The sequence below is a fragment of the Acetomicrobium sp. S15 = DSM 107314 genome (assembly GCF_016125955.1).
GTDB lineage: Bacteria > Synergistota > Synergistia > Synergistales > Thermosynergistaceae > Thermosynergistes > Thermosynergistes pyruvativorans.
Map to the genome: position 1 here is coordinate 1 of NZ_JADEVE010000155.1, position 56159 is coordinate 56159.

The 56159-nt window shown below is 55.5% G+C and carries 64 protein-coding genes and 1 tRNA gene (1 of these 65 running past the window's edge); all 65 read right to left on the minus strand.

Going from position 1 to position 56159, the window contains the following annotated elements:
* Positions 1 to 157: 157 nt before the first annotated feature.
* Complete coding sequence (gene mntA, locus EZM41_RS03530; RefSeq protein ID WP_198469565.1) at positions 158 to 607, minus strand: type VII toxin-antitoxin system MntA family adenylyltransferase antitoxin; 450 nt, start codon at positions 605 to 607, stop codon at positions 158 to 160.
* A gap of 209 nt (positions 608 to 816) precedes the next feature.
* Positions 817 to 1323, minus strand: coding sequence for a VanZ family protein (locus EZM41_RS03535; protein ID WP_198469567.1), 507 nt, complete (start codon positions 1321 to 1323; stop codon positions 817 to 819).
* Between the two features lie 206 nt (positions 1324 to 1529).
* The gene (locus tag EZM41_RS03540; protein WP_198469569.1) at positions 1530 to 2849 is read right to left on the minus strand and encodes a nucleotide sugar dehydrogenase; all 1320 of its coding nucleotides are present in this window, start codon (positions 2847 to 2849) and stop codon (positions 1530 to 1532) included.
* Positions 2849 to 4006, minus strand: a complete 1158-nt coding sequence (locus EZM41_RS03545) for a GDP-mannose 4,6-dehydratase (RefSeq protein WP_342449224.1) — start codon at positions 4004 to 4006, stop codon at positions 2849 to 2851. Before EZM41_RS03545 ends, EZM41_RS03540 begins: the two co-directional genes overlap by 1 nt.
* A gap of 281 nt (positions 4007 to 4287) precedes the next feature.
* Entirely contained in the window at positions 4288 to 4437 is a 150-nt protein-coding gene (locus tag EZM41_RS13525) for a hypothetical protein (protein WP_232619034.1), read from the minus strand.
* A gap of 17 nt (positions 4438 to 4454) precedes the next feature.
* Positions 4455 to 4688, minus strand: coding sequence for a hypothetical protein (locus EZM41_RS13530; RefSeq protein ID WP_232619035.1), 234 nt, complete (start codon positions 4686 to 4688; stop codon positions 4455 to 4457).
* Positions 4689 to 4888: 200 nt separating this feature from the next.
* A tRNA-Lys gene (locus EZM41_RS03555) sits at positions 4889 to 4964 on the minus strand.
* 96 nt (positions 4965 to 5060) lie between these two features.
* On the minus strand, positions 5061 to 6506 hold the full coding sequence (gene argH / locus EZM41_RS03560) for an argininosuccinate lyase (protein ID WP_198469570.1): 1446 nt from the start codon (positions 6504 to 6506) through the stop codon (positions 5061 to 5063).
* Positions 6487 to 7374 carry a Ppx/GppA phosphatase family protein gene (locus EZM41_RS03565; protein WP_342449227.1) on the minus strand — a complete coding sequence of 296 codons (888 nt, stop codon included), beginning with the start codon at positions 7372 to 7374 and terminating at the stop codon, positions 6487 to 6489. The genes argH and EZM41_RS03565 overlap by 20 nt, the downstream gene beginning before the upstream one ends.
* A complete protein-coding gene (locus EZM41_RS13535; protein WP_232619037.1) occupies positions 7274 to 7951 on the minus strand; it encodes a DUF501 domain-containing protein in 678 nt (225 codons plus the stop codon). Before EZM41_RS13535 ends, EZM41_RS03565 begins: the two co-directional genes overlap by 101 nt.
* Positions 7952 to 8021: 70 nt before the next feature.
* On the minus strand, positions 8022 to 8423 hold the full coding sequence (locus EZM41_RS03570) for a S1 RNA-binding domain-containing protein (protein ID WP_198469574.1): 402 nt from the start codon (positions 8421 to 8423) through the stop codon (positions 8022 to 8024).
* Positions 8424 to 8526: 103 nt separating this feature from the next.
* Positions 8527 to 9147: a hypothetical protein gene (locus tag EZM41_RS03575; RefSeq protein WP_198469576.1), complete on the minus strand. Its 621-nt coding sequence runs from the start codon at positions 9145 to 9147 to the stop codon at positions 8527 to 8529.
* Positions 9144 to 9707: a hypothetical protein gene (locus EZM41_RS03580; RefSeq protein ID WP_198469578.1), complete on the minus strand. Its 564-nt coding sequence runs from the start codon at positions 9705 to 9707 to the stop codon at positions 9144 to 9146. The genes EZM41_RS03575 and EZM41_RS03580 overlap by 4 nt, the downstream gene beginning before the upstream one ends.
* A 9-nt stretch (positions 9708 to 9716) precedes the next feature.
* On the minus strand, positions 9717 to 10016 hold the full coding sequence (locus tag EZM41_RS03585) for a hypothetical protein (protein WP_198469580.1): 300 nt from the start codon (positions 10014 to 10016) through the stop codon (positions 9717 to 9719).
* A 29-nt stretch (positions 10017 to 10045) separates the two neighbouring features.
* On the minus strand, positions 10046 to 11635 hold the full coding sequence (locus tag EZM41_RS03590) for a DUF342 domain-containing protein (RefSeq protein WP_198469582.1): 1590 nt from the start codon (positions 11633 to 11635) through the stop codon (positions 10046 to 10048).
* 16 nt (positions 11636 to 11651) lie between these two features.
* A complete protein-coding gene (locus tag EZM41_RS03595; protein ID WP_198469584.1) occupies positions 11652 to 12386 on the minus strand; it encodes a sigma-70 family RNA polymerase sigma factor in 735 nt (244 codons plus the stop codon).
* A gap of 6 nt (positions 12387 to 12392) precedes the next feature.
* Positions 12393 to 13451, minus strand: coding sequence for a hypothetical protein (locus tag EZM41_RS03600; protein ID WP_198469585.1), 1059 nt, complete (start codon positions 13449 to 13451; stop codon positions 12393 to 12395).
* A 14-nt stretch (positions 13452 to 13465) separates the two neighbouring features.
* A complete protein-coding gene (locus EZM41_RS03605; RefSeq protein ID WP_198469587.1) occupies positions 13466 to 13951 on the minus strand; it encodes a chemotaxis protein CheD in 486 nt (161 codons plus the stop codon).
* 2 nt (positions 13952 to 13953) lie between these two features.
* A complete protein-coding gene (locus EZM41_RS03610) occupies positions 13954 to 14583 on the minus strand; it encodes a chemotaxis protein CheC (protein ID WP_198469589.1) in 630 nt (209 codons plus the stop codon).
* Positions 14555 to 16594, minus strand: coding sequence for a chemotaxis protein CheA (locus EZM41_RS03615; RefSeq protein WP_198469591.1), 2040 nt, complete (start codon positions 16592 to 16594; stop codon positions 14555 to 14557). The genes EZM41_RS03610 and EZM41_RS03615 overlap by 29 nt, the downstream gene beginning before the upstream one ends.
* Before the next feature lie 4 nt (positions 16595 to 16598).
* Complete coding sequence (locus EZM41_RS03620; RefSeq protein WP_198469592.1) at positions 16599 to 17660, minus strand: protein-glutamate methylesterase/protein-glutamine glutaminase; 1062 nt, start codon at positions 17658 to 17660, stop codon at positions 16599 to 16601.
* Positions 17657 to 18307, minus strand: a complete 651-nt coding sequence (locus tag EZM41_RS03625; RefSeq protein ID WP_198469601.1) for a flagellar brake protein — start codon at positions 18305 to 18307, stop codon at positions 17657 to 17659. Before EZM41_RS03625 ends, EZM41_RS03620 begins: the two co-directional genes overlap by 4 nt.
* 1 nt (position 18308) lies before the next feature.
* Positions 18309 to 19235, minus strand: a complete 927-nt coding sequence (locus tag EZM41_RS03630; RefSeq protein WP_198469603.1) for a MinD/ParA family protein — start codon at positions 19233 to 19235, stop codon at positions 18309 to 18311.
* Complete coding sequence (flhF, locus tag EZM41_RS03635; protein ID WP_198469605.1) at positions 19222 to 20382, minus strand: flagellar biosynthesis protein FlhF; 1161 nt, start codon at positions 20380 to 20382, stop codon at positions 19222 to 19224. The genes EZM41_RS03630 and flhF overlap by 14 nt, the downstream gene beginning before the upstream one ends.
* 3 nt (positions 20383 to 20385) lie before the next feature.
* On the minus strand, positions 20386 to 22458 hold the full coding sequence (gene flhA, locus EZM41_RS03640; RefSeq protein ID WP_198469607.1) for a flagellar biosynthesis protein FlhA: 2073 nt from the start codon (positions 22456 to 22458) through the stop codon (positions 20386 to 20388).
* On the minus strand, positions 22458 to 23567 hold the full coding sequence (gene flhB, locus EZM41_RS03645; protein WP_198469609.1) for a flagellar biosynthesis protein FlhB: 1110 nt from the start codon (positions 23565 to 23567) through the stop codon (positions 22458 to 22460). The genes flhA and flhB overlap by 1 nt, the downstream gene beginning before the upstream one ends.
* Complete coding sequence (locus EZM41_RS03650) at positions 23558 to 24334, minus strand: flagellar biosynthetic protein FliR (RefSeq protein WP_198469611.1); 777 nt, start codon at positions 24332 to 24334, stop codon at positions 23558 to 23560. Before EZM41_RS03650 ends, flhB begins: the two co-directional genes overlap by 10 nt.
* Positions 24331 to 24582 carry a flagellar biosynthesis protein FliQ gene (gene fliQ / locus EZM41_RS03655; protein WP_198469699.1) on the minus strand — a complete coding sequence of 84 codons (252 nt, stop codon included), beginning with the start codon at positions 24580 to 24582 and terminating at the stop codon, positions 24331 to 24333. Before fliQ ends, EZM41_RS03650 begins: the two co-directional genes overlap by 4 nt.
* Before the next feature lie 24 nt (positions 24583 to 24606).
* Positions 24607 to 25395: a flagellar type III secretion system pore protein FliP gene (gene fliP / locus EZM41_RS03660; RefSeq protein WP_198469613.1), complete on the minus strand. Its 789-nt coding sequence runs from the start codon at positions 25393 to 25395 to the stop codon at positions 24607 to 24609.
* Entirely contained in the window at positions 25385 to 25756 is a 372-nt protein-coding gene (locus tag EZM41_RS03665; protein WP_198469615.1) for a hypothetical protein, read from the minus strand. Before EZM41_RS03665 ends, fliP begins: the two co-directional genes overlap by 11 nt.
* A gap of 28 nt (positions 25757 to 25784) precedes the next feature.
* Positions 25785 to 26144, minus strand: a complete 360-nt coding sequence (locus tag EZM41_RS03670; protein WP_198469617.1) for a response regulator — start codon at positions 26142 to 26144, stop codon at positions 25785 to 25787.
* Between the two features lie 30 nt (positions 26145 to 26174).
* The gene (gene fliN, locus EZM41_RS03675) at positions 26175 to 27290 is read right to left on the minus strand and encodes a flagellar motor switch protein FliN (RefSeq protein ID WP_198469619.1); all 1116 of its coding nucleotides are present in this window, start codon (positions 27288 to 27290) and stop codon (positions 26175 to 26177) included.
* On the minus strand, positions 27272 to 28294 hold the full coding sequence (fliM, locus tag EZM41_RS03680) for a flagellar motor switch protein FliM (protein ID WP_198469621.1): 1023 nt from the start codon (positions 28292 to 28294) through the stop codon (positions 27272 to 27274). The genes fliN and fliM overlap by 19 nt, the downstream gene beginning before the upstream one ends.
* 14 nt (positions 28295 to 28308) lie before the next feature.
* The gene (locus tag EZM41_RS03685) at positions 28309 to 28764 is read right to left on the minus strand and encodes a flagellar basal body-associated FliL family protein (protein ID WP_198469623.1); all 456 of its coding nucleotides are present in this window, start codon (positions 28762 to 28764) and stop codon (positions 28309 to 28311) included.
* Between the two features lie 23 nt (positions 28765 to 28787).
* The gene (locus tag EZM41_RS03690; protein WP_198469625.1) at positions 28788 to 29510 is read right to left on the minus strand and encodes an OmpA/MotB family protein; all 723 of its coding nucleotides are present in this window, start codon (positions 29508 to 29510) and stop codon (positions 28788 to 28790) included.
* Positions 29511 to 29512: 2 nt separating this feature from the next.
* On the minus strand, positions 29513 to 30307 hold the full coding sequence (locus tag EZM41_RS03695) for a motility protein A (protein ID WP_198469627.1): 795 nt from the start codon (positions 30305 to 30307) through the stop codon (positions 29513 to 29515).
* Between the two features lie 45 nt (positions 30308 to 30352).
* Entirely contained in the window at positions 30353 to 30538 is a 186-nt protein-coding gene (locus EZM41_RS03700) for a flagellar FlbD family protein (RefSeq protein WP_198469629.1), read from the minus strand.
* Between the two features lie 12 nt (positions 30539 to 30550).
* Positions 30551 to 32470: a flagellar hook protein FlgE gene (locus EZM41_RS03705; protein WP_198469631.1), complete on the minus strand. Its 1920-nt coding sequence runs from the start codon at positions 32468 to 32470 to the stop codon at positions 30551 to 30553.
* Between the two features lie 48 nt (positions 32471 to 32518).
* The gene (flgD, locus tag EZM41_RS03710; protein WP_198469633.1) at positions 32519 to 32923 is read right to left on the minus strand and encodes a flagellar hook assembly protein FlgD; all 405 of its coding nucleotides are present in this window, start codon (positions 32921 to 32923) and stop codon (positions 32519 to 32521) included.
* Positions 32924 to 32942: 19 nt separating this feature from the next.
* Complete coding sequence (locus tag EZM41_RS03715) at positions 32943 to 34403, minus strand: flagellar hook-length control protein FliK (protein WP_198469635.1); 1461 nt, start codon at positions 34401 to 34403, stop codon at positions 32943 to 32945.
* Positions 34404 to 34421: 18 nt separating this feature from the next.
* Positions 34422 to 35084, minus strand: a complete 663-nt coding sequence (locus EZM41_RS03720; protein WP_198469637.1) for a MotE family protein — start codon at positions 35082 to 35084, stop codon at positions 34422 to 34424.
* Positions 35085 to 35087: 3 nt separating this feature from the next.
* Positions 35088 to 35657 (minus strand): lytic transglycosylase domain-containing protein, encoded by a 570-nt coding sequence (locus tag EZM41_RS14150; RefSeq protein WP_198469639.1) that lies wholly within the window; start codon positions 35655 to 35657, stop codon positions 35088 to 35090.
* Positions 35654 to 36118 (minus strand): hypothetical protein, encoded by a 465-nt coding sequence (locus EZM41_RS03730; protein ID WP_198469641.1) that lies wholly within the window; start codon positions 36116 to 36118, stop codon positions 35654 to 35656. Before EZM41_RS03730 ends, EZM41_RS14150 begins: the two co-directional genes overlap by 4 nt.
* A 62-nt stretch (positions 36119 to 36180) precedes the next feature.
* Entirely contained in the window at positions 36181 to 37506 is a 1326-nt protein-coding gene (gene fliI / locus EZM41_RS03735) for a flagellar protein export ATPase FliI (protein WP_198469643.1), read from the minus strand.
* On the minus strand, positions 37496 to 38326 hold the full coding sequence (locus tag EZM41_RS03740; RefSeq protein WP_198469644.1) for a FliH/SctL family protein: 831 nt from the start codon (positions 38324 to 38326) through the stop codon (positions 37496 to 37498). The genes fliI and EZM41_RS03740 overlap by 11 nt, the downstream gene beginning before the upstream one ends.
* Complete coding sequence (gene fliG, locus EZM41_RS03745) at positions 38319 to 39332, minus strand: flagellar motor switch protein FliG (RefSeq protein WP_198469646.1); 1014 nt, start codon at positions 39330 to 39332, stop codon at positions 38319 to 38321. The genes EZM41_RS03740 and fliG overlap by 8 nt, the downstream gene beginning before the upstream one ends.
* A 75-nt stretch (positions 39333 to 39407) precedes the next feature.
* Positions 39408 to 40964 carry a flagellar basal-body MS-ring/collar protein FliF gene (fliF, locus tag EZM41_RS03750; RefSeq protein ID WP_198469648.1) on the minus strand — a complete coding sequence of 519 codons (1557 nt, stop codon included), beginning with the start codon at positions 40962 to 40964 and terminating at the stop codon, positions 39408 to 39410.
* 33 nt (positions 40965 to 40997) lie between these two features.
* Positions 40998 to 41303, minus strand: coding sequence for a flagellar hook-basal body complex protein FliE (fliE, locus tag EZM41_RS03755; protein ID WP_198469650.1), 306 nt, complete (start codon positions 41301 to 41303; stop codon positions 40998 to 41000).
* 164 nt (positions 41304 to 41467) lie between these two features.
* Positions 41468 to 41881, minus strand: coding sequence for a flagellar basal body rod protein FlgC (gene flgC / locus EZM41_RS03760; RefSeq protein WP_198469652.1), 414 nt, complete (start codon positions 41879 to 41881; stop codon positions 41468 to 41470).
* Positions 41881 to 42279 (minus strand): flagellar basal body rod protein FlgB, encoded by a 399-nt coding sequence (gene flgB / locus EZM41_RS03765; RefSeq protein WP_198469655.1) that lies wholly within the window; start codon positions 42277 to 42279, stop codon positions 41881 to 41883. The genes flgC and flgB overlap by 1 nt, the downstream gene beginning before the upstream one ends.
* Positions 42280 to 42351: 72 nt before the next feature.
* A complete protein-coding gene (codY, locus tag EZM41_RS03770; RefSeq protein WP_198469708.1) occupies positions 42352 to 43191 on the minus strand; it encodes a GTP-sensing pleiotropic transcriptional regulator CodY in 840 nt (279 codons plus the stop codon).
* Between the two features lie 60 nt (positions 43192 to 43251).
* Positions 43252 to 44637, minus strand: a complete 1386-nt coding sequence (gene hslU, locus EZM41_RS03775; protein ID WP_198469710.1) for an ATP-dependent protease ATPase subunit HslU — start codon at positions 44635 to 44637, stop codon at positions 43252 to 43254.
* A gap of 8 nt (positions 44638 to 44645) precedes the next feature.
* Positions 44646 to 45188: an ATP-dependent protease subunit HslV gene (gene hslV, locus EZM41_RS03780; protein WP_198469657.1), complete on the minus strand. Its 543-nt coding sequence runs from the start codon at positions 45186 to 45188 to the stop codon at positions 44646 to 44648.
* Entirely contained in the window at positions 45188 to 46060 is an 873-nt protein-coding gene (xerA, locus tag EZM41_RS03785) for a site-specific tyrosine recombinase/integron integrase (protein ID WP_342449225.1), read from the minus strand. The genes hslV and xerA overlap by 1 nt, the downstream gene beginning before the upstream one ends.
* 17 nt (positions 46061 to 46077) lie before the next feature.
* Positions 46078 to 47421: a methylenetetrahydrofolate--tRNA-(uracil(54)-C(5))-methyltransferase (FADH(2)-oxidizing) TrmFO gene (trmFO, locus tag EZM41_RS03790; protein WP_198469661.1), complete on the minus strand. Its 1344-nt coding sequence runs from the start codon at positions 47419 to 47421 to the stop codon at positions 46078 to 46080.
* Positions 47408 to 49474 (minus strand): type I DNA topoisomerase, encoded by a 2067-nt coding sequence (gene topA / locus EZM41_RS03795; protein WP_198469663.1) that lies wholly within the window; start codon positions 49472 to 49474, stop codon positions 47408 to 47410. The genes trmFO and topA overlap by 14 nt, the downstream gene beginning before the upstream one ends.
* 19 nt (positions 49475 to 49493) lie before the next feature.
* The gene (gene dprA / locus EZM41_RS03800) at positions 49494 to 50570 is read right to left on the minus strand and encodes a DNA-processing protein DprA (RefSeq protein WP_198469670.1); all 1077 of its coding nucleotides are present in this window, start codon (positions 50568 to 50570) and stop codon (positions 49494 to 49496) included.
* Positions 50554 to 52068: a YifB family Mg chelatase-like AAA ATPase gene (locus EZM41_RS03805; RefSeq protein WP_198469672.1), complete on the minus strand. Its 1515-nt coding sequence runs from the start codon at positions 52066 to 52068 to the stop codon at positions 50554 to 50556. The genes dprA and EZM41_RS03805 overlap by 17 nt, the downstream gene beginning before the upstream one ends.
* Positions 52069 to 52071: 3 nt before the next feature.
* Positions 52072 to 52434: a YraN family protein gene (locus EZM41_RS03810; protein WP_198469674.1), complete on the minus strand. Its 363-nt coding sequence runs from the start codon at positions 52432 to 52434 to the stop codon at positions 52072 to 52074.
* Positions 52427 to 52711 (minus strand): EscU/YscU/HrcU family type III secretion system export apparatus switch protein, encoded by a 285-nt coding sequence (locus EZM41_RS03815; protein WP_198469676.1) that lies wholly within the window; start codon positions 52709 to 52711, stop codon positions 52427 to 52429. Before EZM41_RS03815 ends, EZM41_RS03810 begins: the two co-directional genes overlap by 8 nt.
* The gene (locus tag EZM41_RS03820) at positions 52711 to 53724 is read right to left on the minus strand and encodes a hypothetical protein (RefSeq protein WP_198469678.1); all 1014 of its coding nucleotides are present in this window, start codon (positions 53722 to 53724) and stop codon (positions 52711 to 52713) included. The genes EZM41_RS03815 and EZM41_RS03820 overlap by 1 nt, the downstream gene beginning before the upstream one ends.
* Complete coding sequence (locus tag EZM41_RS03825; RefSeq protein ID WP_198469680.1) at positions 53724 to 54296, minus strand: ribonuclease HII; 573 nt, start codon at positions 54294 to 54296, stop codon at positions 53724 to 53726. Before EZM41_RS03825 ends, EZM41_RS03820 begins: the two co-directional genes overlap by 1 nt.
* Positions 54271 to 55110, minus strand: a complete 840-nt coding sequence (locus EZM41_RS03830) for a YlqF/YawG family GTPase (RefSeq protein WP_342449226.1) — start codon at positions 55108 to 55110, stop codon at positions 54271 to 54273. Before EZM41_RS03830 ends, EZM41_RS03825 begins: the two co-directional genes overlap by 26 nt.
* Before the next feature lies 1 nt (position 55111).
* Positions 55112 to 55624 (minus strand): signal peptidase I, encoded by a 513-nt coding sequence (lepB, locus tag EZM41_RS03835; RefSeq protein WP_198469682.1) that lies wholly within the window; start codon positions 55622 to 55624, stop codon positions 55112 to 55114.
* A 170-nt stretch (positions 55625 to 55794) separates the two neighbouring features.
* On the minus strand, positions 55795 to 56159 hold the 3' portion of the coding sequence (locus EZM41_RS03840; protein ID WP_198469683.1) for a type II secretion system protein. It continues 160 nt past the right edge of the window; only the last 365 of its 525 coding nucleotides appear in the window; the start codon falls outside the window, past its right edge; it ends in the stop codon at positions 55795 to 55797.

Genomic DNA, 56159 nt, shown 5'->3' on the forward strand with positions numbered 1-56159 from the left:
TTTTCAGCAGACTCTTCACATATTACTTCCTACACTCACTCTCACACTCATTTTCACATTTTCCTCTCATCACTGATCACTCATCACTCATTACTGATCACTCATCACTTTTCACGCCTCACGGCCTTTCCTCTTGGCTCAGCAATTTATCATCCATTTAGGCCACTCCCAAAAGTTTCAACCGATTCCGATAGTATTCTTGCAGAACAGGATAAAAATCCTGATAGGCGCTCATAACCATTGCCTGAAAGTCAACCAGTTCTTCAGGGTTATGTAGGACCAAAATAGTCTTGTCTTCAATTGCGCTGAACTGCACAGTAAGCGGCGCAAGATTTAAATTAACGAGGTCAAAATCGTCTGTCTGTATCAACTGGGATATGTCGCCATATAGTTGAGTGTGCACTTTCAGCATATGATGTTTATCCAAATTGCTATGGTACAAAATCGCCAAATCGATATCACTCAAAAGAGTTGCTTCGCGACGATGGAGGGAGCCAAACAAAAGTAGGGCCACGACTTTTCCTTTATATGGCATTAACACCTCTGGTGCTTTTTTAAGTTGCTCGATTATAAAATCGAAATCGAGCGGCGTATCGCTCAGGCGCATTTATCTCACTTCCTTCATGCCTACCTCTGCTTGGGTTCAGTATATAACCATATAGCAAATACTGAAGCTATCTTTTCCTTCTAATTTACCGACACCTTGGCAGCTAAGCTGACGATGCCCTATGGACTGTATTTCGATGATGTAGCCAAATGTGGCCAAAGCGATGAGTTTAAATCAATATGGACACGAATCCAACGTGGCTCTGAATCTCACCGATCCTCGACCTCTTGCCAGTTTTGACCCTTTAGCCTTAGGACATTAAAGACCCATAAGGCCAGAGCACCCATGCTCAATCCCACCAGGTTTGCCAGCATGTCCACCAACGAAAATTCCCTCGTCGAGGTGTAGATCTGAGCCACCTCCAAGGCAAGGCCATAGAGGAATGCCGCCGCAAAGACAAGAAGCGTCTCTCTTTTGCTTTTTACCATTAAGACCCAACCGAGTAAGATCACGAGGAAAAAATAGCCCAAACCATGGAGAGCGAGTGGACCGATTTTTCTAAACAACAACTCCACCGGTTCAGGATAGCGCGTGCCCAAGGACATCCAAACCAGAAGGCCCATATAAAGAGCGAGCAATAAGCATTTTTCGAACCTCAACGCAATTCGCGTCTGCCTCAAACGCTGCAGATTTTCCCGGCAGCTTCTCTCATTCCTCAAGCTATCTCTACCCCCGATATCCATGGCGAAATCCCTTATGAACCAAAAAATCGGCATTTCGCGGCAACTTGTCATGATTTAAATATGCTTAAGCCCAAAGATAGTGTAAAACATATGTGGTACAATCGATACCAAAGCTGCTTTAACACATAAAAATGGGGATAGCGCTCGTCGTTGAAGCCGCCCTGCCAGATTCGTAAGCTGCAAAAACGAGTGAAATCAAATGAGACAAGAACACAAAAAGTAAAGACCCGACCCCAAGGTTATCGGCCGACGCCGAAGCAGGCAAAGCCGCGCTGGCGGAGTTTATGCGGGTCGTACTGGTTTCTGGCATCGAAGATGACGGGCCGCGACAAGAGCTCTTTCATGCGGTCGAAGTCCGGCTGCCGAAACATCTTCCATTCGGTGGCAAGAAGGAGCGCGTCGGCGCCGCGGAGGGCTTCGTAACAATCGTTGAAGTACGTAATGGCATGCTCGCCCAAGACCTTCCTTGCCTGCTCGGTGGCTGCGGGGTCGAAGGCCTGAACGGCGCCGCCGGCTTCAATGATTCTCTTGGCTATCGCCACGGCGGGCGACTCGCGCACGTCGTCGGTGTCGGGCTTGAAGCTCAATCCCCAAAGCGCTATGCGCACGCCCTTAAGGTCGCCGTTGAAATAGTCGCGTATTTTTGAAAAGACGTAGTCCCTCTGTGTTTCGTTCACCTCGTCCACGGCCTTTAAGATCGAAAGGTCCACTCCGTTTTGTCTTGCCGTGTCGATCAACGCCTTTACGTCCTTGGGGAAACATGACCCTCCGTATCCCGGCCCGGCATATAAGAAGCTCGAGCCGATCCTCGAGTCCAGGCCAATGCCCTTTCTAACGGCCTCTATGTCAGCCCCGACTCTATCGCACAGCCTTGCAAGCTCATTTATAAAGCTGATGCGCGTGGCCAACATGGCGTTAGCGGCGTATTTTATGAGCTCCGCCGTTGGGATCGAGGTGACGAAAAACCTATCCTCTCTCATGGTGAAGGGCGCAAGCAGCTCTTTGAGCAGCTCTGCAGTCCTGCCATTTTCCGTCCCTATGATGATCCTATCGGGATGCTGAAAGTCCTCGACGGCCGACCCCTCTTTTAAGAATTCGGGGCATGAGGCGATGTCGAACTCCACATCCGGGGCGCGTCTTTCTTTGAGTTTCGAAGAGATTATTTCCTTAACCTTGTAAGTCGTCCCTATGGGGACGGTCGACTTAGTGGCGACTATCTTGTAGTTGTCTATCGCCATACCAATGTTTTCGGCTACGTCGAAGACAGCCGAAAGGTCTGCGCTGCCATCGTGATTTGGAGGGGTCCCTACCGCTATGAATACGAATAACCCCCTGGACACGCCCTCGGCTATGTCCGTCGTGAAGCGAAGTCGGCCTCCAGCCAGATTGCGCTTGACTATGTCTTCCAGGCCAGGTTCGTAGATGGGCACAATGCCCTGATTTAGTTTGCTTATCTTTTCTTCGTCCTTGTCGACGCACCAGACGTCGTTTCCCGTATCTGCAAGGCACGCCCCTGTAACGAGGCCGACATATCCTGTCCCTATCACGCATACACGCACTAACGGTCACTCCTTGCGCTTTTTATAAAGGTCATCTTAAACCATTCTACGAACTTCGCTATGCCTTCCTCGAAAGTCGTAGTGGGTTCGTAACCTAAAAGCCTTCTGGCTTTCCCGATGTCCGCGTAGGTTTGAGGGACGTCTCCCGGCGGAAGGGGTTTTACGTCGAGGATCGGCCTCACACCAAGGCCTCTCGCCAGAACCTCCACCATCTCCTTCAATGAAACAGTGTGGTGATTGCCCAGGTTTATCACTTCGTACATGGAATCGCGATATTCCATCGCTGATATCGTGCCCTTCACGATGTCGGCGATATAGGTGTAGTCGCGCTTCGTCGAGCCGTCGCCGTAAAAGGGGATGGGCTTCCCTTGGACCATGAGATGGGAGAATTTGCAAATGGCAAGGTCCGGCCTTTGCCCGGGGCCGTAGACCGTGAAATACCTCAGGGCGATGAAGCGAATGCCGTATAAATGGCTGTAAACGTGGCCCATAAGTTCGCCTGCGATCTTCGTGCCTGCATAAGGGCTTATGGGCTTTAGCGGCTCGTTCTCTTTCCAAGGGACGTTCGGGTTTACGCCGTAAACGCTCGACGAGGAGGCGAAGACGAACTGCTTCGTTCCGGTCTTAGCGGCGAGCTCCAACATATTCTGCGTGCCCAAAACGTTCGTCCTACAATATCCTATCGGATCCATTATCGATGGTCGCACACCGGCCTTAGCAGCCAGGTGTACGAAGACGTCGAATTTCATGTTCCCAAAAGCGCTAATTAAAGCTTCGTAGTTGCATATGTCAATCTCATATACCTTGAGGGCTGATTTATTAACTTCGGCGCTTCTTTCGAGGGCTACCTTTGAGCACCCTAATATGCCTTCGATATTGCGCTCCTTCAGCTTCCTCGGATAGAAGGGATCGAAGTTGTCTACGACATGAACCTCGCTTCCCAATTCGATCAGCGCCCTGGCAAGGTGGCTGCCTATAAAACCAGCCCCACCACTCAAAAGCACCCTTGGGGTCAGGTCTTTACTTTTTGTGTTTTTGGCGGCGTCTTCGCTGATATTTTCAGCGGCGTTTTCGGTAGCGTTTCGGCTGCTGTTTTCACCGTTGCCGGTTTTATCGTCGAGGTCATTTCCGGTGCGCGATGTCCTTGGCAATGACACTGGCTTTTCTCCCCTTTTGCTTTCGGCACTTGAGCCTGTTAATTATACTGTCAACGTAAAGCCTTCTCGAAGGTCGCCTCGGCTCAAGCCGAGTTCGTGCCGTATTTAAGGCAGTTAAGGTTAGGGCAGTTAAGGGAGATTATGAAAAGCTCGATCGCCCCCCGATAATTTATTAACAATCGCCCGTGAGGCGCTAATAACAAATTGGAGTCTATCACCTATACGATAAACCCCTGTATCTCATATCCCTTCGTCACTCCAATGCCGTTACTCCGACATTTTTAATCTAACGTCCTAAAGACCTCAGACTTGTCTTTTGCATCTAAAATCATGTCCAGCGCAACTTCGAGCTTGGCTTCGTCCGTAACGGAGTGCAATTCCTCTTCCTCTGCGAGGGTGAGGCCGAACTTGCGCTTGAGCAGTTTTATCAATGTCGAGCGTTTGGCCTCTATTTGCCTATCTCCTTGCCTTTCAATTCGCCTCTCTTTTCCAGCTTCTCTGCCAAAGACGGCATGACTTCTTCATCTCCCAAACTCTTCGCTATCTCAGACATCGTTTCTTCGGGCACGTCCAGCGCGTGTATCAGGAACTCAAGTATTATTGTCTTTTCATTGTCTGACGCGATTATTATACTAGCCTTGAGCCTGATCTCTCCTAATTTTTGAAGGGAAGCGCACTTCATGGCCCAAAGGGCCCCGTACCAGGAAGGGGTCAATGCAAACCTGCAAATTTGGGAAAACACAGTAAAAGGAGGGAAGTCCGAAGTTTAGGAAAAGTCGTAGTTTTGGAGGTCATCACGGCATAGCAAGAAAACAGTCCGGCGCTCCTAAATCGAGCATAAAAAAATCCCGACAGGCTACAAACCCAGCCGGGAACTAAATTTGGTGAGCCGTGCAGGATTCGAACCTGCGACACCCGGATTAAAAGTCCGGTGCTCTGCCACCTGAGCTAACGGCCCAAAACTCCCTTCTATTTAAGACCCGATCGGCACGTATAAATTATCACGCAAGGGTCAAAGATGTCAACCTGCCGGCGTTGGTTCCCGAGGCGAGAGCTAAGAAACACTAAAAGTAAAGACCTGTCCCAGGAGGGCTTCAAGAACGCACTCGCGGTAGACTTCGAACTCCGAAAGGGCCTTTTCGAGCCGCCCCTTGCCGGACTTGATCTGCCGTCTCACCTCAGCAAAAGCCGTCCCCCCAAAGGTGCGGCGTCTCTCCACGGCGGCCTCCGGCACGAGCAAGCCAATCAGGTCGGCCTCGACCTCCGGAATCAGGACTTTCCACTCTTCGACGGAAAGGGAGTTCAAGGCCCTTCCCCTCTCCAGGCACCACTTGACGGCCTGTCCCACCTTCTGATGCGCCTCCCTGAAAGGTACCCCCTTGGCCACGAGATACTCGGCTACGTCCGTCGCCAAAGCGAAACCGTCCCTAAAAGCGTCCAAAGCACGGCGTTCATCCACGTCCACCCGAGAGAGGAGCGGAGGGAGAACGTCCGTAACGGAGGCGAGCAATTCTAACGACGCCCAGAGGCTGCGCTTGTCCTCCTGCAAATCCCTGTCGTAGGCCATGGGAAGGCCCTTTAAGAGGGTGGCCATGCTCACGAAACACCCGATGGCCTGGGATGCCCTGCCGCGCACCAGCTCCAATACGTCGGGATTTTTCTTCTGAGGCATCATGCTGGAGCCCGTGCAAAATCCGTCGGGAAGGCGAATCCAGCCGAACTCAGAAGTATTCCATATGATGAGGTCTTCGCAAAGTCGGCTGCAGTGGAGCATAAAAGACACGGCGAAGTGATGATAATCGAGCATGTAATCCCTTTGAGATATGGCATCGATGCTGTTCTCCGCGACGCCGGAAAAGCGCAAGATGCTGGCCGCGTAATGCCTGTCGAGCGGCAGCGTCGAACCGGCCAAAGCCCCCGACCCCAAAGGCGACTCGTCCAGACCTTTGAGGGCGTAAAGCAGAAGGTCGCTATCGCGGAGAAAGGCCCAAAACTGCGCCATCCAGTAATGGCCCAGAGAGATGGGCTGAGCCTGTTGCAGGTGAGTGTATCCGGGCACAACCACATCCACGTGGCGCTCGGCGCAGCGGAGCAAAACCTCGAGCATATGGCAGAGGGAGAGCCCCAATTTGGATAACTCCTCCCGCAGGTACAGGCGCATCGTCGTGGCTATTTGATCGTTGCGGCTCCTTCCCGTGTGAAGCTTGGCCCCTACACTCCCCAAAAGCTCGATCAACCGCGCTTCGATGTTCATGTGCACGTCTTCGAGTTCGACCTTGGGCACGAACTTGCCGGACTTGATCTCGTCCGCGATCTGTTTCAAAGCCGACAAAATTGCACCGCACTCCTGAGGGGAAATCAGTTTCACTCGAGAGAGCATCCTCACATGGGCAGCGCTGCAGATCACGTCAGCCAGAGCCAATCGCCAATCGAGATCTAACGATTGGGTGAAGTCCAAGACTGTTCTTTCGATATCCTCGCTAAACCTGCCCTTCCACACAATCAACCCTCCAGTCGATACCGCTCGCCGCCAACCCTCTCTTGTCTGCCATCTCCACCAGCTCCCCCCAGAGGAGATCGCACTCGCTGTGGGTATAGCTATCGATAGCCAAGACGTCGAGTAAAGAAACGATGACGGCCATGCCGGGGATTATTATATCTGCCCTGCCCGGCTCGAGGCCAATTACATTTCGCCGCTCTTCCGCTGAGAGCTGCGCCGTTTTAGCCAAAAGCCCTTCTATGTCCCCTTTTTTTACGAGGCTTCCGTGGACCCTTCCGGGATGATATTTCTCTATGGGGATGGCCTTCAGCATCATGGCGACCGTGGAGGATGTGCCGCCCACACCGACGACCGCCCCTCCGGCAAAAAGGCAGCGGACTTCGGCAAGCCGTTTGGCCGCCGCACAACCAATCTTTTTAACGTCCTCGCCGTAGAGCGAAGCCATGCGCACCGCCCCTAACGGCAGCGAGAAGAAGCGCTTTCCGTCTCCCACCTCGAGGCTACCTCCGCCGAGGTCGAAGAAAAGGCCGACCCTTTCGCGCAAGCCGAAGGCGGCACCTCGAAAACTCAAGCTCGCCTCCTCGTAGCCGCTTAGGACGGAGAGCGGCAACCCGGCGACCCCTTCCAATTCGGCTGCAGCAAAAGAGGCGTTATAAGCGCTGCGAAGCGACTCGGTCGCTATGAAAGACCTGTCCTCAAGCGACACGCAGTTGGCATCGAGGAGCGTACGAGCCTTGGCCACAGCCGCCTTTGTGCGGCTTAAGGCTTCATCCGATATGGCATATCGACCTTCCCCAACCCCTTGAGCCAGCCGGCTTATCCAAGCTCCGCTCGCAAGATATACGAAGCGCCCCTCTATACATCCCACCGCGAGGGCGCGGACCGAGTTCGATCCGACGTCGATGACGCCGAGACGTTTCATCCCCAACCTCCTCGAAGGAGCAGCGATAGCAAGAAGGCACATCGCATTCTCGAGGACCTATCATTTCCTCCAGCCACACCGCGCCGGGGTGCTCTCCCAAGGCGAGCCAAGACGCGACTTGAAGATGGAGGCACTTGAGCGTAACTCTATCCTTGACGGCGATGCCTCCGAGGCCGCTTCTCCTAAGGGCCTGCCAAATGCCTCTTCGCCTCAAGCGTAGGAAGCGCCTCGTCGATGAGCTGATCATGGCCAACCGCAACGAAGCACATCTGTTGGAGTAAGAGATCCACTCGCTCAAACGATGTCCCATCTTTCTTTCGAGATCGCCCACGCCGCCCGCAGATTCGAGAGCAGAACAGGCTCGAACGAGATAAGGGCAGACCAACCAGAACATCGTAGGGAAGGGGCGCATGCCGGAGACAGGAAAGCACAAAATAACCTGCGGACGGCCCCAGCGGCAACGGGTCATCACCCCCAAGACAATCCCTTCATCGAAGCGCCTTCCTTCCATGCGGCGCTTCAAAAAAATGCGATCCCCGGCGTTAAGGCGCTCGTAGAAAATGGGCGCAGCCTTGCTGTAAGGGTGCCCGTCGCTACCTCTTGCCGCGGCGCTTGTCTCCCTTCTTCCCTTCGCTTTTGCTATTTAAGTCCGCAATCTTCTGTTCGCTCGCCTTGAGGAAGTTAGAAAGCTTCTTCTCAAAATCATCGCCGTCTTGGGGACGAGGTGCGGAGTGCGCCTCGAGTTGTTTTATCGAAAGATCGATCCTACCCTTTTCGTCGATCTTGATCACCTTGGCCCTGACTTCTTGGTCCACCTGAAGGACATCCTCGACCTTCTTCACGTAACTCCTCGAAAGCTCAGAGATGTGGATCATGGCCTTTTGGCCCGTGGCCAGCCTGACAAAAGCGCCGTAAGGCATTATGCGCTCTACCTTACCTGTTACGACTTCGCCCACATTGACAGAGACGGCCGAAAAGTTATTGCTCTCTCCCATAAGTCTGACACTACCTCCAAATGTTTAAATTACTGCAACAAAATCGGAACCGCTGCCCTCAAGCCCCTAAAGCATGCTCTATGCCAACCACCTCCGCATTCCCTTAAGCCCCTGGCCCTGGGAGCCAACGCCATGAAAATATATCGCCCTGAGAGGCATCCAGGCGCCTGAAGAGAGCCAGCATATAGGGGAGCGCTGCGTCGCTCGAGACGTCATACCAGACGAACAAGACACCCCTTTCCCTCTCCAAAACTTCCCTCAGAAGGGCATCTTTAATTATAGGAGAGAAAAGGGCAATAAGGCCAGACCCCTCGACGAACGGCCTCTCTTTCAAATAACGTACGCGATTCCCCCTGACCTGGGGCAAAAGCTTAATTCGTTCAGTGGCGTCATTTACAGTAGGGCCAATCCCGAATACCAAAACACCCTTTACCAAAGGCGGACGAACCCTAAGGGGAGCGCTGCGAATTTTAACAGAGCCAGCCAGGGCCAGAATCATCCTGCGGGGGTATATGTGCCTCCACTCCGCCGCGAGAGACCTCATAACAGGAGTATTTTGCCTGTTGTCCAAGCGCTCGACGTTGATGGTATCCCTTCTAACCGGGGTCAAAGAAGCGATTTTCGCACGGCGCGAGGGCAATGAACGCACTCTGACCCTTCCCGCAAAAAGCCTCGACAGGCTCTCCCCGATCTCCTCCAAACGGACGATGAAGCCTTTTTTCATTCCGCCATCTCTCCGGTGGCTACGGCTTCCAAGGCCCTCTTTATGCGAGTGAAGGGTTCAAGGATCTCCATCGAGGCAGCCGCCTCGATGAGCATGGAGACCGCGCTCTTTACGGCATCCTCGCCGGTGTCGACCGGCACAACCAACTTCAGGGGAGCGCTTATAGGATCTGCCTGAACCAAGTACGCGCCGGGCTCCGGCTGAGACACTACTTCTCCTACAGCATCCAATGGAGGGTAGGATGTGCTTTCCAAAAAGATTGGCGGGCAAGCGGCATGCTCTTTGAGAAACTTCAGCAGTTCTCGGTCATTGCAAATCCACAAAGAGGGCTTAACTTCGACAGCTTTCAACAGGTTCTCCAATATGACTTCTTCTCTTATATAGACACGCAAGGCATCGCCGTAAAGGATACGCTCAAGCCTCGTGGGCGATATGGGCTCCGTATATCTGAAATCGAGCGGAATCCCTCTTAAATCCGTGACCAGTGCGGCCCCCTGAAAGAGGTTTCTCTCTTCGATCAGCCGCAGATATCCCAGAGCGAGGCCCTTTTGGGGATTCATGGCTTCCACTCAGGCGTAAACATCGAGATTGCTTTCCTTCCCTTCCTCGTCCTCTTCCTCTTCACGACCGCCGCCGGGTTTACGCTTTTTCTTCCTTTTGATCCCGACCTTATCGCCCTCCTTACGAAGGGCCACGCGCAGTTCCTCTTCCGGCCCACGCCTACGCCTAACCTGCCGCTCTTGCTCTACGGCAGAAGCTATACCCTCTTGCTGCTGAGACGCCTGCTTCATAGCCGCAGCAAATTCCCTGCCCTCTTGAGCGTTTTGGCCGAGCCTCAAAAGCGAAAGCTGCCACTCCACCGGCTTCAACTCTGCACCACTCTTCCTTTATCGCCTCTTTATCCCTCGAAGGAGCGTATCCGCACCTCCCCTTCGTCGTACACAAACGAGACGAATTGCAATGTGTCCCTCACGACATAGCTTACGCCTTTTATGGAAATTACAACGCCCGGATAGCAATAGCCCCTGACGCGAACGCGCGCCTTCCCCTTAGACTCGTATAGGGCTGCCTCTATCTCGGCCAACTGTTTCTGGAGGTTTTCCACATGCGCCCGCAGTTGGAATTTGGCCCTCGTGAGGGCAACGAGCATCTCGCGCTTTTCCTCGTCCAACATCCCCATTTCTTCCAATTTCTTTAGATAATCCAGGTTCTTTTCAACTTCCTGAAGTTTATTGAGGCTCTCGGCGAAATCTCCTTCCTTGGCACGTTTCTCCTCGATGAGCTCTGGAGATGTACCCACCTGAACTTCCGTGCGCGTCTCCATTTTGCTGCCCAATTCATCGCAGATGACTTCCGAGCCGGCGTATATTTTGCCTCCGGCGATCGTGCCCTTTTTGCCACTCGAAACCTGGACTTCGGATCTTGCGTAGATGAGACTGTGGAGGAGAGCCCTTTCCGCAATGACGTTGGAACCGCTCCTCAAAGTGGCCTGCTCAGCATATCTGACGATGATATCGCCTTGGGCGGATAGCTCTCCCTTGCCCATGCCGCTGACCCCGCCCTTTACCACGATCTTGCCGCCACTTTTGAGCTTCGCCCCTTCTACGGCCCCGTCCACCTGGATATCGCCGCTCGCCATAACCACAAACCCCTCGCGCACAGTGCCTCTCACAATTACGGTGCCCACGAAATCTATATTGCCGACGCTATAATCCACGTCTCCCTTGATCTCATATTCAGGCAGGACATCTATTTTCCCCTCGCGAATAGATACATGCCCATCCATAGCAGCCAGGAGATGGAGGCCGTCCTCGGAGACCTCTGTGTTCTTTCCCTTGGGGAGCTGGCGATCTTTGCCTTGTCTGGCTTTTAAGGGCTTACCCTTGACGCTCGTGCCGTCTTCTCCTTGTTTTAGCGGGATCTTTTCGGCAAGTTCCTGGCCATGCAGGACGTTTACAACGGCTCCGAGCTCTCGCATATCCACTCTGTCGGCATCGGCCTCTTTGGGTTTAGGACGACTGAGCTCGATTTTGAGCACAATTTGGGCGTCTTCCCCGTCTTTAGGCGGGTCGCCTTTGGCTACGAGAACCCACTCATCCTCCAGGTGTTCTCTTGCTATTTCCTCGAGCGCACTCTCATCGATACCATATTCGACGCCCGCTTCTTCCAAGGCTTTTTTTAATTCGTCGACGGTGGGCCAATCTCTGTCATCCAAAGGAGGGACTACCCTTATAAAAGCCTTGAGTTCGTCGTCGGAGATGTCCACCTCTATTTTGGCCTTCGCCTCAACGGCAGGCTTGCCACCTATACGCACAGGCTCTTTAGGGCGCTCTTCCAAGGCGGCCAGGATTTTTCCGCCGTCGAAGCTCGAAACTCCCCGTTCTTTAAGGAAGGCCACGATTTGAGCGAGCGTGACCTTCCCTTCTTGATCGACTTGCAGGTACAGGCCGTCTTCCTCAACCGAGAAACGAAACGGTCTTCCCGTCAAGTTGCCCACCTCTCAATCAAAAGTCTGCCCTCAGTAGAGCCCTCAATGTGGACAAGGCCTTGCCGTGGATCTGGGAGGCGCGAGATTCCGTCACCCCCAATACAGCACCTATCTCCTTTAGCGTCAAACCGTCATAGTAATAAAGAGAAATTACCAAGCGCTCCTTTTCCGGCAGCCTCTCAAGCGCTCTGGCGATCGAATCGAGTTCATCGGAAAGCTCCACCGCTTCCTGAGGAGTGGGCAAATCATCCGCCACCAGGTCGCCCCTCGACACATCGCCATCGTCGAGGGCAAGGACTTCATCTAACGAGACCACGTGGTTTCGGCTGGCCACCTCGAGCAGCTCCTTATATGTTTTTTCGTCCATGTCGAGCTCGTCCATGAGCTCGACATCGCCGGCCTGCCCCTTTTCCCTGTACAATTTATCCACAGCCTTCTCGAGCCGGCGGACTTTCTCCCTTCCGGCCCTGGAGAGCCAATCAAACCTGCGCAACTCGTCCAGCACCGCACCGCGTATCCTCGGCACAGCGAACGTATTGAATTTATAGCCCAGAGCTAAATCGTAGCGCTCAATCGCATCGAGCAGCCCCATTATGCCGAAGCTCAGGATGTCGTCGAAGCTCAATCCAGGAGGCAACGCCAACGGCATGCGGCTCACTACATACTTGACGAGCGGCAGATACCTTTTCACGAGCGCCTCTTTGTCCTTAGGGTCGCGATCCTTCTTATAGCGAAGCCACAGATCATCCATGCACCATCACCATATAACAAAAATGAGCAGCAATATGCCCAACAAGATGATCCCTATAAATACAGCAAACGCGGGACTGACCTTTGGAACGGCATAACGTCCAGGTTGAAGAACCTTCACGCGCACCTCGCCTGAGCCTTTGAATATTCCCTCCATTCCCTCGGATATGTGAAGCCTGACCAAATAATCGCCGCTGGGCAAACGCTCCACAGCCTTCACAGGAAAAGCCGCAGGCTGGCCGCTTTTAGCCATAACGCTGGCCACAAAGCGCGCGAGGCTGCCCCCTTCGTCGAGAGAAACTTCCACGAGATCACCGAGCGAAAAGTCCGATATAGCCTTGCCCCTCACCGGGTCCACGTATGGCTTGCAGAACAGTTGAACCGACTCCGCTTTGGGCCCTTCCCTATCCCTCTCTTCCCGGGCCTCTTCGGGTTCTCCCTCGCTTTCGCTTTCGGGCAGCGCCTTCGACAGCTCGGCGCGCAGTCTATTGAAACGCTCCAACTCGAGATCTACGATGAAATCGAGATGGAACTCGTCCGCGAGCATCTCTTGAATGCGAAGCAGGTTTTCCGGTTTCCCTTCGCCACGAAAGAGCAGGTTGATGACAGTAGGGGTGAAGAGAGCATCGAAGATCTTTTCCACCTTTTTGTAAGTGGGGTTATCCATCGGCTCCTCGACGTTTCTGATCGCATTCGTCACAGATTCCCAACTCGCCCTGATGGCGAAGCCCTCGGGCAGCCCATTTCTCCCCACCCAAAGCGATTTATCCAAAACCTCACCGGTCAAGCCGTCGGCCACGACGCAGAACAACCCTGCCACCTCACCCCGACGGCGCGACTCAAACTTCACTTTTATGGCAATATAACAGGGCACGATCGAGCGCAGGGCAGAAAGCGCGGCCGCCGTATCGCTCGAATTTGCCAGAACGTGCGCGAGCTCGTCGGGCGAAATGCCGAGCTGACAGGAGACGTCTTCGAGCAACTCCTGCGGAATGGCGACCGATGCGACGCCATCTTCTTTATCCTCTTGCTCTTGCACCCTTTTGACTTCTTCTACTTCGCCCACAGCCCAACCTCGATTCACAGCTCTTTTACGGTCGAACCTATGACCCTAACGACGAGGACCCACCGGTCGGTCCTGAATTCGACGCTTCTTCCTTTGTTGCCCCCTACATCAAAAGCTACGAGCGGTATATCCAGGCTGGATAGGGCTCTCTTCGTGGCCTCTACGTTTCTGTCCCCTACCGACAAGATGCTGCTGCCCTTGCCGCCCAAGGCGAACATCTGAGCACCTCCCGCCATTTTGGCCTTCAACCTGCCCTTAGAAGCCCCCATTTGGAGCAGCTCGTTAACGAGCGCGCAGACCGCTGTATCGGCGAACTTTCCCGGTTTAGGGGTGTTTTCTCCCCTGCTTTCCGGCAACATTATGTGAGCCATTCCCGCCACCTTGGCCACCTCGTCATAGATCGCTATTCCTATGCACGAACCCAATCCCAACGATATCAGCGTAGCCGGGTGCCTGGCCGCCACCAAGTCGGCCATACCTACATGCAAGACGGTAGACAAGCCTAAAACACCCCCAGCTTTTTGAGAAGGGTCTCGAGCGAATCCGGGTCTGGCACAAGAACGACAGTACCTTTTACCTCGCTATCCTCGCCTATGACATTTAGGGTGGTCTTAGACATCAAGGCCACATCGCCCGACATACCATAGAGGGCAGCCACCACATCCATTATAGATCCCAACATGTCATGGGCAACTGCCGGGACCGTTGCCGGCAAGGGGCTTCCAACGAGGAGGCTTATAGCGCTCAAAAACGCGCCGATGATTATATTGCCGACCTCCGCGTTCACGCTGTCCCTGATATCCTCTTTCGTCGCTTCGTCTAAGCTGCCCAAATCCTGGGAAATCAAGATTTCGGACAGTCTAAAGGCCTCTCCTTCTTCCATGAGAAAAATGACGTTGCCCGAAAACTCTCCCTCGCATCGGATGAGGACCGCACAAACAGGCGTCTCCGGTGCGCCGTACCTCTCGGCAACCTCGTAAACCGGGATCAACTCCGCCTCTGGGACCTCCATGCTGACAGATCTTCTTAAGAGTTTTGAGAGAGCGGTCGCCGCATTCCCAGCTCCTATATTGACGACCTCTTTCAGCGCATCCAGCTGCAGGCTATTGAGGTGCTCCCACTCGAGCTTCATACGTCACCGCCCTCTCGGACCTGCTGCCAAGGGAAGCCACGTCCAATATCAGCGCCACATTGCCATCGCCCAATATCGTAGCACCAGCGATCCCCTGGACCTTGGAGAGGAGCTTCCCGAGAGGCTTTATCACGATCTCTTGTTGTCCGATCAACTCATCGACGATAAGCCCTCTCCTCTTGCCACCCACCCTGACTACCACCACGGGAAACTCGTCCGCCTCCAGTCGAGAATGGGCCCTCAAGAGCCCAGCCAAACTCTGAAGCGACAAAATCTCTCCCCTCACGGTAACCACGGGTGTGCCGTGAACGCTCCTGATATCGTTTTTATTCACCAAAAGAGTCTCTTCCACGTCATCGAGCGGTACAGCGTATGCCTCGTCTCCTACGCTGACGAGTAAGGCGAGCACTATGGCGAGCGTCAACGGTAGGCGGATGACTACTCGAGTGCCCCGATCCAACTTGGAGTGCACCGTGAACTGCCCACCGAGCGATTCCACCTTGCTCTTAACGACATCCATGCCGACGCCGCGCCCGGAGAGATCGGATACCTTATCGGCGGTGCTGAAGCCCGGCAAGAAAACGAGCTTAATGGCGTCCTCATCGGAAAGCGCCTGCGCTTCCTCGGCGGAGTAAAGACCCCTTTCAACGGCTTTCCTTCTCACGACGTTGGCATCTATGCCGCGACCGTCGTCTGCGACTTCCACTATAACACTGTTCCCCTCCTGGTATGCAGATATGCGGACAGTGCCTTCGCGCTTCTTGCCTTTCGCTTCTCGCTCTTCGGGCGTTTCAATTCCGTGATCTAAAGCATTGCGGATCAAATGGACCAGCGACTCCCCTATCTCGTCAACGACCGTCCGGTCCAGCTCTGTCTCCTTTCCTTCTACCTCCAGGCGCGCTTCTTTGCCGAGGCTCTTGCAGAGATCTCTCACCAGGCGAGGAAAACGATCGAAGACGTACGATATGGGGACCATGCGCAGCTTGGTCACCAGCTCTTGAATCTCTCCGGATATGCGTCCCAAATGTGCCAAGGGCTCTTCAAAGGCCTTTAACCCCGCCTCTTGGGCCAGGCGCTCTATCCGCGCCCTCCCTATGACCAACTCCCCCACCAGGTTCATCAGCTTATCCAGGCGATTGATATCGACCCTTATCGTCCCGGTCATCTTGCGCATTCCCTGGAAAGACGGTTCGGGGGATGAAGCCCCCTCTGCTACTTCGTCCACCTTTTGCGCTTCATCCGTCTTTTGCAACTTCTCAGCCGTGCACTCGCTGTCAGATGTCAGTTCATCTATCTCTACATTTGCGATTTCGGATATAGACATCACCGTATGCCGCGTAGTCTCTTGCTCTTCTTTCGTGGCCAGATAAACCTCAAAGGCGTAATCAAAACCTTCCCTCTCAAGCTCCTCAACGGGAGGGACAGTTTTTATGATTTCGCCCATCCCCTCGAGGCGCGACACCACAAGGTAGGCCCTGGCGGACTTCAAGAGGCATTGAGGGTCGAGGTGAATCGTCAGATGATACACCTTCATCCCCTGATCTTGCGCTTTCTTCACCCATTCCACTTCCTGAGAGGTAAGCCCGACAGGCGCTTGAGATTTTGTAGCTTCACGATGATTTACGACTTCTACCTTTGCCCTAAGGACCTTCAAAAGCTCATCCACGTCGACATCGCCGTCGCGGCCGCCTTTGCGAATCCGGTCGATCATAACCTGAAGCGCATCGAGACATCGAAAGAGGAGCGATACGTCATCACCGGTGATGAAGAGCTCACCCTTGCGCATGAGGTCGAGGAGGTCCTCCATGGCGTGAGTCAGGCCCGCCATGCCATCGAAACCCATCGCTCCCGCCATCCCCTTCAACGTATGGGCTACCCTGAAGATCTCGTTCACTATCTCAGGCTGCTCTGGGTTCGACTCAAGGCTTAAAAGCAGGTCCCCGAGCAGCTCAAGCTGTTCGGAAGATTCATCGAGAAAGGCATTCAAGTATTCCTTCGTATTTAGATCCATCGCCTCATTCTCCCTTCCGCATCTTTACCAACAATTTTACCCTCTCGGGAATTCTATAAAGCGGCAACGACTCATTCGCCGCGCCCGCCTCGACCGCAGATTTAGGCATTCCATATACGACGCACGTTTCGGGCGACTCCGCCAAGACAAACCCCCCTTTTGAGCGAATAGCCCTGGCTCCTTCTGTGCCATCCCTTCCCATGCCGGTCAATATTATCCCCACCGCTTTCGCTCCGGCGACATCTGCTACACTTAAGAATAACAGATCGGCCGCCGGTTTGACAGAGTGCAACGGCGGAGCATCGGAAAGCCTGCAGATGAATCGGCTGTCTTTTTTCTCCACCAACATGTGCTTGCCTCCGGGAGCTATGGCGGCGACGCCCGGCATAAGTTCTAACCCGTCTTGTCCTTCCACAACGTGCAACGCAGATATCTCATCAAGGCGCTTAGCCAAAGAAGCGGTGAACCCCGGAGGCATGTGCTGCGCGATGACTACAGGAACCGGAAGATCATGAGGCAGCCCGCTCAGGAGCTCCTGGAGCGCTTTAGGCCCCCCCGTAGAAGCCGCAACCGCTACGATCTCAGAAGGCTCGCCACGAGGCTCAATCGGTTGCGGTGCTTCTTTCAACGAAAGGGGCGCGCGGCGGTGCGCAAGTAGCGCGATGTTTACGCCTGAAGCCATCAAAACTTTGTTCCGGAGCTCATCCCCCACCTTGGCCATGTCCAAAGAGATCGTGCCCGACGGCTTGGCCACGAAGTCCACAGCCCCTGCAGCCAAAGCCTTAATGGTGATCTCTGCGCCTTCTCTCGTAAGGCTGCTCACCATGACGACCGGCGTCGGACGAAGGACCATTATGTCCTCAAGTGTGGCAAGGCCGTCCTTTTTGGGCATCTCAACGTCCAACGTAACCACATCGGGTTTGAGCTCTCCCAGCAGTTTGAGCGCTTCGATGCCGTCCCTGGCTCTGCCGACGACCTCCAGGCGAGGATCCTCTTCGAGAATATCGGAGATGAGCTTGCGCATGAACGCGGAATCGTCAACAACCAGAACGCGAACCTTTTTCATCGGGATAACTCCTGCTTTCTGATGAATTTGATCAACGCCGCTTCCGCCAAGGGAAAGAGCGATTCAAACTCGACGGCAATCTCTTTAAGCCCATCCACACCCTCCTGAAACCTCACGATTTTGGCCACAAACATAAAAGGGCTGCCCTCGATAGTCAGAGAGAGAAGCACCCTATCCCCTGCCGCCAACCCTCTCATGTCCGACGATCGCAGCCTGGCTCCTCCCAAGCTGATATCGAGGACGTCGCACTCCCGCCAATCTCCCCGCATGGGAGACCGCGCTTCGACGTCCAGGGGGAAAAATGCGGCCTTAAGGAGACAGGGGACGCGGAGGAACCGCCTCCTCTGAATGCGAATAAACTCCCCTACAGGACGCACCCAGAGGAGAGGGACGGAAGATGCGAGATCGCTCCGCACAGCGCTCACTTGCACAGCTATAGGAGAGCGCTCGTCCTCGAACATCACCTCGAACTGCATGTCTCTGTATATGGGCAGAAGCGCGCCGCGCAATAGAGGGTGAGATAGCGCCAAGAGCTCGCCTTCGATATCTTCGAGGCGCGAAGGATGGTGCCCCTTATAGAGCCCGGCATGGATATGGATATCGGCTCGCGCTCCAACCTTCAACTGCGATGCCGCACCGATCGCCATTTCACCCGCTCCGGGTCAGCCGCTTGGCCAGTCTGAAGAGAAAGGCCTTTACCCCGCGCCCTGCGACTGCTTTAGGGGGAAGTTCGCCAGAAGGTTCAGCCTTGGCGAGCCTGGAGGCGATCCACTTTACACACTGAGACGCTGCGCAACCGGGTTGATAAATGAAAAAAGGCCGGCTCGTCTCGGCAGCTCGCCTCACTGCCTCGTCCCTGAGCACATAACCCGCATAGGGCACAGAGATTTCCAAAAATTGGGCAGCGGCCATTTGGACCCTGCTCGCGACCGAGGCCGCTTTCTCATCGGAAGAGGCCATGTTCACGAGGAGGTTGACGTCGATGCCGGTTCCGCCGGAGAAGGCCAACACTTTAAGCATTCCGTAGCAGTCGCGGACAGCTGCAGGCTCGGGCGTCGTGAGCAAAAGCACGGAGTCGGCGGCCAAGCAAAAGGAGACGACGGTGCGATGCAAACCGGCCCCGGTGTCGATTATCAATATATCGGCCATGGAATCCAATACCGATAGGCTTTCTATGAGCGCGAGCTGCCTGCGAGGATCGAGGTCGGCGATGTCCGCCATGCCGACGCCGCCAGGTACGATCAATACGCCCTTGTCGACTTCCACCAATATCTCCTCCAGTCGCCTCTCACCCCGGATTACGTGAGCGAGGTTGTACCTGGAGGTGACGCCCAACAACAGATCCAAGTTGGCCAATCCCAAATCCGCGTCGAGCAGTGCTACTCTCTTACCCAAGCGCCCCAATGCCAAGGCTAAATTCGCGGATATGCTGCTTTTGCCGACGCCGCCCTTGCCGCTCGTTACCGCAAGCGACCGCAAGCGACCGCTTTCGGCGGAGATTCGGCCCGTCTCGGCTGCCACCAGTTCCCTCAATTCGTATGCCTGATCTGCGGGTTTCGCGTCAAGCCGAACCAAAGCGCTCCACTCCCATGACCAGTTTCGCAATGCGAGATGCTTCCGCCACCTCAATATCGCTCGGCACGTTCTGACCCGTCGTCAAAAAAGAAACAGGCGTGCCGAACTCGAGGCAGAAGTTAAGTAGCACGCCATATGTCATAGCCTCGTCCAGCTTGGTGAAGATAGCGCAAGATATAGGTATTTTGCTCATCCTCCGCACGACATCCACGATGACAGGATAGGCCACGTTAGCTTGAAGCACCAGGTGGACGGCGTCCGGTTTAAAGGCATCGTGAGCCCGTTCATATTCTTCCAGGTGGCGGTCATCCCGCTGCGATCGACCGGCCACATCGAGGAAAACCACTTCTGCGTCCGCGTGACGGGCGAGCACGTCGTCGTAATCTTTAGGCTCGAAAATTACCTCTATCGGAATCCCCAGGATCCTCGCATAGGTGCGCAGCTGCTCCACCGCAGCGATACGATAGGTATCGGCCGTTAAAAGCAGCACTTTTCTCCTCTCCCATAGGGACTGGATGGCGGCGAGCTTCGCTATCGTGGTGGTCTTCCCTACCCCAGTGGGGCCGATGAACATCACCTTTCGCCCCCCCAAAGCGGATGCGAAATCTCCACCTACCACACGGATATAGCCTGAAAGCCACTGAATCGCGTCTTGCGCTCCCGAGGCTTCGTGGTCTTGCGACAGTTTCTGCGCTAAGGCGGGCCCTACGCCGGCATCGATAAGCTTTTGACAAAAGGGAGACTTTTCGTGAGAGTTTTCCCCCGAATTGTCTTTAACCTTCTGGCCCTCTATCCTCGTCAAGATGGAGCGTATCTCTTTTATCCCTTCGAGCAGGGCGGGCATATCTCCGGACTTCGCCTTCTCTGAAAGCTCAAGCTTATCGGCAGATGACCTTTTTTGCGCCTCCAACAGCTGCTGAAAGGCGATGAGGCGCTCCTGCTTGGTTTGGACTCCTTGAGGTTCGTCCTCCTCCAAAATCCCGGCGGTCACCAAAAGGCTTCTCTTTCGGAACAGCCCAAGGAAACCCCCTTTTTTGACGACTTGGGACGACAGGATAACGGCGTCTCGCCCAAGCTTTTGACGGGCTATCTCAAGGGCTTCCGCATCGCTTCCCGCTTCAAACATTATCTGCTTCGCAAGCCGCATGAGCTATTCCACCATCCCCAAGGAGCGCAACTCAGTGCCCGGTGTAATTTCATTATAGGAGATAACAGGAATTTGGGGCAAACTTCCCTCCAACAGGCGGCGCACCACGAGTCTCACGTCGGGGTGGACCAGCAGGACCGGCGCATGGCCGGCGGCAGCTGCTTTTTCCATCTTGTCGCCCACAGCTTTGATAAGCTTTTGAATTTCGTCGACGGGCATACCGAGCCTCCATCCCGATGCGAGGTCGCCCTGCATCGACTCTTTTACGCGTTGCTCCCACCTCGGAGAAAGGGTGAGGACGGCGACGGTGCCTTGAGGATCCTGAAGGGAGATCGTAATGTGCCTGAATAAGGCCTCCCTGACGCGCTCGGTCAGGAAGTCAGGATTCCGAGAGATACGCCCCACGTCTGCAAGCGTCTCGAATATCGTAACCAGATCCCTGATAGGCACCGATTCTCTCAGGAGGTTCTGCAGCACTTTCTGCACGTCTCCGAGGGAGAGCACGTTCATGAGCTCCTCTGTAACGGCGGGATTGCTCTCCTTGACGAGATCTACGAGCTTCTGGGTTTCTTGGCGGGTCAACAGCTCGGCGCCGTATTTCTTGACGATCTCAGAGATGTGCGTCGCGAGCACAGAAGGAGCATCTACGACGGTGTAACCCAGCGATTCGGCCTGCTCGCGCAGTTCGGGGGCTATCCAGTAACCTTCGAGGCCGAAGGCAGGCTCTTTGGTGGGAATGCCCACCAACGGCTCCTCCGTCCCACTCGTGTTCATCGCTAAATAATGATCGGGCATTATTTCCGCGCGGGCTACCTGCGCCCCCTTGATGCGGATCAGGTATTCGGTTGGCTTGAGCTGTATGTTGTCTCTGATGCGTATCGGAGGCACGATCAGCCCCCTCTCCATGGCCATCTGGCGCCTGATCGTGGCTATGCGCTCGAGCATATCCCCTCCCTGAGACGGGTCGACGAGCGGGATCAGGGCGTAGCCTATTTCCACCTCCATCGGGTCTACGGCGACGAGGGGCAGCACGCTTTCGGGGGCACCAGCAGGCGCCTTGGCGGCTGGCGTAGGCGCCTCGCCGGCAGGTTCGCCCGGCGGCGCTTTGTTCTCTCTGTAGACCACAAAACCTGCGAGCGCCAGTATTGTGCCGAGGAGGAGGAATGGGGTTGTGGGGAGGCCGGGGACCACGGCCAAGGTGAAGAGCAGCCCCGCGCCTATAAAAAGAGGGCGACAGTTCGAGGAGAGCGACGCCACGATATCGCGCCCCAAGTTGGATTCTCCTGCCGCTCTGGTGACGATGATTCCCGTCGCGGTGGATAGCAACAGCGCAGGAATCTGGGCGACGAGACCGTCGCCCACCGTCAACAAGCTGTAAGTCTGGAGGGCTTCCCGGAAGGTGAACCCCCGCTGAAAGACACCTATGGTCAGACCTCCCAAAATGTTCACCACGGTAATGATGAGGCCGGCTATGGCATCCCCTCTCACGAATTTGGAGGCCCCGTCCATGGATCCGTAGAAATCGGCTTCCCTCTGTATCTCGCTCCTTCGCCTCCTGGCCTCCTTTTCGTCTATCAGCCCGGCGTTCAAATCGGCGTCTATGGCCATCTGCTTGCCCGGCATCGCGTCCAACGTAAAGCGCGCCGCCACTTCGGCCACCCTCTCCGCGCCGCGCGTAATGACGACGAATTGGATGATGACGAGGATCAAAAAGACTACGCCTCCTACGACGTAGTTGCCTCCTACCACGAAGTCGCCGAAAGCGGCTATGACCTCACCGGCATAAGCCTGAAGCAAGATCAGGCGCGTCGTCGAAACGTTCAAGGCGAGGCGGTAAAGGGTAGCTATCAGCAATATGGTCGGAAAGGCAGGTATCTCGAGGGGCTTAAGGACATAGAACGTCGCGAGGAGCACGACGACTCCGAAGGTTATGTTCATAGAGAGCAGTATGTCGAGCAAAAACGTCGGCATGGGGATGATCATCATACCCACTATCAGGATGATCAAAAAAGCCATTCCAACGTCGGCGAAGCGCGTAGCCCTTCTCATCAGAGAACTTTCGCGGATATCAGCCATTACGTTCGGCCTCCAACATTGACGAATGGACCTCTCCTCTTAGTGCGATATACGAACGCCAAAACCTCGGCCACAGCTTTATACAACTTCTCGGGGATCTCCGAACCCAATTCCGCCTCGTAAAGGGCCCTGGCGAGTGCACGATTTTCCACGATAGGCACACCGTGGCTTCGGGCCACTTCCCTGATCCGCTGCGCCAAGATCCCTTTCCCTTTTGCTACGAGCACGGGGGCCTCCATGATGCTTCTATCATAGCGCAAAGCGACGGCCAATGTGGTAGGGTTGGTTATGACCACGTCGGCCTTAGGCACTTCGGCCATCATCCTGCGCCTGGCGAGCTCCCTCTGTCTCTGGCGAATCCTGCGGCGCACCAACGGATCTCCCTCGATATCTTTAAACTCCTCCTTGAGCTCTTGCCTGCTCATCCTGATCGAACGCTCGAACTCCCACCTCTGATAGGCGTAGTCAAATACCGACAAGGCCAAAAGGAGAAGCGCCATCTTGAGGCTCGCGCTCCATAGGGTGCGCAGCAAAAGGCCCACCCCTGCGAGGTGCGGAAAGCGCACCATGGACAAGAAAAGCTCAAGCTCTCCCTTTATGGTCCAAAAGAGCACGAGCGCCAACAGCGACGCCTTGAGGACCCCTTTTAAAAGCTCCACCAAGGAACGCAAGGAAAAGACGCGTTTGAAGCCCTGCACGGGATTGAGGCGGTCGAATTTGGGGATCAACGGTTTAGCCGTAACGACGAACTTCACCTGGAAGAGCGTCACTGCGAGGGCAAAAACGGCGCAAAGCAGCCCCAGTGGCAGCCATAAAAGGAGATATCTCTTCGCCGCCACCATGGCCAGTTCTTTTATCCAGAGTTCACCAGTGAGGTCTCGCCCGATGTAAGAGATATCCCAGCTCAGATATTCTCTCATTCCGTTAAACAGAAAAGAAGAGATAAAATAGATGGTCACCAACCCAGCCATGATGGATACCGCGGCAGATAAGTCCTGACTTCGCGCTACGCGCCCTTCTTCGCGCTCCCTGCGGCGTTTGCGGGGCGTGGCGGGTTCCGTGCGTTCTTGGGCAAAAAGCTGCAGGTCGAAGGACCTTGTTAGCGCCACAGCGCAGCCCCCTTCATGGCCAGCTCCAAAGCATCTTCTATTTTTCCATGGATCAGATCGACTGCGACGGGCAAAACCATCATAAGCATCAAAAAACCCAACAGCACTTTCAGGGGCAATCCCAAAACAAACACGTTCAATTGAGGGACGGTCCTGGCTATGAAGCCGAGGCCTATATCGGCCAAAAGGAGAGCTCCATAGAACGGTAGGGTGATTTTAACGGCCAGGTAAAATGCCTCTCTTAGCCAGGTGGCGACCTGCGGGTCTTCTGCGAAGCTCCACTCAACCTGGGCCAAAGGGAATAGGCGCAGGCTCTCCATCAACCCCTGAAAGAGGAGTATGTGCCCGTTCCAGTACAGGAAAAACCAAAGCCCGAGGAGGAACTTGAGCTGTCCTATAACCGATGTCTGCACCTGGGATAGCGGATCCAAGACGTTAACCATGCCGAAGCCCATAGAGACGCCTATCAGCCAACCCGCCATCTCCATCGCGTACAAAGGCAGGGCCGACAAAAATCCCAAGGTCGCCCCTATGAAGAACTCCCGCGTGCACGCCAGGATCAAGGCCAACGGCTCGGTTAAATTGGGCGGAAAAGCCTGAGCTAAAACCATGGGCAAAGCGGCGAAGGCCAGCAGGAGCGCCAGCCAAAAGCGCGCAGCGATGGGCATCGACGGCACTGTGAGCGCAGGAGAAACCATGAGGAGCCCGAGGAAGCGAAGCCCCAACATAAAGGTCAAGGTCAGCAGGAAAAGCCAATCTCCGTTCATGGTATGAAACTATCAAGATGTCCCAATATGTCCCGCGCCATCTGACCGATATTGCCAAACATCCATGGCCCGAGAAACAAGAGAGCCAAAAAGACCGCCAAGATCTTGGGTATGAAGATGAGGGTCTGCTCCTGGATCGAAGTGGCCGTCTGCAGTATGCCTATTATCAAGCCCACAGCCATGGCCGTCAGAAGGACCGGCGCGGAGGTCAACAGGGTAATCCAAACGGCATGTCGAAACGCGTCCATCGTGGTCACGGACAAGTCGCCTCCTTATTTAAAGCTGCTCACAAGGCTCGAGACCACCAGGTCCCAGCCATCCGCCATTACAAACAGAAGCACTTTAAACGGCAACGATACAAGCATGGGAGGCAGCATTATCATGCCCATGCTCATCAACACGCTCGCCACTATCATGTCAACCACGATAAAAGGGATAAATATTACCACACCCATCTGAAAGGCTATCTTGAGCTCGCTCAACATGAAGGCCGGGATCAATACGCGCGTCGGAAGGTCATCCGGCGTTTGAGGCCTCGGGAGATCGGCCAAGGACACCATCAGCGACAATTCCCCCTCCCTCGTCTCTTTGAGCATGAAAGCGCGCACGGGTTCGACAGCACCGTTCAGCGCCTCGGGAGCCGAGATCTCGCCGCGCAGATACGGGTCGAGCGCGTCATCGTAAACCTTCTGCCACACGGGGGCCATGGTAAAGAAGGTCAAAAAGAGCGCCAGCGTGACCAGAATCTGATTCGACGGCATCTGTTGGACGCCTATAGCGCTTCGCACAAAGCTCAAGACTACCAATATGCGGGTGAAGCTCGTGAGCATCAATACAATGGCAGGAGCGAGGCTCAAAACAGTAAGGAGCGCCAGGATTTGGAGGGTGAGCGCCACATCCTGAGGCGATTGAGCAGCCTTTATGCCGAATTCCACGCTCGGAATGGGGATAGAGGGGGGCTCGGGCTGAGCATAGGCAGCTCCGACCAGGAGCACTATAAAGGAAAGGGCTATAGCGCTTTTAACCGCACGATTGAGCCACCTTGTTGATTCAAGAGACATCGCCGCTTTTATCCTCCCAATCCCTGAGGCCCCACCTCCCAAGGAAGAGAGCGCCGTTTTTGCCGGAGACGAAGGCTACGACATCAGGGCCGCAGCGGACCAGATATACAACCTCGTGCCCCAGCGGCAACGTGGCTAAAAGGCACAAATCTCCCCTTTTGGGTCGAGAGATCCCCCTCTTTTGAGCAAAGCGCAGGGCCAACCACGCACATGCGCCGATGCCGATCAAGGCCAAGAACATACGAAAAAGATAACTCTCGATGGTGGGCGCCTCGGAAGCCGCCAAAGCCGGAAAAGGACAAAAGAGCGAGGCCGCGACCGAGGGTAATATGCATATCCTTAGCGACCTCGCCGAATACATCAAAATACACATCCATCCGAGGTTCGAGCTAAGACAGGGCCTTTTTCAAGGCCTCCAAGACGCGGTCGGGCTGAAAGGGCTTTACGATGAAGTCGGAAGCCCCAGCTTGGATGGCCTCAATGACCATCGCCTGTTGTCCCATAGCGCTGACCATAACGACCTTGGCGTTCGGGTCGATCTTTTTGATCTCCTTCACAGCAGCGATGCCATCGACTTCGGGCATGGTAATGTCCATAGTCACTAAATCCGGCTTGAGTTCCTGATAAAGCCTTACGGCCTCAGCACCGTTCGTCGCCTCGCCAGCTATCTCAAAACCACCTTTGAGGAGTATGTCCTTCAACATCATACGCATAAAAGCAGCATCGTCCACCACCAGGACCCTTGTCACACAATTCAGCCCCTTCCCCCAAATATATCTTCAGCCGCTGATAGAGCGAATGCGATCGGCCTTGCTCGCGATCTCAGTTACCCTGACGGCGAAGCTCTCATCGATGATGACGACTTCACCACGCGCGATGAGTTTGCCGTTGGCCAAAATATCGACCGGCTCACCGGCCATCTTTTCTAATTCTATCACGGAGCCGGGCCCCATGTTTAAAATCTCGCCTATCGTCTTCCTGGTGCGTCCGAGCTCCACGGTTATGCGAAGCGGAACATCCACTATCAGATCGAGATTGCCAATGCCCTTCAGTTCGGGCTCTTCGTCTGGCCTTAAAGGTAGAAATGCGGCCGGTCGCGCTTCTACCGGCACTGAAGTGGCGCCGGCCCCCACGACTGCACCTCCTCCAGCACGAGGGGGTGGAGCGGGTTCGGTTTGAGCCGTGCTCGGTCGCGGCTCATGGGGTTCGGGTTTAGCGGCTTCTTCTTTGGCAGCGCTCTGAACCGCTTTATTCAACTCTTCGGCTAACTTGTTCGAGGCATCGAGGGTGGTGAGAAGCCAGACGTCAAAAGAGCCTATATCGTGGATCTCCACATTGTACCGTACTGCCCAGATTTTTTCCCCCCGATCCATCTCGCCAAAGGGACGCCACTCTCCGTGCGGCAGAGTCGCGGAGACGCCGCGGGGCACCACTTTTTTACCCGAAAGAAGCCTGCTCAAATCGGCAAGAGCGGTCCCCACAAATTGGCTCAAGCCTTCCTGAGCGGCGCTCAGATAGAGATCGTTCATTTCGGGCGGAAGGTCCTTGCCGTCCCCTCCCATCATGAGATCGGCGAGCATGAGCGCTCCGCGCCCGTTCAAGACCAATGCGGCGGGGATTTCCAACCCATCCCACGTCATGGAATAGAGGAAGGGAGACGGATCGCCTAAACGGCTCAAAAAATCATCTTGAGACAAAACGGTCTCTTCCGCTAACTTCACTGCAACCGTTTTGCCGGAAAGCATCCCCATGACTCTCTCGCCGGCCGCAGAAAAGACCGAGGCGACTTCAGAGAGGAGGCCCGTATCCTGCCCCGCAGAATCCGCTTTCTTCTCGCCGGACGACCCTTTTAGCAGGGCATCTATCTCCTCCTGGCTCAAGAGGTCATTAACCATACCACATCCTCCTCCTCTGCGCCCAGCTTTTGAACGACGTCAGTTATCCGTACGGCATATCGCCCTTTCGATGTGCCGGGGGCTGCATAAAACTTTACATTGCTGCCAATGCGAACGGCCACGGGATCAGCGTAAGACTCCTCCAAACGGATGACATCGCCGGGACGAAGTCCGAGCAGTTCTTTCAGCTCGATCTCGGCATGGCCGAGCTCTACGACGACTGGCACCTTAATGTCCTTGAGCCTTTCAGTCAATTTCTCCTTGGCGTTCTCGGTCCCCTTCCGCCCAGTCGAAGCGAACCACCGCTGGGAGCTCAAACGATCCACGACCGGCTCCATCACGAAATAGGGGACGCAGAAGTTCATGAGCCCCTCGATGTTCCCGAGTTGGACCTTGAGCGTAACCACCAGCACCATATCGGAACCAGGGCAAATCTGTACGAAAAAGGGATTGCTCTCGAGGTTAACGAAGCGGAATTTCAAGTCTACGACAGTACTCCAGCTCTCCTCCAAGAGCTCGAGAATGCGCATAAATATCCTCTCGGCCACCATGCGCTCTATGTCGGTGAGGCTCCTCGGCTTGGAGAGCGATTCTCCTTTGCCGCCAAGGCTACGGTCGATGATAGCGAATATTAAGCTCGGGGCGATCTCCAGCATGGCACTGCCGCTCAAGGGATACATATCGAGCACCGCTATCACAGTCGGCTGAACGAGCGAGCGCACGAATTCATCATAAGATATCTGATCCACCGAAGCCACCTCGGCCGAGACCAAAGAGCGCGCCATCGTGGAAATGGCCGTGGTGACCTGGCGGGCGAAGGACTCGTGAACCATTTGGATCGCCCGGAGCTGATCTTTGCTGAATTTGTCCGGCCGCCTAAAATCGTAGATCTTGAACTTCTTCTCTTCTTCGCTCTTTTTAATGGCCTCGATATCGACATGGCCGCTGGAGAGGGCTTGTAAAAGGGCATCTATTTCAGCCTGAGAGAGGACTTCGGGCACCATAAGCTCCCACTCCTTTATTGAAGCATAAATTCCTCAAACAAGACGCGCTTCACTGGGGCACGCCCGTCCGCAAGCGGCATCATGGCGTTGATCCTCCTCGTGAGGTCCTGGCTCGCCTCCAATATTCCCTCGGCCGTCCTCAAATCGTCGTAAAAGCGATCTTTCATGGCCAATATTACCTCGTTTTTGACTCTGCTCTGCCAACCGCTCTCGGAAAAGAGGTTTAACGCCTTGGGCGAGTTCAATTCAAGGACGAGCTTGAAGCGCACGATCTTCGGTTCTCTATCGGCGAGGTTAACGGTGAAGTCTCCCATATTGACCATGGGCCCCGGCATTTCCACCTGCCTCTCCGGCGACGTCACATACGCAGGCTGTTTAAGAATTTTCCCCCCAAAAAACACCCCCGCGCCTACCCCTACGAGCAGAATCACAATGCCAACGAGGGCGAACAGGATAATCTTCTTCAACATATATATATACCCCCATGATTATATCAATCTTTAGAATAGCGGGAAAGCACAACCACGTCCACCCTGCGATTGAGCCGCCTGTGGTCGTCGGTGTCGTTGGGCACGAGGGGTCTAAAGGGACCATATCCGACGGCCCGTAGCCTGCGCGGGTCGATGCCCACGACATCACTCAAGAAAGAGGCGACAACGGCCGCTCGAACCGAGGAAAGCCCCCAATTGTCTTTGTAGGGCCCGCCTTTCAAGGGGACGTTATCCGTATGCCCCTCCACGGACAGCTGATTAGGCAACTCTTTCAAGGCCCCTCCCACTTTGGACAGGAGCCTTTTGGCCTCAGGCCGTAGCTCTGCGCTCCCCGGTTCGAAGAGAAGCTGTTCCGTGAAGGAGATAACCACGCCCCTCTCGTCGATTCGTGCAGATATGTCCTGCTTTAAGCCTTCCTCACGAAGGAATATATCGAGCTTTTGCAAGGTGGACAGGATATCGTGCGTCTCTTGGGCGCTCTGTCCGGCGCTGAACCCTCGAAAGCCGGCGAATACGTTCTCCGCCTCCTGCATGCTCTTCCCACCCGGCAAGACTCCGATAGCTCCCTGAAAAGAGTAAATCATCTTCTGAAATTTCTGAACGTCGATAGAAGAAAATGAAAAAAGAAAGACGAAAAAAGTAAGGAGCAATGTGACCATGTCTCCATAAGTGGTGAGCCAGTTACCTTTAACTCCCTCGTCTATTTTCCTCCGCTTTCGTGCCATCACTATCCTGCCTTTTCTTTAGATTCTTGCCTTTCAGCCTCCAATTCATTTCTTAACTTAGGCGGCAGGAATATCTTGAGCTTCTCCTCGACGATGCGCGGGTTCTCTCCAGCCTGGATGGCCAAAACCCCTTCTACCATCAGCTCCCTGGAGAGCACCTCTTGGGAGGTGCGAACGGAGAGCTTCCTTGAGATCGGAATGCCGAATACATTCGCCAAGAAGGAACCGTAAAACGTCGTGATGAGCGCCACTGCCATGCCGGGACCCAGGGCATCGGGGTCATTCAGGTTTTTAAGCATCTGAATAAGGCCTATAAGCGTACCTAACATGCCAAAGGCAGGAGCGAGCTCCGCCATCGTGTCGAACATCTGCTTGTTCCCCACATGGCGTTCCTCCAAAATCCCTATCTCCGCATCGAGGATAGCTTTGACGAGCTCGGGGTCGGTGCCGTCCACCACAAGTTGGATAGACTTGCGCAAAAAACCGTCTTCGAGTTGCATGGCGTCTTCCTCAAGGGCTAACAACCCCTCCCTCCGCGCCTTCTCGGCGAAGCTCACCAACGTCTGCACCAATCCCACCAAATCCGGACTCTCCGCGAAGAAGGCCTTGTGAAGGATCTTTCCGAGATCACGGATGCGCTCCATGGGGTTCGACATGATCACGGCGCCGAAAGTGCCGCCCACGGTAATGAGCAAGGACGGCATATTGACGAACGCCCCCGGTTCTCCTCCTACTATTATGCCGCCCACGACCAAAACGATTGCCAGGATCAGCCCCAAGACCGTGGCAAGGTCCAAGTGCGCATCACCACCTTAAAATAGACCGTGTTAGATTCAATCCGACTAAAAGGCCTTCGTCTTTCGCTTATATTGTATGACCTTTTCCGTCACGGTGTCGACGGACTCTTTGACCACGTAACGATGGCCGTTGACGAGCGTGATCACCGTGTCAGGACTCGCCGCTATCGTCTCTATGAGTTCGGCATTCAGAACGAACGCTTCGCCGTTAAGGCGGGTCAACTCGATCATTTACTCCCCTTCTTACCGCTTTATGTTCATCAGTTCCTCCAACACCTGGTCGCTCGTCGTGATCACGCGGGCGTTCGCCTGGAAACCGCGCTGCGCCATGATCAAATTCACGAACTCTTCGGTGAGGTCGACATTCGCCATTTCGAGCGTGCCGCCGAGGATGCTGCCTGCGCCGCCCTCCTGAGGGTTTACGATCTCCGGAAGGCCCGAGTTGGGGCTAACCGAAAACAACGTCTCCCCCTTCTTGACAAGCCCTTGAGGGTTGGCAAAAAGCGCTACTGGGAGGCTATAAAGCGTTTTATTTCTGCCGTTGCTATACGAGCCTACGATCGTGCCGTCTTGCCCTACGGAGAAATCCTGGAGGACGCCCATGGGATAGCCGTCTTGATAGTATGCCTTGGTGGTGAATCCGGAACCGTACTGCGTCACGCCGTCAACGAGGTCTTTCCCCAACGACTCTCCGGAAAAGTCCAATTTGATGGTGGACACATCGGCGCCATAGGCGCCGAAATCCACATTCATGGAAACCGTCCCCCCGCCTGAAACCTTGCCATCGGGACCGAAGCTGATCACGCCGGAAGAACCGCTCAAACCCGGTTCATTTGGGAAATAAGCCATCCACGACCACTGATTCGGCCCTATCTTGCTCCACTTGACCTCGAGGGTGTGGGGATTGCCGAGAGAATCATATATGTCAAGCTTGGCGGAATGAGTGCTGTCGAGCTGCTGCGAAAGGGTCAGCAGGATTTGCTCGCTCGTGGGCTGAGAGGGGTCTTCAAAGGTGATGGCGTAACCGCCACTTGAGACTGAAGGAGAAAAACTAAAATAGAAGGGGTTAGTAGTATCATTTGGATCGTCGCTGTGGGGATTCAAAGCTATGCTTTCAAACTTACCCTCTTCGTCCATCGTGACATCGTAATAATAGTGCACTAAATTAGTCCCGTCATAACCCCACAGGTGAAGCACATCGCCGGGAGGATCGAACTCCGCTATAAAATTAAACGAAGTTTCATTATTGTCTTTAGCCGCAAAGGTCGCGAAGTTAAAATAGTTGCTCAAGTCGGCCTGCCACACCACGTTATTGTCACTATTGGTTATCGTCAAGAGGTTGTCCGCCCCCATGAAAGTAACGGTATAATTAGCTCCACCGATGGTAATGGTCATCGGCGTAGTATCGGCGAAGACTGGCCCGTCGCTATCGACCCCGATTAATTCTATCGGAAGGCTAAAGGGCAGGGGTGAGTCTGTCTCAAATGTGACGTTTATAAAACCAGCCTCGGTGTCTCCTTCGGCAAAGGATATGTGCACCTCTTGGCCGTTTATGACGGGATTGAAGGTGATGTTTTCTCCCTCAAAGCCGAAGGGTAGGTAGGAGCCCACGCGGCTGTCGAGATTGCAGCGAAATCCCACCAGCGTGGTGGCCATGGCCTCGAGCTTCTGCCCCACGGGTATATTTATGCCCTGAAGGTCCGTCCCCGCTATATATCGCGTCGGGTCGTTGGGATCCACTTCCATCTTATACCCCATGAGCTGAAGGCCCGTCCCCGACTGAACCATGTTACCGCTGCCGTCCAGGACAAAGTTGCCCGCCCTCGTGTAAAACGTCCCCTCGCCGCTTCCCACGATGAAATAGCCGTCGCCTTGAATCGCGAGGTCCGTGCGATTCCCCGTATATTGAGGCGGACCTTGGGTTTGAATCGTCTCGATGGCGGCGACGCTTACGCCGAGCCCTATCTGCATGGGGTTGGTACCGCCCATGTTGTCGGCGGGGGCCGTGGCTCCGCGCATATTTTGGTAGAGCAGATCCTGGAACGTGACGCGCGACTTCTTAAAGCCGACGGAGTTGACGTTGCTGATATTATTTCCCACGACGTCGAGCATCGTCTGGTGACCTTTGACGCCGCTTACGCCCGACTGGAGCGAACGCAGCATAATAACCCCTCCCTCATTTCAACAAGATTTCTCAAACGTGCATGCCCTTTAAGAGATCGAAAGAATGGCCCCAAGCGGAATCCTTTCCCCCGAAGCGAGCTCTAACATCATATTGCCGTTGCCGAAGCGCACGGATAACACCCGGCTCGATATCTCCTCCCCGGTTTCGTCGAAAAAACTCACCGTCCGGCCCACCAACCCGCTGGAAGAAAGGAGGGAGAGCATCGTAAGGTTGTCCATTTGTTTCGAGATGTTCATCATCTGCTCGAGTTCGCTGAACTGCGCCATCTGAGCGATGAACTCCGTATCCTTCATGGGCTCCAGAGGGTCCTGGTTCGTCAACTGGGTTATCAGGATGCGCAAAAAGGAGTCTTTGTCGAGCTCGGTCTTGATCTCCCTCGACTGTGCAGTACCATACACCTCAGTGGTCGTGCCAATCCCGGTCACGGTCATAAGTCTTCACCTCCGCTCTTTAAGCGATCCAGCACAACAATCCTCTATCTAAGTCCAGCTGAAACACGGCACCTTCTACGCCATCTTCTCCGATATGCGGATCCGACGCCTTCTTCCGGCGTCTCTCTTCCGGCTGATCGCCGGACCCTCTGCCCATATCTCCCCCCTTAGCTTCGACCGCGACGTGGGCGAGGTTTATGCCGCTGGACTCGAGCGCGGTCTTCAGGCCTTCCATCTGCCCCCTAAGCGACGCGGCGAGTTCCTGGTTTTCGACCCTGATAAACGCCTCAAGGCCGTCTTTGGACAGTCCGAGGTCTATCTGGATCCTTCCCCACTCCGGAGGCTCCACCGCCACATAAGCCCTATCGATGTTGCCATGGTGTATGAAACGAATCGCGTGACCCAACCCGTTTCCCGTCGCTTCGGCTCCCTCCCCTTCAAGTTCCACAAAAAGCGGTAGAAAGGCTCCGTTTCGACCCAAACCGGTCGTTTCGCCGAGAGGCAAATGGCTGCGATTCGCAAGATTAGGGAACACTTCGGTAAAGCTCCTATTTACGTTTGCAAAATCAGGACGACTGTCGTTTGTCCTCGCCCCGAGCACTTCGACAGGCGCGTTTTTGTGAGCCTTGAAGGTCTCTTGAAAGGCCTTCGACGAAAGGTCTGCCCTTGCCTCGCCGAGTTTCTTTTCGAAAGGCTCGTGACGAGGAGTCAGTCCGGCCGATTCTTCGTCAGACGCAAAACTTCCACTCCTTTGAGGAGGGCTCTCTTGAGTCAATTCCTCTTTTTTAAGAGCAGCCCCTGCCGCAGATCCGACTTCAATGTCCGTTGCCACGCGGCCACCTGTAGAATCGCCGAGAAGTCCGGCTTTGTCTTTTGACCCTTCACCGCCGGGGACAAACACAGCCTTACCATTCCCGTCAGTTTCAACTTCATCAGTCTCGACAAACCCATCCTTTTTCAAACCCTCAGAGAGTTCGCTCACAAAGAGGATGTCTTTTGTGTCGTTGGAATTTACTGCTGCATCTTTAAAAAGGAGCGGGGCGGGCTCTTGAGCTCTCTCGACAGGGATGCCATCGCAACGCTTTTCTGAAACGACCGCACCCCCATCGGCAAGAAGATGCGAAGCTAAAAAAGGCGCTCCTCCTTCGACCTGAAGAGATAACAGAGGATTTATATCGGTTTCTGCAACGTCTTCCTCGCATAACGTTTCGGGAGAGGGCGCCTCGCTGGTCCCTTCTGTCGATTCGGCACCGCCTGCCTCAGCCTCCACGCCGTGTGAGGAAAAAACTGGGGGTAAATTCCCGCTTAAGACCGCAAAGGATTGCGCTTGGGATGTATTTGCCTCATCCAAGCCCAACGCGCACTGAAGGATGGCTAAGAAAGAGGTCTCCTTGCGACTATCTCCGCCGAGCTGTCTTTTCGCCCCACTCTCGGAAGATATCCGGTCGGGCAAACTGAGCAAACCGATAAAGTTTAACATCCTTACCTCCCCATCGTCTCATGGGCCTTCCTTCACCAGCTGCTCCGTCAGCTCGGCCGCCTTGGCCGCATCCATGCGCCCAAGAAGTGAAGCCGCTTGATCCTGCGGCAATGCTTTGAGAACTCTCACCGCCAACTCTTTGGGAAGCCGCGTCAGGATTTCAGAGCCCCTCCGCGGGTTGATCTCCTGAAATATCTGAACGAGTTCCTCGAAAGAGCCGTCATTGCTTGAGGCTGTGCTTCCTTGGGATCCAGAAGCACGCTGCGCTGCCTCTTGAAGTGCAAGCTCTCTTTCCCTGAGTCTCGCCTCTCTCGCTGCGAGATCTTGAGAGGCAGCCTCGATGGCAGCTCTTTGCGCTTCGAGCTCTTTTAGCTTATCAATCACGCTCTTTTCGTATTCTTCGAGCTCGAGCCTGCGCCGCTCGACAGCGGTCAGGGCGTAGCGCTCCGGCACCGACAGCAGTTTTCCGAGACGTCCCCCCAAAACAGGAATGCGCGGCACCGTCGTATAAATTATCGGCCTCAAGTCCGCTACACCTGAGGCGTGAAGGCCAAAAAGCACACCTAAGACCAAAAGAAAAACCAACAACAAGCCAAACCAACGGCTTTTCCTTTTTTTCTTCAGAGGTCGCGGCGAAGCCTCTTTAGGTTCTTGTTCAGCTTGCCCTTCGACTTCGGCCAACGCCTAATCTACCTCCGACTTGGCACAGAGTGAAAGCACCTTTTTCACGTAGGCTTGCGTTTCACGAAATGGAGGGATCCCGCCATGCCTGTCCACGGCGCCGGGGCCGGCGTTGTAGGCGGCAAGAGCCTTTTCCACATCTCCATCATATCTGTCGATCAACTGGGCGAGATACTTGATGCCCCCCTCCAGGTTTTGTATGGGGTCAAAGGGATCGTCCACGCCCAAATGGCTCGCCGTAGCCGGCATAAGCTGCATCAATCCCAAGGCGCCTTTCGGAGACACGGCGCTGGGATTGCCGCCGGATTCCGCCACGATTACGCTGCGCACGAGGTTGGGATCTACGGCATATCGCTTCGCGAGCCCGTCGAGCGTCCTGCTTAAACCATCTTGGTGGTCGCGGCGGACGGCTTCCTCGGAAGGAGCAATGTCCTCCTCGGATTTCCTCAAAGCCTCAGAAAACGCGCGATCGCGCCGTTTATTTTGGAGCCGTTCACTTTGAGGCGCAAACCGCGCCTCTATCTCCTGTATTCTCGACACAACCCTGCAGAGATTCGACAGATCGGGCTTCATGGCCTTCCCTCCATCGCTTTTTTGCTTTGCGAGAAGCGCGAAAGGGCGACTTCGTCGAGATTTTTCTGCTCCTGCGAAAGTCCATCCCTAATTTGATCCTCTTCCATGCGAGACACGAGTTTATCCCACAGGCGAGCCTCCTTGTGCCGCTCGATCAAGCGCTCCTCCAGCGCGGCTATCAGCTTTTGAAGCGCCGAGAGGTTCTTTTTCATATCGGCCAATCGCCCTTGGGCCTCCTCTATTGCCTGCCTTTGAAGCCAAACTTCCTCCAGCGAAGACGACGCAGAGCAAAGCTCGGCAAACGCAATGACCGCCTTTTCTTTTTCGGCCTCAGCATCAGATATAGCGCAGAAGAGCTCCTGCAGTTGACGGCGATACCTTGCGAGCTCTTCTTGAGCGAGGACTTTTTCCTTCTCGCGCACGTCCCGCACTCGTCGAAAGCGATGGATCTTCATTTCCACTTGGGTATCATCTCCAGGGCAAAGTCATCCATTCATATGATCGGAATCTTTACTGCGGAGCGTTAGCTTCGGAGGGCCAGCTTGAGGAGAAGTTTTTTTGTCTCGTCGAAAGAGTAGCGGCCCTCCACCGGCTGTCTTAAAAAATTATTGATCTCGTCGATGCAGGAAATAGCCCAGTCCACTTTCGGGTTGCTCCCAGATCTATAAGCCCCTATCGTTATAAGGTCTTCGGCTTCTTCGTAGATCGCCAAAGCCTCGCGCACGCGGTTTGCAGCCTCGAGGTGTTCTTCTGACACGATGTTGGGCATGACGCGGCTCACGCTGCGCAACACATCAACAGCCGGATAGTGATTCTTCGCAGCGAGGCTTCTGGAAAGCACTATATGGCCATCCAATATGCTCCTTACGGTATCGGCCACCGGCTCGTTCATATCGTCACCTTCGACGAGGACCGTGTATATGCCGGTTATGCTCCCTCTCTCACCGGCTCCGGCCCTCTCGAGCAGTTTGGGGAGAAAGGCGAAGACAGAAGGGGTGTATCCTCTGGTGGCCGGCGGCTCCCCGATTGCCAAACCCACATCGCGCTGAGCCAAGGCGACGCGCGTGACCGAATCCATCAAAAGCAAGACATGGGCACCTCTGTCTCTGAAATATTCCGCAATGGCGGTAGAGGTAAGCGCCCCTTTGAGACGCAACAAAGGCGGTTGGTCTGACGTGGATACCACCACCACGGAACGCTTCAACCCCTCCACGCCCAAGTCTCTTTCTAAGAATTCGCGAACCTCCCTGCCGCGCTCCCCCACGAGGGCGATAACGTTGACGTCAACGGCGGCGTTGCGGGCCATCATGCCCAAGAGCGTGCTCTTCCCCACGCCCGAGCCGGAAAATATCCCTATCCGTTGCCCCCTGCCTATGCTCAAGAGACCATCTATAGATTTAACGCCGACGGGGAGCGGTTCTAAAACTGGCTGCCTTCGCAGCGGGTGGGGGGGGTGATTGTAAAGGGGGCAATAATTCGCCGCCATCACGGGGCCCTTGTCGTCTATAGGGCGCCCTAAGCCATCGAGCACCCTGCCCAACAGATGCGGCCCCACGCGGACCCCTAACGGCTTGCCCATCGCCACAACGTCACAGCCAGGCCCGACATTTTCGATCTCCCCCAACGGCATGAGCAACACGCGCTCCTCGCGGAAACCCACAACTTCGGCTTGAAGGGGGGTGGAGCGACGATCGCGGAAGCGCACCTCACAGAGGTCGCCGATCTGCACATCGGGGCCGCGTGACTCCATCACAATCCCTACCACTTTGGCGACCTTGCCGTTGACCTTGATCAGGTCGACCGCATCGAGGCGAGATTCTATCGCCTCCCACAAAACCTCAGGACCCATTGAAAGCTCGACCCTCCAGCAACACCTTATCCAATTCTTGGCTTATCTGCTCGAGCTGGGTTCTCCACCTGGCGTCGTAAACGCCCAAGTTGGTCTCGACCACACAGCTGCCCCTATCCACGTTGTCGTCGGGTATAAACTCGAGGTGCTTGACGCCCCTCAAAAGCTCGGCAAGTTCGTCGCTGTGAGACTCCGCGTAAGTCAGATCCGACGGGTTGAGATAAACCAGTATGCGCTCCTTATCGCTCGCGCGAGCCAGTATTTCCCTCAAGACCCTCAACACCACCCCTTCGTCCAGGGAGACCCCCTGGAAGAGCAAGCGCGACAGGATCTTTTCCCATAAGCGCACGAGCTTCGCCTCGTTGGCGATGAGCAGTACATCGAGAGATTTTTTCAGCTCCTCGTGTACCGATTCGAGCAAGCCCACCAGGGAAGAGATTTTCTTTATATTTTCCTCGCGAACCGCTTCTATAGCTTCAATCTTGCCCTGTTCGGCCCCTCGGCGATACCCCTCTTCATATCCCTCTCTGAGCGCCTTTTCTTTCAGTTTTTCCGCCTCTTGAGATATCTTGAGCGTCATATCCCGCCGCTCGGCTTCGAGCTTCTTCTTTTCCCCATCGAGTTCCGTCTTTAAGGCGGCGTTCTCCCGCCTGAGCTGCTCTATAGTTTTTCTCAGGGTCGCCTCTTCTTCATCTTTTTCCCCATTGACCTTTTCGGCAGGACGAAGGTCTGCCTGTTGCCCATTCAACGAGGTCACCTTGACAGCCTGTGGGATCAACCTTACGGCTTTCAACAGCTTAGGGGAGAGATGGTCAGACAATGAGCTCCTCCTCTCCACCGCGGGATATTATGATCTCTCCGGCCTCCTCGAGCGCTCTGACCACGTTTACGACCTTCTGTTGCGCCTCTTCCACGTCTCTCACGCGCACCGGCCCCATGTACTCCATGTCCTCCCTGAGCATCTCAGCAGCACGATGAGACATATTCTTGAAAAACTTCTGGCGCAATTCCTCGGATGCACCTTTGAGCGCCAAGGCCAAATCTTTCATGTCCACCTCTCGCAAAGCCCGCTGCAGCGAGCGGTCGTCCAAGGACAATATATCCTCGAAAACGAAGAGGCGCTTCTTTATCTCCTCGGCCAGCTCGGGATCTCGCTCCTCCAGGCCTTCCATTATGTTCTTCTCCGTGCCGCGGTCGACGCGGTTTATTATCTCGACGATGCTATCCAGACCGCCGGCGAGGGTGAAATCCTGCCCGGCCACGGTAGAGAGTTTACGCTCTAACACTCTCTCCACTTCCCTCAAAACATCAGGGGCGATGCGATCCATTTTGGCTATGCGGCGGGCCACTTCGGCCTGCACGCCTGGGGAAAGACCGCTCAACACTTGCGCAGCCTGCTCCGGCTCGAGGTAGGAAAGTATGAGGGCAATGACCTGGGGATGCTCGCCTTGTATGAAGCCCAAAAGCTGTTGTGGATCGCTGTGGCGCACAAAGTCGAAGGGCCTGACCTGCAAGCTCGCCGTGACCCTCCTCAGGACCTCCTGGGCCCGATCGGCACCTAAGGCCTCCTCGAGCAGAGCCCGAGCGTACTCGACGCCTCCCTGGCTGATATATTCCCGCGCCATCAGTATCTCTTGCGCTTCCTTCAATACATCAACCTTGAGTTCAGGATCCACCCTTCTGATGCCCGCAATCTCTATCGTGAGCATCTCAATCGTGGACTCGTCGAGATTTTTGTACACCTGGGCGGCCAACTCCGGACCCAAGGCTATGAGGAAAATAGCCGCTTTCTCCCGTCCTTTGAGGTCTCTCCCCTTTTTGGCCATAACACAAAGGCCCCTTCCTTAGTTAATGAACAGAACATGCTGGCAATTGTTTAACATAATATTTGCCAAGGGCAATTATACATCCTCCAGAAGCCAATTCTGAACCAACTCAGCGATCTCCTCAGGTCTCTGTCTGGCATATTCTTTCAACTGCTCCTCTATCACAGCAGCCTCGCCGCGGACCTGCATCAGCTCAGGCCTCTCTATAAGTTCGCGAAGCGACGGAGCGCCCTCTTTTCGTTCAGGAGCGGCTTTCGGCTTTGCCGCCCTGCGTCTCCACCAGAAAAAGGTCGCGATCCCGATCAAGGCGATGGCAGCGATCAAGAGTATGAAAAATATCATTCGCTCGCGGCGCTCCCTCTGGAGTTGCGCCATGATTGCATCCATCCAAGATGTGGAAAAGTTCATCGCCTGGACGACGAGCTGGTCTCCGCGCCCTTCGTCGAAGCCTATAGCCGCGGCCACGGTGGAACGCAACTCTCCCAACGCTTCCTCCGCAAGTTCGCCATCGATCAACACCGAAGCGGAAAGCCTTTTAACGGAGCCGGGCGTGTAAACCTGCTCCTGTTCGCGGGTCGTGATCTCGTAATTCCTTATGGTATCGCTCTTGTTGTACTCGCTCGGTCCTACCCGCTGAGCGGTCACCACGTAACCCGGTATGTTGGTAGTGGTCCCTGGCGCACCGCCGGGCGGCGTGCCAGGACCAACGTAGCTTTCCTCCGAAGCCTGCTCGCTTCGGACCACGCCCCTCCCGCCAGCTCCAGGGATATATTCCGTGACGAAGTCTCGCTTTTTGCCGAAATCTAACTCCACCCTCACGCGGACTACGGCTTTCCCTGGCCCGAAGACTTGCTCCAACATCTGCTTGACCTTGCGCTCCAGTTCCATCTCTTGGCGGCGCTCCAACTCTCTTTGGACGGACGAAACAGCTCGGCCAGCATTGTCAACATAGACGAAGGTATCCGAATCGATCAGTTCCGATAGCATATTGCCGGAGGTATCTACGACGGTGATGTTTTCGGGGTGCAGCCCCTGCACACTGTGGGCCACCAAATGCACGATGGCCTTCACCTGTTCGGGGCCAACCTTGCTTCCTCTCTTTACACCCACGAGGACGGAAGCGCTGGACGGCTCCTGCTCTTTCAGGAAGAGGCGCTGCTCTGGGATAACTATGGTCACCCTTGCGAAGTCGATCGCCTCCATGCGCCCTATGGTCCGAGATAGCTCCCCCTCGAGGGCTCTTATATAGGAGATGCGCTGCTGGAAGTCCGTCATACCCATCTTCGCCTGGTCAAAGATCTCAAAACCCACCACGCCGCCTCTGGGCAACCCTTGCTGTGCCAGGGAAAGACGCATTTCGTAAACCATATCCTCAGGTACAAGTACGGCGTTGGCGGCGGAATCGAGCTTATACGGGACATTGCGTTCGCGCAGATAAGAAAGTATAGCCGCTTGATCTTCCACCTCAAGGCCGGCAAATAGCGGCTCGTATTTGCCTCTGCCGGTTGCGATCAACAAAATCAAAAGGACAAAAATGAGCGCCCCGGCCCCCATGATAGAATAGCGTTGCCACGGGGAAAGCGACGCCCATGTGGCTTTTAGCCGTGCAAAAAGCTCCTTAAGCCTCTCCATAACACTTACTATATCAGCAAAGGGACAATAATTCTATACCGGCATGCGGGCAAGTTGTTGATAGGCATCTACCAGCTTATTCCTGATTTCCACCAGAAGGCGCAATGCGACCTCGGCCTCCTGGACTGCGATGACCACCTGGGAGATGTCCTCCGCTTCTCCGGTGGCCAGCTTTCCGATCCCCTCATCCGCAGTGAGCTGAAGGTCGTTAACCCTTTGTAGGTTGTCCTTGAGTAATTTTTCGAAACCTTTTTCCCCTTTTGAATCGCTCCCGGCTCCGACCAACCTTGCATCATTATTGAAATGAAATTGTGATAAATCCACCCTGACCTCTTTCATCTTTTAACCGAGCCTCCTCGTGGTTAGGCCTAAGGGTTAAAGTATAATCTGAGGACAAGCACTCTCGCCCCCCCCTTTGGCCTCAATTTCTCTCGGTTTGAGTAGGACTTTTTAACTATATTTTACTCCGGGAAGCGGGGGTTGACCTTGCCGAATAAGGTCTGTTAGGCTCGCAGCACCTCAAGCGCGCTATTCCACATGCTCTGGGCCGTTTCCACGACGGCGAGATTCGCTTCGTAGGCTCGACTTGCCACCATCATGTCTGCCATCTCGCGGATCACGTTCACGTTTGGATAAGCGACATACCCTTCGGCGTTGGCGTCCGGGTGGTCAGGTTGGTAAACGTATCGCGGCGGCAGGTCATCGTCTGTAATCTGCTCCACCCTTACACCGGCGGGGGAAGCATCTAAAGCCTCATCCAGGCGCTCTGCAAATATCGGAACCTTGCGTACGTACGGCCCACCTTCGGGCGTGCGCGTAGTGTTGGCGTTAGCCATATTCTGAGAAATGAGCTCCATCCAAAGCCTGTGAGCGGTCAAAGAGCTGCCCGCTATTTCAAGCGGGCGAAATATGCGCATTACACCCCACCTCCCATAACCGTCTTATAAGAAGCCGCCTTGCGCGCTAACAGGCGGAATAACGCTTGGTAAGACATGCGCGTCTCGGCGAGCTTTGCCATTTCGATATCGATGTCCACGCCGTTTCCATCCCACCGCACGAGTTCGCCGAGAGCTTTTTTCTCGACGGGTCTTACCGCTTCTATACTCTCCGGTAGCGTAGAGATATGGCGGGGATCGGTGGTAGTCAACGGCAACCTCTCGGGACCGTGCAACAAACGGCTCAATTGATCCTCAAACGTGACCTCCCTCCGCGCGTATGCGGGGGTGTCTATATTGGCGAGGTTCTGCGCAGTCGCCTCCAAGCGCCTCGAGAGCCCACCTATGCTTACTTTCGCTGCCGCCCAAGCCTTATCCATGAAAGATGCCTCCACAGCTAAGATAAAAGACGAGGATCATACTTCCTGTTTCGACCATCAAAGGAGGAGGCTTTAAGAGCGCCCTTCAGCTATGCCCAATTCCTCCAAAAGGAGCGGGAGAAGGACCTTGATGTATGTGCCCTTCATCCCCAAGCTGCGGCACTCCAATACGCCGGCGCTCTCGAGTTTCCTCAAGGCGTTTACGATTACGCTCCGCGTGAGGCCGAGCCTGTCGGCGATGCGACTTGCAACCACCACACCCTCGGAAGCGTCGAGCTCCCGGATGATATGTTTAACCGACTCGACTTCCGAGTACGAAAGGGCGCGCAGCGCCATTTGAACGGCGAATCGCTCTCTGGCCCTCTCCTCGATCGAGCGCGTGCGCTCGTGGAGCATCTCTATGCCCACGGCAGTGGCCAGGTATTCCCCCAAGACCAGATCGCGCGCATCGAAGGGTGAGCCGAAGCGAGCCAAGATGAGCGTTCCGATGCGCTCCGAGCCGCTGTAGATCGGCACATAGACTACGTGCTTGTTCGGATAAATGCATGGCGCGTCGGCATAGGCGCAAAGGCCGTAGTCTGAGTGATTCAAGACGGATTCGTGATGCTGGTTTAGTCTATCGACATAGCTCTCCGGCATGGCGCCGACCTCCAACAGGCCGACCATGGTCGGACAGTTGTATTCGCTGAGCCACGCATAACCCAATACCTTTCCTTGGCGATCGATGATATAGGTGTTGGCCGTAGAGAGATCGCAGAGGAGCTTGGCCAACTTTTGATAATCGGGGCTTGCTCCGTCCTTCCTGTTTTGCAGGGCCCTGCTCACCATTCGCGTCTTGTCCAACAGATCCTCCATCGCTGAAAGGTCCGAGATCTTCGGCCGCGCCTCCAATAATTCCTTCGGAGTTTCCATGCTCATCGTCTCATCTCCTTTTCCATAAAAGACTTTTCCATAAAAGAAAAGAGCTGGTTATTATAGCAGGTATTTCCTGAGGTCGGAACTCTGAATCAGGGGTTCGAGCCTCTCTCTCACGAAGGCCGCATCGACGAGGACCTCTGACCCCTCGAGCTCCGGAGCCTTAAAGCTCACGTCTTCCAAAAGCTGCTCCATAACGGTGTGCAAACGCCTGGCGCCGATGTCTTCCATCTCGGCATTCATCTTGGCTGCGATATTCGCTATCTCCGCTACGGCATCTTCGCTAAAGTTTATAGATACGCCCTCGGTCCCGAGCAGGGCTTTGTACTGGCGCAGAAGGCTGTTTTCAGGTTCTGTTAGGATCCTGCCCAGGTCGCCTTCGTTTAAAGGAGACAGCTCCACTCTGATGGGGAAGCGCCCTTGGAGTTCCGGCACGAGATCGGAGGGTTTGACTCTATGAAAGGCACCGGCTGCGATAAAGAGGATGTAATCCGTCTTAACAGGTCCATACTTCGTCATGACGGTCGAACCCTCTACGATGGGAAGCAGATCGCGCTGAACCCCCTCTCGGCTCACGTCGGGGCCGTGCTGCGCTCCGTCTTGCGAAGCAACCTTGTCCAACTCGTCCAGAAAGACGATTCCCTCCTCCTGCACCTTTGTCAACGCCTCCTGGACGACGCTTTCCATATCTATGAGTTTTTCCGCTTCCTCCGCTTGAAGCAAAACGCGAGCGGAGGACACTGACATCCGCTTGCGTTTCATTCGCTTGGGAAGGAGGTTTCCCAGCATCTCGCTCAAATTTATTCCCATCTCGTCCAAGCCGACCCCTAAGATGGGCACATTCGCCACAGCGCTCTCTGCGACCTCTACCTCTACCTCGCGCGTATCGAGCTTGCCAGCGCGCAACATCTCCCGCAGCCGCTCCCGCGTGCCGCTGTCTTCCCTTTCCTTGGGCGATTCTGCCCTCTCCTGGACTCCGCCCATGAGGACCTTGACGAAATCCTGCATGCTCTCCTGCTTGCGCGGAAGCGGGAGGAGGAGGTCCAAGAGCCTCTCTTCGGCTCGCTCCGCCGCCGCCGATTGAACGGCCTCCATATGGCGAGCCTTTACCATGTGCACGGCCACCTCGACGAGGTCGCGGATCATAGACTCCACGTCGCGTCCGACATATCCCACCTCTGTGAATTTCGTAGCCTCCACCTTCACGAAAGGAGCATTGACCAACGCGGCCAGGCGCCTTGCGATCTCCGTCTTTCCTACGCCGGTGGGACCGATCATCATGATGTTCTTGGGGATCACCTCTTCGGCGACCTTAGGATCGAGCCGTTTTCTCCTGAGCCTATTCCTCAGCGCTACGGCCACAGCACGCTTTGCCTTAACTTGACCCACTATGTATCTATCGAGGTAAGCGACGACCTCGGCCGGCGTCAAATCCTCGTACATGATAGAGGTCACTGATCTATCACCTCCAAGACGATGGCGTCGTTGGTGTAAATGCAGATTTGGGAAGCGATCTCAATGGCTCTGCGGGCGATGCGCTCCGCCTCCCAATCGGATGCCTCGAGCAACGCCCTCGCCGCAGCCAGGGCAAAGCCGGAACCGGAGCCTATAGACGCCACGTCGCCCTCCGGCTCTATGACATCGCCCGAGCCGGACAACAGCAGCGTCTCTTCTCTGTCGGCCACGAGCATGAGCGCCTCGAGCCTCCTCAAAGCTCTGTCGAGCCGCCATTCCTTGACGAGGTCGACGGCGCTTTTGGTGAGGTTGCCCTTGTTCTCTTCCAGGCGGCGTTCAAAGCGTTCGAGCAACGTCATGGCATCCGCCGTGCTGCCGGCAAATCCGGCCAGGACTCTCCCATCATAGAGGCGCCTCACCTTGCGCGCCCCTTCTTTGACGATCTGATCTCCCATCGTCACCTGCCCGTCTCCAGCCATAGCGACACGGCCATTCCTCCGCACCGATACTATAGTCGTGCCCTTAAAATTTACGTTCATCACTCCACCTCCGCGCGCGGATGAGCCGCGACGTAACTCCTTTTCAATTGATCCGTGGTAATCTTCAGATAGCGCTGTGTGGTAACCAAGCTCTCGTGGCCCAGGAGCTCCTGTAAAACGCGCAGATTTGCGCCGTGCTCAAGCATGTGAGTGGCAAAGCTATGGCGCAGGACATGCGGTGTAACACCCGATAGGCCAACGCTTTGAGCCAGCTTCGTCACGACCCTGTGTGCCGTCCTCACCGTCATGCGCCCGCTGCCTTGCCCAGGAAAGAGCGGTCCGGCGCTTGCGCCAATCTCCTCCCTCCAAGCGAGAAGCGCCTGCACGGCATATCGCCCCATGGGAACGAGCCTCTCCTTGTCTCCTTTGCCTCTGACCCTGATCCACCGCTCTTCCAAATCTATATCTTCCCAGTCGAGAGCAATGAGTTCGGCCACGCGCAGGCCAGAGCCGTAGAGCAGCTCCAAGATAACTCTGTCGCGACGAACCGTCTCTCCCCTGGGACCTTCCTCCAGGAGGCGCTTCACGTCATCGTAGGCCAATGCGCGCGGTAAGCGCTGGGGAAGCCTCGGCCCCCTCACGCCGGCGGTCGGGTCTTTCTCGAGGACACCGCTTCTGATAAGGTAGTCGACCCAGCTGCGGACCGAGGAGAGTTTTCTGGCCGCTGAAGCCTGGGCATATCCATAGCTCATCATTTCCCTCAAAAAGGCCCTCACGTGAGATGCCGTTATCTCGAGGGGAGATGATATCCCTTGCGCCGATAAGTAGTCGACGAACTGGTTCAGATCTACGGAGTAGTTAGTAATGGTGTTTTCTGAACGACCGCGGCTATATTTTATATATTCTAAAAAGGCATCTACAAAGGTGCACAATTCCTCCGCCATGAAAGTTAGTTTATCACAACTTCCTCAAATATGATCGAATATTCTGCCATAAATTTTTCCAAAGCCGTCAAAGCGCGCCGTGCTACGGCCTCGCAACGCTTCATGCGGTCGCGAACCTTTGTCCCTAAGGGAGGGAAGATCCCCAAGTTGACGTTCATCGGCTGGAAGTTATCGGCTCTGGCATTTCTAATATAGTGAAGCAACGAGCCTATAGCGGTCTCCTTCGGCCACTGTGGCACGGGGAGGCCCAAGAGGGCAGAATAGGCGCTGATGGCGGCCACGAGCCCCATCGCCGTGCTCTCCGTGTAGCCCTCGACCCCCACGATCTGCCCGGCAAGGTATACATCTTGCCTGGCGCGTAAGCTCAAATTCTCATTGAGGACGAGAGGGGCATTCACATATACATTGCGATGCATGACACCGAAGCGGACGAATTCGGCCTTCTGCAGGCCGGGGATCATCCTGAAGACGCGCTCCTGCTCGCTCCATTTCAAATTCGTCTGGAAGCCGACCAAACTATAAAGCGTCCCTTCTGCGTCCTCACGCCTCAATTGGACGACGGCATAGGGCATCCTCCCGCTCTTGGGGTCAACAAGCCCCACGGGGCGCATAGGCCCGTAGCGCAGGACATCGCGCCCTCTTTCCGCCATCACCTCTATAGGAAGACATCCCTCGAAGTAGCGTTCGTCCCGCTCGAAAGAATGGAGTGGGGCCCGCTCCGCAGAGGATAGCGCCTCCCAAAAGCGTTGATACTCCGCCTCGTCCATCGGGCAGTTGAGATAATCTTCGCCCTCTCCATAACGGTTGCCTTTGAAGACCACGGCGAAATCGACGCTCTCGGCCGTCACAATGGGAGAAACGGCGTCGAAAAAATACAGAAAGTCCCTTCCTACGAGGCGCCGCAAGGCCTCTGACATGGAATCCGACGTAAGCGGCCCTGTGGCTATTATCGCAAGCCCTTCGGGTATGTCTTTTACCTCCTCGCGGACGACCTCAACCAGTGGACAGGAGGCCAACGCTTCGGAGACTGAAATGGCAAAGCGGTTTCTGTCTACCGCCAACGCCTTGCCGGCGGGCACCCGACTCTCATCGGCACAACGCATGATGAGACTTCCAATGCGCCTCAACTCCGCCTTTAGGATGCCGGCTGGGCTCGTCAACAGATCTGCGCCGAGCGAGTTGCTGCAGACGAGCTCGGCCAAGTGTCCAGTCTTGTGAGCCGGCGTGAGGCGATTCGGACGCATCTCATAAAGCCTAACAGGAATGCCCCTGCGGGCCAGTTGGTAAGCAGCCTCAGACCCCGCCAGGCCACCCCCTATGATCGCGATCGGCGCTTTAGGCAATTTCATCAGCCAACCCCTTGTGGCCACAAGAACTGCACGTGGGGGTTTTAGACCTTCCCTTCAAGACCACATATCCGCCGCAGGCCGGACATCGCTCGCCCGTGGGCGGGTCCCAAGACGTGAATTTGCAATCGGGATAGCGTGAGCAGCCGTAAAAGGTGCGCCCTTTTTTGCTCTTCCTGCGCACCACCTTACCGTCACCGCAGACAGGGCAAGATACGCCTATTTCCTGCAAGATCGGCCGAGTATAAGTGCACTTAGGATACGCGGAGCAGGCCACAAACTCCCCATAACGGCCGCGCTTCACCACCAACGGGGCGCCGCACTGCGGGCACGCCTCGCCTACGGCCCGATCGGGCAAAGAGACAGATTCAGCTGCGCGCTTCACTTCCGAGAGGACCTTGGAAAAGCGGTTCCAGAAGTCTTTGATGACTTTAAGCCATTCCACGTTTCCGCCTTCCACCTGATCCAACTGCTCTTCCATCTGGGCGGTGAAGGAGACATCGACCACGTCCGGAAAGTGACGCACTAAAAAGTCGTTCACCACTCTGCCCAATTCTGTTGGGATCAACTTTTTATCATCGCTTTTGGCCACATAATCACGATCGTATAGCGTCTGCACTATGACGGCATAGGTGGAAGGACGACCGATCCCCTTCTCTTCGAGGACTTTCACCAGGCTGGAATCGCTATACCGAGCTGGAGGTTTGGTGAAGCGCTGTTCCTTGTGCACATCTCCTTGTCTCAGGAGTTCACCCTCTTTGGCAGGCGGCACTTCATCTTCCTTGAGGTCGAGCGGCCAGAGTGCACCCCACCCCTCGAAGAGGAGCGTCGCTCCGGACTGCTTCAACGAATAAGGCCCGGCTTCGACGACGATCGAACTACGAGCGATCGAACTCGGCGCCATTTGACTCGCCACGAACCTGCGCCAAATGAGGTCGTAAAGCCTGAACTGGTCTCTGGTAAGGTCTTCTTTGACGGAGCCAGGAGTGAGCGCCACGTCGGTGGGCCTTACGGCCTCGTGCGCATCTTGGGTGCGCCCTTTGGAGACGTAATAATGGGGCTTTTGGGGGAGATATTTGTCGCCAAAGGCAGCGCCTATGTAACTTCGCACGCTCTCTATCGCCTCGGCAGCAACCCTGAGGCTGTCAGTGCGCATATACGTGATGAGGCCAAGGGGGCCCCTGCCCTTTATATCGACGCCCTCGTAAAGGCTCTGGGCCACCCGCATCGTCCTCTGCGGCGAAAACCCCAAGCGCCTCGCCGCCTCTTGCTGCAATGTGCTCGTCTTAAAGGGGGGAAGGGGGCTCCTCTTACCCTCTTTGCTCGTGAAGGAGCGCACGACGAGGGCGAGGCCTTTTAGGCTTTTTTCTATCGCTTCGGCTTCCGATTCGCTTTTTACGACGAGCGCCTTGCCGTCCTTCTTCTCCAGGCGGAGCAGATAAGATCTGCCGTCATCGGATGTAGCCTCTACGTCCAAAAGCCAATACTCCTCCGGGCGGAAAGCCTCTATCTCGGCTTCTCTCTCGCATATGAGGCGCAGGGCGACGGATTGCACGCGTCCCGCCGACAGCCCGGAGCGCACCTTACTCCATAACAAGGGGCTTAGGCTATACCCAACGAGGCGATCCAAAAGCCGCCTGGCCTGTTGGGCATAGACCTTGTCCATGTCTATAGCCTGGGGGTTTTTGACCGCCTCCTTGACCTCTTTCGCCGTGATCTCGTACATGCGTATCCTGCAAGGCGCATCCGAGTCTATGTTCAAAAGTTCGGCGAGGTGCCAGGCGATCGCCTCCCCCTCCCTGTCCGGGTCGGAGGCTATAAGCATCCGATCGGCCTTCGACGAAGCTTCCCTCAGTTCCTTTACGATCTTGCCCTTGCCGCGCACGAGTATGTACTCCGGTTTGAAATCTTCATCTATATCGACGCCCATGCGGCTCTTCGGGAGATCTCTCACGTGCCCCATGCTTGCCTTCACTACATATCGCTGGCCCAGGATCTTTTTTAGCGTGCGAGCCTTGGCCGGCGATTCCACAATCACCAGCGTATTAGATGGCATATACGTTTCACCCCAAGCGTCATCGGATGGCACTCCAGCGGCCGGGGCCCGAAGAAGCGACTAGCCCTTTCGCTGTCAACATGCCTAACGCCAACATTGCGTCGGCGGCGCCCATTTTAGCCTCTGATGCGATATTGTCAACCGTCCGCTCTCCTCTTTCTTTAAGCATCGAGTAGACGAGCTCTTCCTCTGCCGAAAGCTCTTCCATTTGTGGCTCGTCCTCGAGGATGACGTCTCCTCCCAAAAGCGAGCAGAATGCAGGGATGTCGATCAAAGGTTGAGCGCCGTCAAAGATCAGCAAATTGGAGCCGCGGCATACCTCTTCGTCTACCCGCCCTGGGACGGCCCATAAATCCCTGCCTATTTCCATTGCTATTCTTGCTGTTATCATGGCACCGCTTCTTTGTGGTGCTTCAACTACCACCACGCTCCTCGAAATACCGGCGATGATGCGATTGCGCTTGGGGAAACGCCACGGCCTCGCTTGAGACGAAAGCGGATATTCGCTGACCAATAAACCGGATTCCCTTAAGCGCTCGAAGAGGCGCCTGTTCGAACTCGGATAGATACAATCCACCCCTGTGCCGAGCACGGCTATGCTGCTTCCGCCGGCCTCCAAAGCCGCCTCTTGAACCGCACAATCTATGCCGTAGGCGCCGCCGCTCACCACGACGAAGCCTGCGGCGGCGAGCTCTCTGCCCAGCTCCTTAGCGACGCGGAGGCCATAGGTTGACGGCCTTCTGGTTCCCACGACTGCAACACCGCCATCGTCCAAGGGGGATGTCCCCCAGAGGTAGAGCAAAAGGGGCGGCGACGACAGATCCAAAAGCCCCTTCGGGTAGCGCCCATCCCCGAAGCAGACAACGTCGACTTTAAGTTTTAGGCACTTCTCCCATTCGCGCTCAGCCCATCCGCCGCACTGCAGATTCGACCACGCACTCATCGACGATTCACCGGCGCCGAGCACACCAAGCAGCGTAGGCGCCTCCAATATATCCTCGGGCTTTATGCCCCTCTGCGCGAGGGCCTCTATCGCGCGCCCATCGAAGCACTGGCACGCGTTGAGGAGCAAAAAGGCCTTAAGACGGGCGTCCATATATGTTGACTCCCTCTCTGTAGGCGAGGGCCTCAGCGACGTGGGATGCGCCTACACATTCTTCCCCCGCCAGATCCGCCACGCTCCTCGCTACCCTCAAGATCCTCGTAAAACCCCTGCCCGAGAGGCGAGAGCGCCCCATCGCCGACCTCAGAAAAGCCCTCGCCTCTTTTTTTATGTGCGCCTCTTTGCGGAGGAGCGCTTCCGGCACCTCGGCATTGGATCGTATGTCCCACGCCTTCCATCTCTCTATTTGTATCTCACGCGCCCTTTCGACGCGCTTCCTCACAGAAGCGCTGTCCTCTGCCGACGGCTCAACGGCCATCAGCTCATCGGGCGAGAGCCGAGGGACGCTGATCTGCATATCTATGCGATCTAATATTGGGCCAGAAAGCTTCCTTTGGTATCGCTCGAGTTCGCCCGGTGAACATCGACAAGGGAACTCGGGGTCTCCGAAGTTGCCACAGGGGCATGGGTTGCAAGCCAGGGCCAGTAGCACCTGAGCCGGATATGTGACGCTCCCGGAAGAGCGGCTCACCACGATCTTTCCGTCTTCGAGGGGTTGGCGCATGGCTTCTATGAGATCGCGTCTGAACTCCGTAAATTCGTCCAAAAAGAGAACGCCTCTGTGGGCCAAACTGATCTCGCCTGGCTGCAGGGCATTCCCTCCTCCGCACACGGCTACGGTGCTGGCTGTGTGGTGGACGGATCGAAAGGGACGGGCCCTGCCTCCGTCGAAGGAAAGTCCCCTTGCGCTGTATATCAGGAGTACCTCGAGCAGCTCTTCATCGGAGAGGGGCGGAAGGATGCCCTTCAGGGCGCGGGCCAGCATGGTCTTCCCCGAGCCGGGAGGACCGACCATGAGCAGGTTGTGATGTCCTGCAGCGGCGATCTCCATGGCCCTCTTGGCTCCGGCTTGCCCTTTTATATCGGCTAAGTCCACATCCACCTCGATCTCCTGCAGCGCCGGCATGCGGTGTTCGATCGGCCGCAGCGCCGCCTCTCCTCTCAAAGCTTCGATCAACTCCGCTATGTGGGAGATTGCATAGGCTTCGACCCCCTTGACCAGGGAGACCTCGTGGGCGTTCTCCCGAGGGATGTAGAGCGGAAGCGAAAGTTTGCGCGCCAACAGAGCAGCCGGCACGGCACCTTTTGCCCTACGCAGGCGTCCGTCAAGGGCAAGCTCTCCGACGAAAACGGCAGGTCGACCGGAAACAGGGACGGATCCAACCTGCTTGGCCATCTCGATTGCGATGGGCAGATCCAACAGGGCCCCCTCCTTGGGAAGGTCGGCAGGAGCGAGGTTCACCGCTATCCTCCCCCTTAGCGATATGCCGATAGAGCGCAGGGCAGCCCGAACCCGCTCTTTTGCCTCCCTGACTGCCGCGTCTGGCAGACCCACAATAGAGATGGCAAATAGCCCGCCAGTGACTTCGACTTCGACCTCCACGGCTACAGCCTCAATGCCCCGAAGCGTTATCCCTAAGGCTTTGCTCAAACGTCACACCCTCCCGGCAGTTACGTCCTTGACGTGTTCTATATCCCACCTATCATTCATATCCACAGTGACCCCGAATACATCGATGCGCCACGGCTTTCCCCACCCCAAAAGGGATGCATAGGTCGAACCGGCTCGCACCAAGCTTTTGAGCTTTCGCGGCCCCACCGAAAGCACAGGAGGCAAAAGCTTTCCGACGCGGCGCACCCTCACTTCAACCATGACGAGCTCATCGCCGTCCAGGGCCACGATATCCAACTCTCCGCCTCCGATCCTTACGTTGCGGTCCAAAATGCGCCACCCCATGCGCTCGAGCGCGCTTTTTACAAGATCCTCTCCCCACTGGCCGAGTTCGCGGCTATCCATTGCTCTTTTTCCCCTCTCTATCTAACCTGTAAAGGAAGGCGAGCACGCGAGCCACAGCCTCGTAGAGCTCAACCGGAATTTCTTCCCCCAGCTCTACAAACAGAAGAGCGGAGGCGAGCGCAGGGTCCTCGACGATCGGGACGCCGCTTTCCTTCGCTATCTCGATTATCTGTTTCGCCATTACGCCTTGCCCCGAAGCGACCACGCGCGGTGCTTCGTCTTTTTTAGCCTCATAGCGCAACGCTGCAGCCTTCTTGGGCAACTCGTCTTCTGCCATCACGCCGTCACATCCAATCGCCCTACCGTCACATCGCCATGACGAGAAAGGCCCACAGATACGCTAAGGTGGCGCAAAGATAGCGACACTGCGGACAGAGAACGCCTGAGTTCTTCCAGGCGCTCTTCGATGAGCGATTTCGACGGCTCGTCGCGCGCCCTCAGCGCTATAACCAAAGACGAGCCATTGCTGAATGCGTCACCGCGGACTTCACCTATCCGCCTCCCCTCAAAAGCAAAGGATGCGCGGTAGACCTTCTGCCCGCGGCGTTCCAAGACTTGGAGGTTCACGCAGGCCCAAAGCGGCTCATCCTCACCCAAAAGCGGCCATACCAAAGGGAAAAGCGCTTCTGACTTTGCGCCTCCTTCAAGCGGATGCAGCAAGGCCTTATGGGCCACCACAAGGTCGCGCAGTTCGCTCCTGTCGCGGCCTGCCAATTCGAGCGCCTCGCGAAGGGGCGCACCGTCTTCCATATAGCGCTTCAAGCTCGCCCTGAGCTCGCCCCAAAGGGAGACCACGGCTTGAGGGCTAAGCGACAGGTACCAAGCCAAGGGCAGAGCCAATTCCCCTTTTAGGGGAAGGCCTCTCGCCAATAACTCCGTCAGTGCCTCTATGAGGGTGAGGTTGGACCCCATCTGCTGCCATGCGCCTTTCAGGAAAGAAATCGCTTCGCCGTTCGCCATCAAGCCACGAGAAAGGAGCGCCGCAGCAAAGGGGCGATCTTCAGGGGCAAATTGCTCGATTGCGGGAAGGGTCAAACTTTTTACGTGGAGAAGGGGAGGGTCGCTCTTCGCATCCCACCTGGCGATGAAGCGCTGCCCGACGAAGAGAGGGATAGTGGAGCGGGCCCACAAAAGCTTTCCCTGAAGCCTCACCCAATATCCCCCGCCTTGAGCGCTCGCAACCGTGCCCTCGATCAATGCCCCGTCGCGAATGAGCGGAACGTCGCCCTTGACGCCTGGGATTTTCGCGCTATCGGATGCCCCTCCAACGCTGTTAGGCCCGGACGGCATCATGGGCGCCTCCAAGTGAAGCTCTTGCGGTGCAACGGGCTAGGTCCGAACTCGCCCAGGGCCTTTACGTGCGCCGCCGTCGGGTAACCTTTGTGGCGAGCGAACCCATATTGCGGATACAGGTTGTCGAGGGCCACCATAACCCTATCTCTCAACACCTTAGCCACCACCGATGCTGCCGCCACGACCGGAAACGAGGCATCGGCTTTCGCAACGGCTTTTTGCCTGTACGGAAGGTCCGGTATGGTATTAGTGCCGTCCACAATGACCAGGTCAGGCTCGAAAGGCAGCGCAAGCACCGCTTTTCTCATCGCCCAAAGGGACGCCCTCAAGATGTTCATCCGGTCGATGACGCGCGGCGAAGCGGCCTGTGCCTTCCAACATATAAAACCATTTGCACAGAAGGAACAAAACAGGCGCTCCCTCTCCTTCGGCGAAAGCGCCTTCGAATCCCTGAAGCCGAGCTCCCAGAGCTCTCCGTCCGACCCGAATGGAACGGAAACCGCAGCCGCCACGACAGGACCTGCCAACGGACCTCTCCCAGCTTCATCTACGCCGACCAGATACTTCATCCTTCGACTCTTCCGGCATTTCCAAGGTGAACCGGCCCAGATCGCCGCCAGAGAACGCCTTGAGGAGCGACATCCCGGCCCTCTCCAAGTCGACCTCTCCGCCGGGGCCGAGGCAACCGAGACGCCGACCCATGGCTTCAAGCGCCTCTTGCTCGCCGTTCGCCACATCTACACCCCATTTCTTCCGAATAGCGCCGATCAAATTTTTCTCCTTTAAAAAGCGAAGCAGCGACAGGGCAAGCACTTCGTACCCTCCGATCACCTCGACCTTCGAGCACCCGAGCCACGCCAAGAGCTGGTGAGTGAAAGGATCTGAAGAGGGATCCAAGATGCCGGGCGAATCCAGGACGAGGAAGCCTTCACCCCTGTACCACGAAACCCTCCTGGTCACGCCGGGAAGAAGTCCTACTTCTGCCTTTTTTCTCCTCACGAGCGCGTTTAAGAGCGTGGATTTTCCTACATTCGGTATGCCGATTACGGCGAGGCGAAGCTCTCTGAAAGACGGCTTATGCCGCAACAGACTCGCCCTCAAGGAAGCGATGTTGCCGCGCAGGTTCAGGGCCACTGCCGATACTCCGAGTCGCTTGAAGTGCGCAAGCCACAGATCGGTGCACTTGGGGTCCGCTAAGTCTTTGTGGCTCAACACGATCAACCTCGTGCGCTTACCCGTTAAATCCTCGGCAAAGGGAGCGGCGGTGGAAAGGGGAGCCCTCGCGTCACGCACCTCTATTACGAGATCGACCAGCGGGACGATTTCCTCGAGCTCTCGCCTCCCCTTGGCCATATGGCCCGGAAACCACACCGTCCTCCCCACGTCAATCTACAGCTCCTATCCGGCTCGGCGGCCAGTATCTAAACAAGACAGGGCCTCTCAGAAAACCCTTCGGGACAAAACCCCAAAAGCGGCTGTCCTGAGAATTAGGGCGATTATCGCCCATCATAAAATACTCTCCGGGCGGCACCTTGACGGGACTCATGTTATAGAAATCGCGATTCTGCACATACGGTTCGACGATCGGCTCTTCGTTTATATAAACTTGCCCGTCTCTGATCTCCACCGTCTCCCCTGGTAGCCCGATTACGCGCTTGACGAAGTCCCTCCTCGGATCCACGGGATACCTGAAAACCACAATCTGACCCCGCTTGGGATCAGTGAAGTGATACCAAAACTTTGCAACCAGGACGCGATCTCCCGGAAGCAGCGTCGGGATCATAGAGCCGCTGGGTATCCAAAAGGCTTGGACCACAAAAGCCCTCAATATCAACGCAAGGACCAGTGCCCAAACCACGGTCTCAAGCGTCTCGCGCCACCACGGCTTCGCTGCCATCGCTGCGACCTCCTCAAAGACTCAAGCTTCCGCTTAAGCTCAAATCGTAGATGTTTATAGTCTTTTTATAGCCCTTCGGCGGAGAAGTTGCAAGGAGACCCTATACGAGTCGTTTCTTTGTACCTTAACTACAACACACCGCCAAAAACCGCGACGGCGTGCGTTTGCAATTACGAATTGTCCCTCAGCGTGATGAGGCACTTACCGGAAATGACCAGATATTTGAGAGCCCTTGCCTTGTTCTGCCCGTCTGCCGTGATTTTCAACGTCACAGCCGGCGTCAACGTATGCCATACAGGGGAATAACTCGACTTATACGAACCTCCGTCTGCTTTGAAATAACATCTGCCGCCGCTTTCAAACGTCTCGTCCTCGTTCGTGTCGAACCAGTGAACAGTGATCCAATTCGAAGGTATTGTGGAATACTTCAGCTCGAAAAATCTTCCCTCCTTCACAGCCACATAAAAAACACGCTCTAACCAGCGCTTAGCTCTTTCGGCCTCGGCAATGGCCACTGCATCCTTAGACGGCCTAA

Excerpts from the sequence above, each read along its gene's own strand:
- mntA (WP_198469565.1), bottom strand. The coding sequence starts at position 607 with ATGCGCCTGAGCGATACGCCGCTCGATTTCGATTTTATAATCGAGCAA.
- EZM41_RS03535 (WP_198469567.1), bottom strand. The coding sequence starts at position 1,323 with ATGCCGATTTTTTGGTTCATAAGGGATTTCGCCATGGATATCGGGGGT.
- EZM41_RS13530 (WP_232619035.1), bottom strand. The coding sequence starts at position 4,688 with ATGAAGTGCGCTTCCCTTCAAAAATTAGGAGAGATCAGGCTCAAGGCT.
- EZM41_RS03570 (WP_198469574.1), bottom strand. The coding sequence starts at position 8,423 with ATGGGAGAGAGCAATAACTTTTCGGCCGTCTCTGTCAATGTGGGCGAA.
- EZM41_RS03575 (WP_198469576.1), bottom strand. The coding sequence starts at position 9,147 with ATGAAAAAAGGCTTCATCGTCCGTTTGGAGGAGATCGGGGAGAGCCTG.
- EZM41_RS03580 (WP_198469578.1), bottom strand. The coding sequence starts at position 9,707 with ATGAATCCCCAAAAGGGCCTCGCTCTGGGATATCTGCGGCTGATCGAA.
- EZM41_RS03595 (WP_198469584.1), bottom strand. The coding sequence starts at position 12,386 with ATGGATGATCTGTGGCTTCGCTATAAGAAGGATCGCGACCCTAAGGAC.
- EZM41_RS03610 (WP_198469589.1), bottom strand. The coding sequence starts at position 14,583 with ATGAAGCTCGAGTGGGAGCACCTCAATAGCCTGCAGCTGGATGCGCTG.
- EZM41_RS03615 (WP_198469591.1), bottom strand. The coding sequence starts at position 16,594 with ATGGATCTAAATACGAAGGAATACTTGAATGCCTTTCTCGATGAATCT.
- EZM41_RS03620 (WP_198469592.1), bottom strand. The coding sequence starts at position 17,660 with ATGAAAAAGGTTCGCGTTCTGGTTGTTGACGATTCCGCGTTCATGCGC.
- EZM41_RS03625 (WP_198469601.1), bottom strand. The coding sequence starts at position 18,307 with ATGGCGATCGGTGCGGCATCGCAGTTGAAGGTTGGAGCGCGAGCCGAT.
- flhF (WP_198469605.1), bottom strand. The coding sequence starts at position 20,382 with ATGCGGCTTGCGAAGCAGATAATGTTTGAAGCGGGAAGCGATGCGGAA.
- flhA (WP_198469607.1), bottom strand. The coding sequence starts at position 22,458 with ATGGCTGATATCCGCGAAAGTTCTCTGATGAGAAGGGCTACGCGCTTC.
- EZM41_RS03650 (WP_198469611.1), bottom strand. The coding sequence starts at position 24,334 with ATGAACGGAGATTGGCTTTTCCTGCTGACCTTGACCTTTATGTTGGGG.
- fliQ (WP_198469699.1), bottom strand. The coding sequence starts at position 24,582 with ATGGACGCGTTTCGACATGCCGTTTGGATTACCCTGTTGACCTCCGCG.
- fliP (WP_198469613.1), bottom strand. The coding sequence starts at position 25,395 with ATGTCTCTTGAATCAACAAGGTGGCTCAATCGTGCGGTTAAAAGCGCT.
- EZM41_RS03665 (WP_198469615.1), bottom strand. The coding sequence starts at position 25,756 with ATGTATTCGGCGAGGTCGCTAAGGATATGCATATTACCCTCGGTCGCG.
- fliN (WP_198469619.1), bottom strand. The coding sequence starts at position 27,290 with ATGGTTAATGACCTCTTGAGCCAGGAGGAGATAGATGCCCTGCTAAAA.
- fliM (WP_198469621.1), bottom strand. The coding sequence starts at position 28,294 with ATGGTGCCCGAAGTCCTCTCTCAGGCTGAAATAGATGCCCTTTTACAA.
- EZM41_RS03685 (WP_198469623.1), bottom strand. The coding sequence starts at position 28,764 with ATGTTGAAGAAGATTATCCTGTTCGCCCTCGTTGGCATTGTGATTCTG.
- EZM41_RS03690 (WP_198469625.1), bottom strand. The coding sequence starts at position 29,510 with ATGGCACGAAAGCGGAGGAAAATAGACGAGGGAGTTAAAGGTAACTGG.
- EZM41_RS03700 (WP_198469629.1), bottom strand. The coding sequence starts at position 30,538 with ATGATCGAGTTGACCCGCCTTAACGGCGAAGCGTTCGTTCTGAATGCC.
- EZM41_RS03705 (WP_198469631.1), bottom strand. The coding sequence starts at position 32,470 with ATGCTGCGTTCGCTCCAGTCGGGCGTAAGCGGCGTCAAAGGTCACCAG.
- flgD (WP_198469633.1), bottom strand. The coding sequence starts at position 32,923 with ATGACCGTGACCGGGATTGGCACGACCACTGAGGTGTATGGTACTGCA.
- EZM41_RS03715 (WP_198469635.1), bottom strand. The coding sequence starts at position 34,403 with ATGTTAAACTTTATCGGTTTGCTCAGTTTGCCCGACCGGATATCTTCC.
- EZM41_RS14150 (WP_198469639.1), bottom strand. The coding sequence starts at position 35,657 with ATGAAGCCCGATCTGTCGAATCTCTGCAGGGTTGTGTCGAGAATACAG.
- fliI (WP_198469643.1), bottom strand. The coding sequence starts at position 37,506 with ATGGGTCCTGAGGTTTTGTGGGAGGCGATAGAATCTCGCCTCGATGCG.
- fliG (WP_198469646.1), bottom strand. The coding sequence starts at position 39,332 with ATGGCCAAAAAGGGGAGAGACCTCAAAGGACGGGAGAAAGCGGCTATT.
- fliF (WP_198469648.1), bottom strand. The coding sequence starts at position 40,964 with ATGGAGAGGCTTAAGGAGCTTTTTGCACGGCTAAAAGCCACATGGGCG.
- fliE (WP_198469650.1), bottom strand. The coding sequence starts at position 41,303 with ATGAAAGAGGTCAGGGTGGATTTATCACAATTTCATTTCAATAATGAT.
- flgC (WP_198469652.1), bottom strand. The coding sequence starts at position 41,881 with ATGCGCATATTTCGCCCGCTTGAAATAGCGGGCAGCTCTTTGACCGCT.
- flgB (WP_198469655.1), bottom strand. The coding sequence starts at position 42,279 with ATGGATAAGGCTTGGGCGGCAGCGAAAGTAAGCATAGGTGGGCTCTCG.
- codY (WP_198469708.1), bottom strand. The coding sequence starts at position 43,191 with ATGGAAACTCCGAAGGAATTATTGGAGGCGCGGCCGAAGATCTCGGAC.
- hslU (WP_198469710.1), bottom strand. The coding sequence starts at position 44,637 with ATGTACGAGGATTTGACGCCGGCCGAGGTCGTCGCTTACCTCGATAGA.
- hslV (WP_198469657.1), bottom strand. The coding sequence starts at position 45,188 with ATGAACGTAAATTTTAAGGGCACGACTATAGTATCGGTGCGGAGGAAT.
- trmFO (WP_198469661.1), bottom strand. The coding sequence starts at position 47,421 with ATGAAATTGCCTAAAGCGCCGATCGCGATCATAGGGGGTGGCCTGGCG.
- topA (WP_198469663.1), bottom strand. The coding sequence starts at position 49,474 with ATGCCATCTAATACGCTGGTGATTGTGGAATCGCCGGCCAAGGCTCGC.
- dprA (WP_198469670.1), bottom strand. The coding sequence starts at position 50,570 with ATGGACGCCCGTCTTAAGGCCTTTTTGCTCCTCAACGCGTGCCAGTGC.
- EZM41_RS03810 (WP_198469674.1), bottom strand. The coding sequence starts at position 52,434 with ATGGATAGCCGCGAACTCGGCCAGTGGGGAGAGGATCTTGTAAAAAGC.
- EZM41_RS03815 (WP_198469676.1), bottom strand. The coding sequence starts at position 52,711 with ATGGCAGAAGACGAGTTGCCCAAGAAGGCTGCAGCGTTGCGCTATGAG.
- EZM41_RS03820 (WP_198469678.1), bottom strand. The coding sequence starts at position 53,724 with ATGCCGTCCGGGCCTAACAGCGTTGGAGGGGCATCCGATAGCGCGAAA.
- EZM41_RS03825 (WP_198469680.1), bottom strand. The coding sequence starts at position 54,296 with ATGAAGTATCTGGTCGGCGTAGATGAAGCTGGGAGAGGTCCGTTGGCA.
- lepB (WP_198469682.1), bottom strand. The coding sequence starts at position 55,624 with ATGGCAGCGAAGCCGTGGTGGCGCGAGACGCTTGAGACCGTGGTTTGG.